56 protein-coding genes and 1 tRNA gene (2 of these 57 cut by a window edge) are annotated in these 57,671 nt (G+C 55.3%); 27 read left to right on the top strand and 30 right to left on the bottom strand.

Going from position 1 to position 57,671, the window contains the following annotated elements:
• On the bottom strand, positions 1–27 hold the beginning of the coding sequence (locus H8K04_17510; GenBank protein UVT15576.1) for a lytic transglycosylase domain-containing protein. It extends 1,023 nt beyond the left edge of the window; only the first 27 of its 1,050 coding nucleotides appear in the window; it begins with the start codon at positions 25–27; its stop codon lies beyond the left edge, outside the window.
• 121 nt (positions 28–148) lie between these two features.
• Between H8K04_17510 and H8K04_17505 the strand changes: the two genes are divergently transcribed.
• Complete coding sequence (locus H8K04_17505; protein ID UVT15575.1) at positions 149–835, top strand: uracil-DNA glycosylase; 687 nt, start codon at positions 149–151, stop codon at positions 833–835.
• Positions 836–904: 69 nt separating this feature from the next.
• Here H8K04_17505 and fsa read toward each other — a convergent pair whose 3' ends face one another.
• A complete protein-coding gene (fsa, locus tag H8K04_17500) occupies positions 905–1,552 on the bottom strand; it encodes a fructose-6-phosphate aldolase (protein UVT15574.1) in 648 nt (215 codons plus the stop codon).
• Between the two features lie 169 nt (positions 1,553–1,721).
• Between fsa and H8K04_17495 the strand changes: the two genes are divergently transcribed.
• Complete coding sequence (locus H8K04_17495; protein UVT15573.1) at positions 1,722–2,033, top strand: hypothetical protein; 312 nt, start codon at positions 1,722–1,724, stop codon at positions 2,031–2,033.
• A 57-nt stretch (positions 2,034–2,090) separates the two neighbouring features.
• On the opposite strand, the gene H8K04_17490 is transcribed toward H8K04_17495, so the two are convergent.
• The 9 genes from H8K04_17490 to H8K04_17450 all read right to left on the bottom strand — a co-directional run bounded on the left by H8K04_17490 (position 2,091) and on the right by H8K04_17450 (position 11,013).
• Entirely contained in the window at positions 2,091–2,363 is a 273-nt protein-coding gene (locus H8K04_17490) for a hypothetical protein (protein UVT15572.1), read from the bottom strand.
• Between the two features lie 573 nt (positions 2,364–2,936).
• On the bottom strand, positions 2,937–3,740 hold the full coding sequence (gene dapB, locus H8K04_17485) for a 4-hydroxy-tetrahydrodipicolinate reductase (protein UVT15571.1): 804 nt from the start codon (positions 3,738–3,740) through the stop codon (positions 2,937–2,939).
• 28 nt (positions 3,741–3,768) lie between these two features.
• Positions 3,769–4,641 (bottom strand): 4-hydroxy-tetrahydrodipicolinate synthase, encoded by an 873-nt coding sequence (locus H8K04_17480; GenBank protein UVT15570.1) that lies wholly within the window; start codon positions 4,639–4,641, stop codon positions 3,769–3,771.
• 2 nt (positions 4,642–4,643) lie between these two features.
• Positions 4,644–5,915: a diaminopimelate decarboxylase gene (gene lysA / locus H8K04_17475; protein UVT15569.1), complete on the bottom strand. Its 1,272-nt coding sequence runs from the start codon at positions 5,913–5,915 to the stop codon at positions 4,644–4,646.
• Positions 5,916–5,960: 45 nt separating this feature from the next.
• A complete protein-coding gene (locus tag H8K04_17470) occupies positions 5,961–6,188 on the bottom strand; it encodes a hypothetical protein (protein ID UVT15568.1) in 228 nt (75 codons plus the stop codon).
• Positions 6,185–7,594 carry an argininosuccinate lyase gene (argH, locus tag H8K04_17465; GenBank protein UVT15567.1) on the bottom strand — a complete coding sequence of 470 codons (1,410 nt, stop codon included), beginning with the start codon at positions 7,592–7,594 and terminating at the stop codon, positions 6,185–6,187. Before argH ends, H8K04_17470 begins: the two co-directional genes overlap by 4 nt.
• Entirely contained in the window at positions 7,594–8,808 is a 1,215-nt protein-coding gene (locus H8K04_17460; protein UVT15566.1) for an argininosuccinate synthase, read from the bottom strand. The genes argH and H8K04_17460 overlap by 1 nt, the downstream gene beginning before the upstream one ends.
• 10 nt (positions 8,809–8,818) lie before the next feature.
• Positions 8,819–9,796: an ornithine carbamoyltransferase gene (argF, locus tag H8K04_17455; GenBank protein UVT15565.1), complete on the bottom strand. Its 978-nt coding sequence runs from the start codon at positions 9,794–9,796 to the stop codon at positions 8,819–8,821.
• Entirely contained in the window at positions 9,796–11,013 is a 1,218-nt protein-coding gene (locus H8K04_17450) for an acetylornithine transaminase (GenBank protein UVT15564.1), read from the bottom strand. Before H8K04_17450 ends, argF begins: the two co-directional genes overlap by 1 nt.
• A gap of 168 nt (positions 11,014–11,181) precedes the next feature.
• Here H8K04_17450 and H8K04_17445 point away from each other — a divergent pair, with 168 nt between their 5' ends.
• Both H8K04_17445 and H8K04_17440 read left to right on the top strand, forming a co-directional pair.
• Complete coding sequence (locus H8K04_17445; GenBank protein UVT15563.1) at positions 11,182–11,832, top strand: DUF2628 domain-containing protein; 651 nt, start codon at positions 11,182–11,184, stop codon at positions 11,830–11,832.
• A gap of 68 nt (positions 11,833–11,900) precedes the next feature.
• Positions 11,901–12,506 (top strand): 2,3-bisphosphoglycerate-dependent phosphoglycerate mutase, encoded by a 606-nt coding sequence (locus H8K04_17440; GenBank protein ID UVT15562.1) that lies wholly within the window; start codon positions 11,901–11,903, stop codon positions 12,504–12,506.
• A 28-nt stretch (positions 12,507–12,534) separates the two neighbouring features.
• Here the strand turns inward: H8K04_17440 and H8K04_17435 are convergent, their stop codons facing one another.
• From H8K04_17435 to H8K04_17420, 4 genes are all read right to left on the bottom strand, one after another.
• Positions 12,535–13,017 (bottom strand): hypothetical protein, encoded by a 483-nt coding sequence (locus H8K04_17435; protein ID UVT15561.1) that lies wholly within the window; start codon positions 13,015–13,017, stop codon positions 12,535–12,537.
• A gap of 110 nt (positions 13,018–13,127) precedes the next feature.
• The gene (locus H8K04_17430) at positions 13,128–14,150 is read right to left on the bottom strand and encodes an ATP-grasp domain-containing protein (GenBank protein ID UVT15560.1); all 1,023 of its coding nucleotides are present in this window, start codon (positions 14,148–14,150) and stop codon (positions 13,128–13,130) included.
• Positions 14,147–15,208, bottom strand: coding sequence for a putative zinc-binding metallopeptidase (locus H8K04_17425; protein ID UVT15559.1), 1,062 nt, complete (start codon positions 15,206–15,208; stop codon positions 14,147–14,149). The genes H8K04_17430 and H8K04_17425 overlap by 4 nt, the downstream gene beginning before the upstream one ends.
• Before the next feature lie 155 nt (positions 15,209–15,363).
• Positions 15,364–15,852, bottom strand: a complete 489-nt coding sequence (locus tag H8K04_17420) for a hypothetical protein (protein ID UVT15558.1) — start codon at positions 15,850–15,852, stop codon at positions 15,364–15,366.
• Between the two features lie 66 nt (positions 15,853–15,918).
• Between H8K04_17420 and ttcA the strand changes: the two genes are divergently transcribed.
• From ttcA to H8K04_17405, 3 genes are all read left to right on the top strand, one after another.
• Entirely contained in the window at positions 15,919–16,785 is an 867-nt protein-coding gene (gene ttcA, locus H8K04_17415) for a tRNA 2-thiocytidine(32) synthetase TtcA (GenBank protein ID UVT15557.1), read from the top strand.
• 295 nt (positions 16,786–17,080) lie between these two features.
• Complete coding sequence (locus H8K04_17410; GenBank protein UVT18032.1) at positions 17,081–17,605, top strand: hypothetical protein; 525 nt, start codon at positions 17,081–17,083, stop codon at positions 17,603–17,605.
• A gap of 44 nt (positions 17,606–17,649) precedes the next feature.
• Complete coding sequence (locus H8K04_17405) at positions 17,650–18,459, top strand: methane monooxygenase/ammonia monooxygenase subunit C (GenBank protein UVT15556.1); 810 nt, start codon at positions 17,650–17,652, stop codon at positions 18,457–18,459.
• Between the two features lie 168 nt (positions 18,460–18,627).
• Here H8K04_17405 and H8K04_17400 read toward each other — a convergent pair whose 3' ends face one another.
• The 8 genes from H8K04_17400 to H8K04_17365 all read right to left on the bottom strand — a co-directional run bounded on the left by H8K04_17400 (position 18,628) and on the right by H8K04_17365 (position 31,852).
• Positions 18,628–19,221, bottom strand: coding sequence for an urea carboxylase-associated family protein (locus H8K04_17400; protein UVT15555.1), 594 nt, complete (start codon positions 19,219–19,221; stop codon positions 18,628–18,630).
• Entirely contained in the window at positions 19,218–20,060 is an 843-nt protein-coding gene (locus H8K04_17395; GenBank protein UVT15554.1) for a YqcI/YcgG family protein, read from the bottom strand. The genes H8K04_17400 and H8K04_17395 overlap by 4 nt, the downstream gene beginning before the upstream one ends.
• A gap of 61 nt (positions 20,061–20,121) precedes the next feature.
• Complete coding sequence (locus tag H8K04_17390) at positions 20,122–21,795, bottom strand: hypothetical protein (protein UVT15553.1); 1,674 nt, start codon at positions 21,793–21,795, stop codon at positions 20,122–20,124.
• A 1,233-nt stretch (positions 21,796–23,028) separates the two neighbouring features.
• Entirely contained in the window at positions 23,029–23,445 is a 417-nt protein-coding gene (locus H8K04_17385; protein ID UVT15552.1) for a response regulator, read from the bottom strand.
• A gap of 142 nt (positions 23,446–23,587) precedes the next feature.
• Positions 23,588–23,878, bottom strand: coding sequence for a hypothetical protein (locus H8K04_17380; protein ID UVT15551.1), 291 nt, complete (start codon positions 23,876–23,878; stop codon positions 23,588–23,590).
• Positions 23,879–25,543: 1,665 nt separating this feature from the next.
• Positions 25,544–30,127 carry an efflux transporter outer membrane subunit gene (locus tag H8K04_17375; GenBank protein ID UVT15550.1) on the bottom strand — a complete coding sequence of 1,528 codons (4,584 nt, stop codon included), beginning with the start codon at positions 30,125–30,127 and terminating at the stop codon, positions 25,544–25,546.
• On the bottom strand, positions 30,124–31,215 hold the full coding sequence (locus H8K04_17370) for an efflux RND transporter periplasmic adaptor subunit (protein UVT18031.1): 1,092 nt from the start codon (positions 31,213–31,215) through the stop codon (positions 30,124–30,126). Before H8K04_17370 ends, H8K04_17375 begins: the two co-directional genes overlap by 4 nt.
• Positions 31,216–31,360: 145 nt before the next feature.
• Positions 31,361–31,852, bottom strand: a complete 492-nt coding sequence (locus tag H8K04_17365) for a MarR family transcriptional regulator (protein ID UVT15549.1) — start codon at positions 31,850–31,852, stop codon at positions 31,361–31,363.
• A gap of 405 nt (positions 31,853–32,257) precedes the next feature.
• Here H8K04_17365 and H8K04_17360 point away from each other — a divergent pair, with 405 nt between their 5' ends.
• Both H8K04_17360 and H8K04_17355 read left to right on the top strand, forming a co-directional pair.
• Positions 32,258–32,596, top strand: coding sequence for a PilZ domain-containing protein (locus tag H8K04_17360; GenBank protein ID UVT15548.1), 339 nt, complete (start codon positions 32,258–32,260; stop codon positions 32,594–32,596).
• Positions 32,597–32,794: 198 nt separating this feature from the next.
• Complete coding sequence (locus tag H8K04_17355) at positions 32,795–33,868, top strand: bile acid:sodium symporter (GenBank protein ID UVT15547.1); 1,074 nt, start codon at positions 32,795–32,797, stop codon at positions 33,866–33,868.
• Positions 33,869–34,139: 271 nt separating this feature from the next.
• Here the strand turns inward: H8K04_17355 and H8K04_17350 are convergent, their stop codons facing one another.
• The 4 genes from H8K04_17350 to H8K04_17335 form a co-directional block, all read right to left on the bottom strand.
• Positions 34,140–34,502: a response regulator gene (locus H8K04_17350; GenBank protein UVT15546.1), complete on the bottom strand. Its 363-nt coding sequence runs from the start codon at positions 34,500–34,502 to the stop codon at positions 34,140–34,142.
• A 635-nt stretch (positions 34,503–35,137) separates the two neighbouring features.
• Positions 35,138–37,894 (bottom strand): MASE1 domain-containing protein, encoded by a 2,757-nt coding sequence (locus H8K04_17345; protein ID UVT15545.1) that lies wholly within the window; start codon positions 37,892–37,894, stop codon positions 35,138–35,140.
• Positions 37,895–39,826: 1,932 nt separating this feature from the next.
• Positions 39,827–41,536, bottom strand: coding sequence for a PAS domain S-box protein (locus tag H8K04_17340; GenBank protein UVT15544.1), 1,710 nt, complete (start codon positions 41,534–41,536; stop codon positions 39,827–39,829).
• Positions 41,537–42,049: 513 nt separating this feature from the next.
• Positions 42,050–42,283 (bottom strand): helix-turn-helix transcriptional regulator, encoded by a 234-nt coding sequence (locus H8K04_17335; GenBank protein ID UVT15543.1) that lies wholly within the window; start codon positions 42,281–42,283, stop codon positions 42,050–42,052.
• A gap of 89 nt (positions 42,284–42,372) precedes the next feature.
• On the opposite strand from H8K04_17335, the gene H8K04_17330 reads away from it, so the two are divergent.
• Complete coding sequence (locus H8K04_17330) at positions 42,373–42,543, top strand: CopG family transcriptional regulator (GenBank protein UVT15542.1); 171 nt, start codon at positions 42,373–42,375, stop codon at positions 42,541–42,543.
• Positions 42,544–42,739: 196 nt separating this feature from the next.
• Here the strand turns inward: H8K04_17330 and H8K04_17325 are convergent, their stop codons facing one another.
• Positions 42,740–43,129, bottom strand: coding sequence for a MarR family transcriptional regulator (locus H8K04_17325; protein UVT18030.1), 390 nt, complete (start codon positions 43,127–43,129; stop codon positions 42,740–42,742).
• Positions 43,130–43,325: 196 nt separating this feature from the next.
• Here H8K04_17325 and H8K04_17320 point away from each other — a divergent pair, with 196 nt between their 5' ends.
• The 10 genes from H8K04_17320 (at position 43,326) to H8K04_17275 (ending at position 49,728) form a co-directional block, all read left to right on the top strand.
• Entirely contained in the window at positions 43,326–43,856 is a 531-nt protein-coding gene (locus H8K04_17320) for a hypothetical protein (protein ID UVT15541.1), read from the top strand.
• Positions 43,853–44,491: an SDR family oxidoreductase gene (locus H8K04_17315; protein ID UVT15540.1), complete on the top strand. Its 639-nt coding sequence runs from the start codon at positions 43,853–43,855 to the stop codon at positions 44,489–44,491. Before H8K04_17320 ends, H8K04_17315 begins: the two co-directional genes overlap by 4 nt.
• Before the next feature lie 213 nt (positions 44,492–44,704).
• On the top strand, positions 44,705–44,953 hold the full coding sequence (locus tag H8K04_17310) for a helix-turn-helix domain-containing protein (protein ID UVT15539.1): 249 nt from the start codon (positions 44,705–44,707) through the stop codon (positions 44,951–44,953).
• 39 nt (positions 44,954–44,992) lie between these two features.
• On the top strand, positions 44,993–46,030 hold the full coding sequence (locus H8K04_17305) for a replication initiation factor domain-containing protein (protein ID UVT15538.1): 1,038 nt from the start codon (positions 44,993–44,995) through the stop codon (positions 46,028–46,030).
• Between the two features lie 134 nt (positions 46,031–46,164).
• The gene (locus H8K04_17300) at positions 46,165–46,455 is read left to right on the top strand and encodes a hypothetical protein (protein UVT15537.1); all 291 of its coding nucleotides are present in this window, start codon (positions 46,165–46,167) and stop codon (positions 46,453–46,455) included.
• A gap of 56 nt (positions 46,456–46,511) precedes the next feature.
• Positions 46,512–47,765 (top strand): hypothetical protein, encoded by a 1,254-nt coding sequence (locus H8K04_17295; GenBank protein UVT15536.1) that lies wholly within the window; start codon positions 46,512–46,514, stop codon positions 47,763–47,765.
• A gap of 3 nt (positions 47,766–47,768) precedes the next feature.
• Positions 47,769–48,044 carry a DUF2523 domain-containing protein gene (locus H8K04_17290; protein ID UVT15535.1) on the top strand — a complete coding sequence of 92 codons (276 nt, stop codon included), beginning with the start codon at positions 47,769–47,771 and terminating at the stop codon, positions 48,042–48,044.
• On the top strand, positions 48,041–49,183 hold the full coding sequence (locus H8K04_17285) for a hypothetical protein (protein UVT15534.1): 1,143 nt from the start codon (positions 48,041–48,043) through the stop codon (positions 49,181–49,183). Before H8K04_17290 ends, H8K04_17285 begins: the two co-directional genes overlap by 4 nt.
• Positions 49,184–49,292: 109 nt before the next feature.
• Entirely contained in the window at positions 49,293–49,502 is a 210-nt protein-coding gene (locus H8K04_17280; protein ID UVT15533.1) for a hypothetical protein, read from the top strand.
• A gap of 43 nt (positions 49,503–49,545) precedes the next feature.
• A complete protein-coding gene (locus H8K04_17275) occupies positions 49,546–49,728 on the top strand; it encodes a hypothetical protein (GenBank protein ID UVT15532.1) in 183 nt (60 codons plus the stop codon).
• Here H8K04_17275 and H8K04_17270 read toward each other — a convergent pair.
• The gene (locus H8K04_17270; GenBank protein ID UVT18029.1) at positions 49,725–50,084 is read right to left on the bottom strand and encodes a JAB domain-containing protein; all 360 of its coding nucleotides are present in this window, start codon (positions 50,082–50,084) and stop codon (positions 49,725–49,727) included. The genes H8K04_17275 and H8K04_17270 overlap by 4 nt on opposite strands.
• Before the next feature lie 421 nt (positions 50,085–50,505).
• Between H8K04_17270 and H8K04_17265 the strand changes: the two genes are divergently transcribed.
• On the top strand, positions 50,506–50,790 hold the full coding sequence (locus tag H8K04_17265; GenBank protein UVT15531.1) for a helix-turn-helix domain-containing protein: 285 nt from the start codon (positions 50,506–50,508) through the stop codon (positions 50,788–50,790).
• A 14-nt stretch (positions 50,791–50,804) separates the two neighbouring features.
• A complete protein-coding gene (locus H8K04_17260) occupies positions 50,805–51,902 on the top strand; it encodes a site-specific integrase (protein ID UVT15530.1) in 1,098 nt (365 codons plus the stop codon).
• Between the two features lie 18 nt (positions 51,903–51,920).
• Here H8K04_17260 and H8K04_17255 read toward each other — a convergent pair.
• Positions 51,921–51,997 (bottom strand) — tRNA-Met (locus H8K04_17255).
• Positions 51,998–52,084: 87 nt separating this feature from the next.
• On the opposite strand from H8K04_17255, the gene H8K04_17250 reads away from it, so the two are divergent.
• The 5 genes from H8K04_17250 to pheT form a co-directional block, all read left to right on the top strand.
• Positions 52,085–53,026 carry a methionyl-tRNA formyltransferase gene (locus H8K04_17250; GenBank protein UVT15529.1) on the top strand — a complete coding sequence of 314 codons (942 nt, stop codon included), beginning with the start codon at positions 52,085–52,087 and terminating at the stop codon, positions 53,024–53,026.
• Between the two features lie 70 nt (positions 53,027–53,096).
• Positions 53,097–54,488 carry a 16S rRNA (cytosine(967)-C(5))-methyltransferase RsmB gene (gene rsmB / locus H8K04_17245; GenBank protein UVT15528.1) on the top strand — a complete coding sequence of 464 codons (1,392 nt, stop codon included), beginning with the start codon at positions 53,097–53,099 and terminating at the stop codon, positions 54,486–54,488.
• Positions 54,485–55,189, top strand: a complete 705-nt coding sequence (locus H8K04_17240; protein UVT15527.1) for a ribulose-phosphate 3-epimerase — start codon at positions 54,485–54,487, stop codon at positions 55,187–55,189. The genes rsmB and H8K04_17240 overlap by 4 nt, the downstream gene beginning before the upstream one ends.
• 10 nt (positions 55,190–55,199) lie before the next feature.
• Complete coding sequence (locus H8K04_17235; GenBank protein ID UVT15526.1) at positions 55,200–56,765, top strand: phenylalanine--tRNA ligase subunit alpha; 1,566 nt, start codon at positions 55,200–55,202, stop codon at positions 56,763–56,765.
• Positions 56,766–56,773: 8 nt separating this feature from the next.
• Positions 56,774–57,671, top strand: the 5' portion of a protein-coding gene (gene pheT, locus H8K04_17230) for a phenylalanine--tRNA ligase subunit beta (GenBank protein ID UVT15525.1). Its footprint extends 821 nt past the window's final position; 898 of the gene's 1,719 nt are visible here — the first part of the coding sequence; it begins with the start codon at positions 56,774–56,776; the stop codon falls past the right edge of the window.

Here is a 57,671-nt window from a genome sequence, read left to right as displayed (position 1 = left end):
CCAGGCTCGCATACCACGGGTGATCATGCACCAGACTCCTTTTTGAAAAATCGGCTGTATCCCCCAAGAAACGCGAGGTTATGCTAACAGCTCGCAGAATTACCGGCAAGCAGAATAGGGATCTTGTTCGTGTTACACTGCGCCCCTTATGCGAACCTTGGCCGTCTTGAACGAGGCTATCAGCGACTGTACGGCCTGTCCTCGGTTAGTCATCTATCGACAGGTGATCGCACAAGAGAAACGGAAGCAGTACCGTGACTGGACCTATTGGGGTCGGCCGGTTCCCGGCTTCGGTGATCCCCAAGCGCGGCTCTATGTGCTTGGGCTCGCTCCTGCGGCACATGGGGGGAATCGGACGGGGCGAGTTTTCACCGGAGATCGGAGTGGAGATTGGCTGTATGACGCACTGTACCGGTATGGATTTGCCAACCAACCTTCTTCGACGCACCGAGACGACGGCTTATCATTGACGGATTGCTATATCGGCGCGACAGTACGTTGCGCCCCGCCGGAGAATAAACCTGCACCGGAAGAGTTTGAATGCTGCAGCCGATTCTTGGGAACGGAAATTCGTCTTCTCAAGAACCACCGCGTAGTGATTGTTCTGGGGAAGATTGCTTTCGATCATTACCTCAGGGCCTGCCGGAGGCAGGGTCACACCATAGCAATACCCCTCCCCAAGTTCGGACATGGTGTCACGTACCAGCTTCCCTGGGGCGTCACACTGCTCGGTTCCTATCACCCTAGCCAGCAGAATACGTTTACGGGAAAATTAACCCGCCCCATGTTTCACGCGGTATTCCGGAAGGCCAGGAAAGAAATAGAGTGTGCCTGAGAGGGCGTCCGGCCTGCACGGATCGGGGACCCGTCCAGGATCACTGCTCGTTTCTGCTTCCAAGACGCCTTATTGCTGGCCTTTGGCCTTCCAGTCATCGAGGAACTTTTTCAAGCCTGCATCGGTCAGTGGGTGTTTGAAGAGCGCCTGAAATATGTTGTAGGGCATCGTGCAAATGTGACCGCCGGCCAATGCCGCTTCGACCACGTGTTGCGGATGGCGGACACTCGCCACCAACACAAGGGTCTTGTAGTCATAATTCTTATAGATCGCCAGAATTTGTCGGATGAGTTCCATCCCGTTTGAGCTGATATCATCGAGCCGTCCTATAAACGGAGACACACACCAGGCACCGGCTTTGGCCGCCAGTAGCGCCTGTGTTGGTGAAAAACAGAGTGTCACGTTTACTCGAATTCCCTCAGCTGCCAGCCGCTTTGTGGCTTTCAGCCCCTCCGGAATCAGCGGACACTTGACCACGATATTCTTATGGATCTTGGCAAGTTCCTTGCCCTCCTTCACCATGGCATCCGCTTCCACGCTCACGACTTCGGCACTGATCGGCCCATCTACGATTTTGCATACCTCTTGTAGCATTTCCCTGAAGCTGCGCCCTTCCTTGACGACCAGGGAAGGATTCGTCGTTACACCGTCGAGCAAGCCGAGACTCGCGGCTTCATGGATTTCCTTGACGTTGGCTGTATCGAGATAGATTTTCATGGCGTTGTCCCTTTCCTAGAGAGGAGATATCGGTTTATATCATTATCCGTCATTCTATGAAGAACGCAACTGTGCTGCAACATGTTGACCAGAATGTTTGACAGGTTTCCCAGCAGGAGCTAAAATTTTTTGAATCACCTCGCCGCACTTTATGCATGGAGATATTGCGATGCAACGATTTGCCTGGTTACTCTTCTTCCTCCTCGTGGTGACGGCCTGCAGCGGCAATAACCCATACTTGGAAGCATCGCTTAAACCAGCTGAGCTTCAAGGAAAAGATAAGGGCTGGTTCGAGAAGAATTGGGGCGCTCCAGACGGCAAAGCTTCCCGATTTTTCGGCGGTGAAACCTGGACGTATTACCGCATTGCCGGGGGAAAATCAGGGCCGCCTTTCTTCAATTTCACTCCCAATCAATGTCAGATCACGCTCAAGTTCGACAAAGAAGAGAAGCTGTCCGACTATACCTATTCGGGCTGCTAGCCTGCCTGTAGCGATCCAGCTTGCACGGAATCTCCTCGCCGGAAAACCGAGGATCTGTTATACAATCCGCTGGCTCCGAAACGTCACCGCGCACTCTTGACTGCAGAAGCAAAACTCTCGTCCGCCGATCGTTTCGATCACGGCGATCCGCTTCGGGACGAATATGTGACAGACCGGATCCTCGATCATCTGATCTTGCTCCTGATCTTGCGTCTGAACCGTTGACCCTTCCCGACCCTCTTCGTCCGAACTCTTGAATCCACGAAACATTCGTCTGAGGAGGAGATAGAGAACGATTAGAAGTAAAACGGCGAGGAGCAATCTATACATAGTGGCCTACTGCAATGGCACCACAATCCTATGAGAGAGGTGGAAGTCTGTCAAGACAGACACCGGCGCTCCAGCAAAATACTATTGAGAGGAAATGCACAAATGACCCATAAACGTCGTGACCATTGGGACTCTTGTCAGTGTGATCCAGTACTTCAGGAGTATTGGCTTCCTTTTTCTATGGTGTTAAAGTGCGCCCATGAAAACATGTGACAAATGCCATGGCGCGATGTTACCGGAACGAGCAGTCGATCTGGATGCCGGACTGGCGATCACCGTATTTGCCTGTCTTAATTGTGGTCGTCGGAAAGCAGCAGATCAGGAACCTCGGCCGATCACGGCGCGACATTAATCCTTCCTGTCGAACCCCAAATCCTCACTATTTGACCAGCCGGATGGCTGCAGGTCGCTCATGACCGGAACAGCTCTACGCGCGCGGGTAATCGCTATATTCATTGAGAGAAGACTCGGCACTGGTTTCACTACCGTTAACGGCAGTGAAACCCTAAGACGCGAGGAATGTTGCAGAACAAACGACCGGCTGTTCAGATGATGAGATAAGGCTGAAGCCGGTCAACGAAGACTCAACACATCCATCATGTCGTATATGCCGGGCGGCTGACGGACAACCCATCTTGCGGCACGGAGGGCTCCGCGAGCGAACGTGTCTCGACTACTGGCTCGGTGAGTAACCTCGATTCGTTCTCCCATGCCGCCGAACAGCACGGTATGGTCGCCGACGATATCGCCGGCGCGAATAGTTTGCACACCGATTTCTCCCCTGGCTCGCTCGCCGACCAACCCCTTACGGGCGTAGACACCAACTTGGTTCAGGTCGCGATTCACGGAATGTGCGAGAACTTCGGCAATTTTCAGAGCCGTGCCGCTTGGTGCGTCTTTCTTCAGCCGGTGATGAGCTTCGATGACCTCAATGTCATAATCCTCGCCGAGTGTTCTGGCCATTTCGGCAATGACTTTGTAGATCAGGTTGATTCCAACACTCATGTTTGGAGAAAACACACACGGTATCTGCTGGGCTAAGGACTTCAACTCTTCGAGCTGAGTCGTTGAGAAGCCGGTCGTGCCGATCACCATTGCACGCCGATGGCGGACGATCGTCCGCATGTGTTCAAGAGTCGCTTCGGGTGCGGAAAAGTCGATCACAACTTCTCCTCGTCCCATCAAAGCGGAGAGATCGTCTGTGATGGGAACGTCGGCACGTCCTGCTCCGGCGGTTTCACCTGCATCTTGTCCCAGCGCCGGGTGACCTTTTCCTTCTAAAGCTCCAGCCAGCATCAAAGCAGTGGAGTCTTTGATCAGCGACACGAGTCGGCAGCCCATTCGGCCGGCCGCACCTGCAACGATGACTTTGATCATGACGACGTGCACCTCGACACTTCGACAGTCAGATTAATCGCGCTTCTTTTAAGACGCGAATCAACTTCTCGCGTGTATCCTGTGCCATTGGGCAAAGTGGCAAGCGCAATTCCGGGTCAATCTTGCCCATGAGTCCTAAGGCTTCCTTGACGGGAATGGGGTTGGTCTCGAAGAACAACGCGGCAAAGAGAGGAGACAGCTTGAAATGAATCCGTCGAGCTTCGTCGATGTTCCCTTCTGCAAACGCCTTCACAAGACCAGCCATTTCAGTCGGCACGATATTGGCCGTGACCGTAATGACGCCATTTCCTCCGACCGCCATCATGGGTAGCGTGAGGGCATCGTCACCGGCTAACACGGTGAGACGGTCGCCGCACATCTGCACGATATCCGAAGCCTGTTGGACCGACCCACTTCCTTCCTTAACTCCGACGATTGTCTTGATGGCGGAGAGTCGAGCGATCGTCGCCGGTAGCATGTTGACTCCGGTACGACCAGGAATGTTGTACAGGACCAAAGGCAAGTCGACGGTTTCGGCGACCGCTTTATAGTGGCGATAGAGGCCTTCCTGGGTGGGTTTATTGTAGTAGGGGGTGATCAGCAAGGCCCCGTCGACACCAACTTGTTTTGCATGCTGGGTGAGCGCGATGGCCTCTTCCGTGCTGTTCGAGCCGGTTCCCGCGATGACCGGTACACGCCGCCGGACGACTTCAACCGTCAGCTCGATCACCCGATTGTGCTCGTCATGAGAAAGCGTGGCTGACTCGCCAGTGGTCCCGCAGGGAACAATGCCATTGGTGCCGTTGGCGATTTGCCATTCGATCAGCTCAGCCAAGGCGTGTTCGTCAACCTTGCCCTCTCGAAACGGCGTGACAATAGCGACAAGAGATCCGGTAAACATACTCATACCTGCTCGCGTAAGAACGGGGGAATCGTCTCTCCTTTAATAAGGTCGTCGTACGTTTCTCGTTCGCGGATGACGTGGAACTCTCCACCTTTGACGAGCACTTCCGGTACACGAGGTCGAGAGTTGTAATTGGAAGCCATGACAAAGCCGTAGGCCCCGGCGCTCATGACCGCCAACAACTCACCCGGCTTGACGTTCGGCAGCGACCTGTCCTTCGCCAGAAAATCTCCGGATTCACAGACCGGCCCAACGATATCCACCGTCTGTCTGGCCCGACGAGCCGCCTCCTCGTTCACCGGGCGTATCTCGTGGTAGGCTCCGTACAGGCTGGGCCGAATCAAATCGTTCATCGCAGCGTCGACAATGATGAAGCTCTTCGCTTCTCCTTCTTTCAGATACATGGCCTTTGTGACCAGGATTCCGGCATTCCCGACAATGACGCGTCCCGGTTCCATGACGAGCGTGATGTTCAACCCTTGCACGAGCGGCAAGATCGCATTGGAGAGGTCTTGAGGTAACGGCGGCTTTTCATCCGAGTACGTGATGCCAAGCCCGCCCCCGATATTCAGATAACGGATGTTGATGCCTTTCCCTTTCAAAGTCTCGACGAGACTGACGACCTTTTTCAAGGCTTCAATGAAGGGCGTGACATCCGTGAGCTGAGACCCGATATGTGCATGGACGCCAACAACATTGATATGGCTCATCGACGCGGCGAGGGAGAAGTCTTCCACCGCCCGATCCGCCGCGATGCCGAACTTACTTTTCTTGAGCCCGGTGGAAATATAAGGATGTGTTTTCGGATCGATATCAGGATTGATTCGCAGCGCCACGCGCGCTTTCTTGCCGACTTCGGCGGCGACTTGACTGAGAGCATGCAGCTCAGCCGGCGATTCCACGTTGAACATAAGGATATCCGCTTTGAGCGCATCACGAATTTCGTCGGGAGCCTTCCCGACTCCGGCAAATACGATCTTGGAGGCCGGGACACCGGCTTTCAAGGCGCGAAACAACTCTCCTCCTGAAACGATATCAACTCCGCTGCCTTCTCTGGCCATCAATCGCAAGATGGCGAGGTTGGAATTGGCTTTCATCGCAAACGCAAGGACGTGAGGAATATTCTTAAATGCCCCGTCGTAGGCATGAAAATGACGGACCAGTGTCTCATGGCTATAGATATAGCAAGGCGTACCGAGTTCCTTTGCTACGCGACTGACCGGTACCTGTTCGCAGTACAACTCTCCGTGGTGATACTCGAAGCTATGCATGGTGTCGACCCCCGAATTGATGTCGGTGTGCCAAGCGAGAACCTCTTACCGTGTCCCAACCGGGTATGACGGTGGCAGATTGATGTCAGGATTTTCAAGGGATGGGTCCCCTACGGCGGGGTCCACCGCGTCTCGTTCTGCCTCAAGTGCATGCTGTTTCTTTTGTTTGTCGATCGTGACGGCGACCCCCACGTATTCCGGTGGAACGGGAGAACCCACGACTCCGCAAGCAACGAATAAAGCTGCGGATGTAATGATCACGAGCATTCTCATGAGAGCAATTGCTCCAGCTCTTTGAGTCGTTGCTCAACCCGCCCCTTGGCTGTTCCGCCGATTTGTGTTTTGTGGTCGATTGCAGCGGCGGCGGTCAGCCGAGAAAACACTCCCTTTTCGATCCGGTCGCAAAACGTCTGTAACTCCTCGATCGATAAATCGGCCACGTCACGTCCTCGATCAAGGGCAGCCCGGACAATTCGTCCGGTGATACCGTGGGCTTCGCGAAAAGGCACTCCTCTCATGACCAAGTAGTCGGCTAGTTCCGTGGCAAGCAGTCCGCCTCCGTGCAATGCTCGCTTCAACGCCTCCCGGTTGATTTTGAGTCGGCGCATCAACTCCGTCATCACTCGAAGGGAGGATGCCACCGTATCGAGGGCATCAAAGAGCGCCGGCTTGTCCTCTTGCAGATCTCGATTATAACTTAAGGGCAGGGCTTTCAGCATGGTCAGGAGATTGACCAAGTGCCCGTATACGCGCCCCGTCTTTCCTCGGACCAGCTCGGGGACGTCCGGATTCTTCTTCTGCGGCATCATGCTGCTTCCCGTGCAGAAGGCATCCGGCAGATCGACGAACTGAAACTCCTGCGAGGCCCACACGATCAACTCTTCACTCAGCCGTGACAAATGCATCATCATGATCGAAAGGGCTGAGGCCACTTCAATCACAAAGTCGCGATCGGAGACCGCATCCATACTGTTCATGGTCACCGCAGGAAAGCCCAGTAATTCAGCCGTATATCGTCGGTTCAGCGGATAATTCGTACCAGCCAAAGCGCCCGACCCCAGTGGCATGACATTGAGCCGGCCTCTCGCGTCACGGAATCGACCTTTGTCTCGTTCGAACATCTCCACATACGCCAACAAGTGATGTGCAAACAAGACCGGCTGAGCCCGTTGCAAGTGGGTGTATCCGGGCATCATGACTGCCCGGTTCGCGCCGGCCTTTGCCACCAGCACACGTTGTAATTCAATTAATCCCTCATGCAGCTCGTCCAGCTGCGTGCGTAAATACAGCCGAATGTCCAATGCCACTTGATCGTTCCGGCTGCGTCCCGTGTGCAGTTTCCCCCCCAATGGTCCGATCACTTCAGTTAACCGGCGTTCGATCGCCATGTGGATATCTTCGTCTTGGGGCGAGAATGCAAATTGGCCACGGTCCAACTCTCGTTTGACTGATTCCAAACCGCGGACTATCGCGCGCGTCTCCGTCGGCGTCAGGACACGTGCCTTTTCCAGTGTCTTACAATGAGCGATGCTGCCGGCGATGTCCTCGGGGTACAGCCTGCTGTCGACGGCCACCGACCGGGTAAATGCTTCGACCAATCGATTGGTCTTCTCTCGAAATCGGCCCTCCCAGGCCTTACTCCCACCGGCCGGTTTCCGGTGGCGTTTGCTCTTGGCCATCAGGTCGACGCCTTTTTCCTCTGAGCACGGATCTTCAGCCGTAATGCGTTCAAGCGAATGAAGCCCTCCGCGTCTTTTTGATTGTACACGTCGTCTTCCTCGAACGTTGCGATGTCCAGCCGATAGAGGGACTTTTTCGATTTTCGTCCCACCAACGTACAGCTTCCCTTGTATAGTTTCACTCGCGCCGTGCCGCTCACGTCTTTCTGCGCTTCATCGATGGCTGTCTGCACCATTTCCCGCTCAGGGCTGAACCAATATCCGTTGTAAATCAGGTCGGCGAACCGGGGAATCAGACTGTCTCGGAAGTGGAGGACTTCACGGTCCATGGTCAGCGATTCGAGCCCGCGATGGGCGACGTGTAAAATCGTCCCTCCCGGTGTTTCATAGACTCCGCGCGACTTCATCCCGACATAGCGGTTTTCCACCAGATCGACCCGGCCGATCCCATGCGCGCCGCCCAACCTATTGAGGTGAGCGAGCAAGCCGGCCGGGCTCATCTTTTTGCCGTCGACCGCGACGGGGTTGCCCGCTTCATAGTCGATCTCGACTTCACGCGGCGTCTCAGGTGCCTTTTCCGGCGAGACGGTCATTTGAAATATCTCATCAGGAGGCGCCTCCCAAGGGTCTTCGAGAATACCGCCTTCATAACTGACGTGAAACAGATTTGGATCTGTGCTGTATGGCTTGGCTTTCGTCGCAGTCACGGGAATGCCGTGGCGATCGGCATACTCGATCAGTTCACGGCGAGATCGCATGGTCCATTCCCGCCAAGGCGCGATGATCTTCAGGCTGGGCGCGAGCGCCATGTATGTCAGCTCGAAACGTACCTGATCATTGCCCTTTCCCGTGGCTCCGTGCGACACTGCTTCGGCCCCTTCTTTCAGGGCGATTTCCGCTTGTCGGCGGGCGATCAGCGGCCGGGCGATCGAAGTGCCGAGGAGATAACAGCCCTCATACATGGCATTCCCACGTAACATGGGGAACACGTAATCTTTGACGAAGGTTTCTCGCAGATCCTCGACATAGACCTTCTTGACACCGAGCGCCTGGGCCTTTGCCTTGACGGCTTTCAAATCTTCACCCTGTCCAAGGTCGGCGCAAAACGCGATGACTTCGGCCTGATAGGTTTCCTGCAACCACTTGAGGATGACTGAAGTGTCGAGTCCGCCTGAATAGGCCAGGACAATTTTCTTGATCGGCTTTGGCTTCATGATGGCGAGCTTATCGCGTACCTTTCTTTCGGTTTAGCAACTGAGTCAAAATTGCCTTTTGCATGTGCAACCGGTTTTCGGCTTGATCAATCACCACCGACTGCGGGCCGTCCAACACCTCCGCTGTAATTTCTTCACCTCGATGTGCCGGCAAGCAGTGCATGACGATGGCGTCGGGTTTCGCCCGTTGCAGCAGCCGCTTGTTGAGCTGATAAGGGGCAAGTGTCCGCAATCGTCTTGTGTGCTCCCGTTCGCGACCCATGCTGATCCAGACGTCGGTATACACGACATCCGCTTCCTTCACTGCGACGAGAGGATTCTCCAACACTTCGATGGAGGCGCCGGTCGCTTGTCCATCTGCCCGTGCTTGATCGACCACTCGCCCATCCGGCTGATAGCCGGATGGGCACCCGATCGCCACACGCATCCCCATCTTGGCCCCCGCTTCGATCAGCGAATTGGCCACGTTGTTTCCATCCCCGATGTAGGCAAGGCTGAGCCCCGCCAATCGACCCTTGATTTCCTGAATCGTCAATAGATCGGACAACGCCTGACAGGGATGGCTATGGTCCGTCAGCCCGTTGATAACCGGCATGCTGGCTTCAGCCGACCACTCTTCGACGATAGAATGGTCATAGGTCCGAATCACGATACCGTCCAGGTAGCGGGACAAGACGCGTGCGGTGTCCGAGACCGTCTCCCCACGCGAAAGCTGAATGTCTCCCATGGGAAGAACCAGCGCATGGCCACCCAGCTGGTTCATTCCCGCCTCAAACGACACGCGAGTCCGTGTCGACGGTTTCTGAAACAACAGCCCCAATGTTTTTCCGGGTAGTAACCGGTGCGGTGTGCCTCGGCGCTGTTTGTGCTTAAGAGACATCGCCAGACGCAGCAAGTCGAGGACCTGCTTCCGCGGCATCGTCGCGACGTCCAACAGATCTTTGGCATAGGGTTCGGCACCCCTGCTATGTCGGACGGATCCGGTCATCAGTGGTGGGAGCCTTTCCCTGCGACCTGACGCTGGGTGAACAATGTACCAAGGAGCTCAATAAGTTTGTCGATCTCATTTTGCGTGATGATCAAAGGCGGCACAAATCGGAGCACCCGCTCGTTCGCGGCATTGATCAAGACACCACGGGCCAACGCATCGGCTACGATGGTTTTGGCATCAATCTCCAACTCCATACCCTGCAGCAAACCGAGGCCTCGCACGTCCTGCACGATTCGATGGCGGTCTTTACAGTCGGCCAACCCCTTCGCCAGATATTCACCCATGCGTTTCGCTTGATCGAGCACTCGTCCCTCGAGCAGCACCTGACACACGGTCAGCGCGGCGGCACAAGCCAGCGGGTTTCCACCGAATGTCGACGCATGGGAGCCGGGTGTAAACGCTGCGGCGACCGACTCCTTCGCGAGGCAGGCCCCGATCGGTACTCCCCCCGCAAGGCCCTTTGCCAGGGTCATGACGTCGGGCTGCACACCGAATTGTTCATAGGCGAAGAATGTGCCGGTTCTGCCCATGCCGGTTTGGATTTCGTCGAAAATAAGGAGAATGTCTTGTTGCGTACAGAGCTCACGCAGGCTCTTCAAATAATCCTGGTTGGCGACATGCACGCCGCCTTCCGCCTGAATCGGCTCCAGCATGATTGCTGCCGTTTGTTCGTTGACCATGGACTCGATTGCGCTGAAATCATTGAACGGGGCATAAGCAAACCCGGGCATCAGCGGTTCGAAGCCTTTCTGAACTTTTTCTTGTCCCGTGGCTGTGATCATTCCCAGCGTACGGCCATGGAACGAGTTCTTCATCGTGATCACTTCGAATCGGGCCGCTCCATGTCGCTCATGTCCATACCGTCGTGCCAGTTTGATCGCCGCTTCATTGGCTTCGGCTCCGCTGTTGCAGAAGAACACGCGATCGGCGAACGAGTGGTCCACCAGCAAGCGAGCCAGCTTTACCTGAGGTTCGGTGTAATAGAGGTTTGATGTGTGAATGAGTTGTGCCGCTTGACGTTGGATCGTCTTCACGAGATCCGGATGACCATGCCCCAAGATATTGACGGCGATCCCGCCGACGAAATCCAGATACTCTCGTCCCTCCAGGTCATACACCTTGGCGCCTCGCCCGCGTACGATTGAGACCGGCTGACGGCCGTAGGTCTGCATAAGGTACTTTGCGGCCTCGTCTTTCAATTCCTCGGTCGGCATGATGGCGTATCCCCTTATAAAAAAAGAAAAGCTAGCACAGGGCCAATAGGAAGAGCAATAAGCGGAATAGGGGCCGGACTGGCTGGAGGAAGGGTGGTTTTAGCGTGACAGGCAGTGATGTGCGATAAGCCATCTGCTCTTCGTCGGAGTATGGTAAGCTGCGTCGCCATGACGGCTTGTGGTCAGTGCCACCAACAGAATCCGGACGACGCCAATTTCTGTCATCAGTGCGGAACCAAGCTGGTCGAAGTCAAGGCCGCCACTGAGACGGCGGAGACTTCCACCGACCGGGTGATTCCAGTCGAGGACACCCTGTGGCGTCAGTTCATCGGCCCCAATGCCGACCACTACATGGCCGTCTTCAAGAAGTTTTCATCGAAAGGCCAACCGCGGTTCGCGCTGTCCTGGAACTGGCCGGCATTTCTCTACATCTCTTTTCTATGGTTTCTGTACCGCAAAATGTATCTGCACGCGTTCGTCTATGCCGTAGGTCCGATGGTTTCGACGTATCTCACGGGAGATTTTTCCGCCGGCATCGTCTGGAGCATCATGGCGGGGGCCACCGCAAACTACCTGTACTATTGGCATTGCCGTGAGCATATTGCCGAGATCAAGAAAGCCGGCCAGTTGGATGCTCCTGCCCTAGAAGGCGCCCTGAAAGAATCGGGCGGGGTGCAGCCCTACGTCATCTGGGTCGGCGTGTTCTTCTACATTATCTTTCTGGCTACGCTCATAAAGATGGCTCAAGATGGCTCACTCGATTTCGATAAGTCGCCAAGCAAACCGGCGAAGCAATCGGTGATGACGGCGCCGGCTTGACTTGAGACGGCAATTCGGTATTCTTGGTCCCCGGGCGAGATAGACACATTGACCACAAAGGATAGGCGATGGCTCGATTAGTGTTGCTACGTCATGGTGAATCGCAATGGAACCTGGAAAATCGTTTTACCGGTTGGGTGGACGTGCCGCTCTCCGCAAAAGGGGTCGAAGAAGCCAAACAAGCCGGTGAAAAGCTTCGGGAGATTAGGTTCGATCGTGCCTTCACATCAGTCCTCACCCGCGCGAATGAGACCCTGAGAATTGTCTTGGAGACCATCGGGCAAACCGCTATTTCCATCGAGAAGGACAAGGCGCTGAATGAACGGATGTATGGCGAGCTACAGGGGCTGAACAAGGCTGAAACCGCCATGAAGTACGGCGACGCGCAAGTGAAAATCTGGCGGAGAAGTTATGATGTGAGGCCGCCGGGTGGCGAAAGTCTTAAAGATACGGCAGAACGCGCGTTACCGTATTATGAGAGGATGATCAAACCACACATCCTGAGGGGAGAAACCATCATTGTGGCCGCGCATGGCAATAGTCTTCGCGCATTGGTGATGGAGTTGGACCAGTTGTCGAAAGAAGAGGTCTTGGAGCTGAACATCCCAACCGGCGTACCGCTGCTCTATGAATTCGATGAACGCGGTAAGGTATTGTCGCACCGCTATCTCTGAGCGTGGAGAGGATCCGACCTCAGCGCCTTTATCCTGCCTCGTCGAGTAATCGGCCGTATTCGGAAGCCGGCGCATAGTCGATCAACAACACCAGCAGCTTCTCGCGGTTCTCGGACGAGACGAGGCCTTGGTCTTCCATCAAAGACGCCGTCTCGGCGCAAATACCCATGTGGCTCATCCCTTCCTGATCGACCAGGTTGGTATAGCGCGCTTGCCGCTCATTGAAGTCGGCTTGATATTCACCCCAGGTGCCTGCCCCTAGCCTTCTCGAGTGCCACCACTCCATCTGAACGGACTCCATGAGTTCCTGTTTGATCGCGGCCCGATACCTGAGCGGGATGTGCGCATCGATCGCGGCAAAGACCCAATAGAGATTGAGCGATAGGATCTCACACGCCATCCGTCGGATGTCGGAGTCAAGAGCCTCAATACCGTATTCCTCAAGCTGCGCCGCCGTGATGGGCGGCGGCATGGTTTTGAACAACGCAGCTGCCGCTTCTGCCGGAGTCATAACGATCCTCGTATCGCTGGACAGATTACTGCACGACTTGTCGTACCCTCAAGCGGCTGGCCGTGTGCGAACCAGGCACGGGGAAGAATCACCGAACTGTTCTTGTCACGTCATGCGGCTTTGGCGGGGCGCCAGCGAAGGCCGACGTTCAGGAGTTCTTGCAGCAGTTCCTTGTACTGGTAGCCGACCTTCTTGGCTGAATCGGCGAAGTCTTCATCTTCGGCGATCTGTGGGTTGGGATTTGCTTCCAGGACGTAGAGTCCCCCGTCGGTATTCATCCGCATATCGATCCGGGCATAGCCGCTGAGCCCGAGTGCACGATAGACCTGCTTGGCGAGATCCTGAATTTCTTCAGCTTTGCCCTCCGGCAGATTCTCAGCCTCTCGTGAAGTGATCCCGTACTTCTTTTGATACGTCCGGCTCCATTTCACCCGCTCGGTGGCGATACGTTTGGCGTCATCCGGCAGCTTGTCCATGATGAGTTCCCACACCGGCAAGACTTGCAGCTGCGCATTGCCGATGATCCCCACATAGAACTCACGACCTTCGATGTACTGCTCGATCAGAGCTCCGGTTCCCACGCTATTGTGAATAAATGCCACCCGCTCACCCAGCTTGTCATCGTCCACGACAATCGACGCTTGCGAGATTCCCAGCGAGGCCTCCTCGCTGACCGATTTGACGATCAAGGGATAAGTCAGCCATTTAGGCCGCTTGACCGCACGTCCTTGAGGCACCTCAATGAACTCAGGGTAGGGGATTCGATGAAAGGACAACACCTTCTTAGTCAGGACTTTGTCGCGGGCCAACATCAATCCACGCGGGTTACAACCGGTGTAGGCCAGGTTCAGGAGTTCAAGGTACGACACGACGTGCTGATCATAGACGGCTACACCCGCGAACTCTTCCAAAAGGTTAAAGACGATGTCCGGCTTCACATGGTCGATGGCCGTGTGAATCACGCCGAGCTCGTTCTTGACTCCCAGCGGGGAGACCTCATGGCCGAGTTTCTTCAGCGTAGAGACGACGTCGTACTCTGTCCGCCACTCAACGGATTCCGGGTCGTAGCTTTCCACCTGGTCGGGAGGAACAAGGTCTTCATGCATGAGGACGAGCACCCGCAGTCGCTTCATAAGGCCACCCGATGCCGTCCGCTGCGCAGAAAATTCATGGTCTGAACGGTCAAAAGGATGGTGAAGTCCAGTTTGGCTTGCTCCTCCGCGATGGGAACCCGCAGATTAAGTTCCCGGCATCGTTGAATCATATCCTCCAGGACCTGATCGATTGTGTATTGGTACTCGCCGGTCCACGCGGCGACTTTACGCCGTACCTCTCGACGGAACCGATTGAGAAAGGTGGCGGCACTCAACTTATTTGCGTGGCATGGCATTGTAGAAAAGAGTCGCTTTAAATCCGGGTCGTACTGCAACTGCCGTTCGATTCCGTAATGTCTGCGTTTGCGTTCGTAGTGTTCGCGCAGTGTCTTTTTCAGGGTGGAAAGCGCATCGACTTCTTCGCATGTCGTGACGGAAGGAGAGACCCCTCGGAGTTCCTTCATGAGCCCATCGACATATCGGAGTTTCTTGAGCACGGGCCAACCCCGGTACCGTTCTTCCCATAATGAGTCCGGTGTGAGCCAGACGGCAAACGTTTCAGCGAAGTCCTCATCTGGATGGCTTTGGGCGTACCACAAGTCCAGATGGCGCACGAAGCTTCGACTGTAGGGCCGGGGGGAGTAGTACAGTGGATACTGCTGGGAGGACTTGCCAAAAATTTGCTGACGCGTTTTCCGGCGGCGAATCTTGTAGGCGTTCTCAATGGCGTGGCCAGCTTCATGGCGAAGAATGCGCAAACACCACTCCGTCGTCCCGCCTTCCACTTCCAGCAATTGGGCTTGTTCCAGCTTCGCGAGACGAGGATGGGCCAGATAGAAGGGGATGGCAATCCCAGGCACACCATCCGGTGTAAACCACTCGTTGGAGAGCCAGAAATGCGGCCGAAACAACAAGCGACATTCTTCCAGTTCGCGAGTCAGTTCAGCGATGGGTTGTTCGAGAAATCCGCCTTTGAGCCCCACGTGCAAGTCGCACATCGGGAGGTCCAATAGCGCTTCATCCGACCAGGATGCCCATTTGGGCTCGTCCTGACCGATGATCGGAGCCTTGTGAACATCGAAAATCGTGCGATCCATGATAGGCAAGTCTCTGAACTACTGCTGTTATGCCGTTCATGGAAAATATAGCACGTAGTGGTAATAACGCCTGATGCAGCCCTGTGGTTTGGAATGGAGGAGGCCGGCGAGGTGAAAATTGTACGGACAGTTCTAGTTCGAACCGCCCTAGGTCTTTAACGTTCCTTGACGTCGGGGAACTGTGAGAGTCGTGCCATCAACGCCGGTATGCCTTCCCAAATATGATCGATAACCGACTCCACATAAGCCCGTGCCTCGACGATATCGCATTCCCAATCAGGCAGAGCTTCGTGCAGATCGAGGATCGGGAGGTCTTGGCCGAACGACACTTCATTAAAGAGCGGAACCTTCAATCCGAATCGTTTTTGAATAAACTCGCGATGGCCCAGACCCATCGCGATGATCAGGTCGTTTCGGGCGACCAGTTCCTTCGTCAGAAGTCGTGGGATGTGCGCGGACGGATCGATGCCTCTTTGGATCAGGCGTTTGGTAATGACGGGATGGACTGTCTTGGATTTGGCTTCGATACCTGCCGATTCAACCCGGTAGGAGACGTGCTGGCCCAGCTGTGCCCGTAACGCGTATTCGGCCGCAACGCTCCGAAAAATATTTCCGGTACACACGAAGAGAATAGACTGCGCCATTATTGTTCGCCTCTCTACGAGATCAGACTGTCGACAAGGCAACGGTGGTGCGGCTACAATCCTGCCATGCTTATCCCGCTCACGCCAACACTCTCGCACAAATTAGACGAAGAAACAGAGAAGATGCAAACGCGTCTTTGCCGGCTGGTGGGCCAGGCGATTGCTGACTATCACCTCATCGATGATGGCGACAAAGTGATGGTCTGCCTGTCAGGCGGTAAAGACAGTTATGGTCTGCTGGATATTTTACTCGTGTTGCAGCGCCGGGCTCCAATTCGTTTCGGTGTAGTCGCCGTCAATCTCGACCAACGGCAGCCGGGATTCCCGGAACAGGTACTTCCACAGTACCTGAGCAGTCGAGGAATCCCTTTCCACATAGAATCCCGTGATACCTATTCAATCGTGAAGCGACTCATCCCTGAGGGGCAGACCACGTGTTCATTGTGCTCACGGTTACGGCGAGGACATTTGTATCGCATCGCCACTGAGCTTGGCGCCACCAAGATCGCGCTTGGCCATCACCGTGACGACATCATTGAAACCTTGTTTTTGAATCTTTTCTATTCGGGGAAACTCAAAGCCATCCCCCCGAAACTTCGTTCGAAGGATGGGCGACACATCGTCATCCGACCGCTGGCCATGGTCAAAGAGACCGACCTTGCACGATATGCCGAGCTGCGGGCGTTCCCGATCATTCCATGCGATCTCTGTGGGTCGCAGGAAGACCTCAAAAGAAAAAAAGTGAAGGCATTACTCCAGGAATGGGAGCGAACCTCGCCGGGCTGTTCAGACAGCATCGCCGCAGCGGTCGGGAACGTCGCCCCTGCTCTCCTCATGGATCCTCAACTCTTTGATTTTAAGTCGCTTGCATCAGTTGTAGGTAGTCAGACCGAGGGTGATGCTTGGCTAGACCAGGAACCGCCTCCTCCATAAGTTCCGGCACTTCTGGATACTGATCCCTGCCTGCCATGAAGGGTTCCTGTCTAAATTTCCGCAGTTAGGCCGAATCATGAAGAATTCTTCATGATCCTCTAATGCAGCCTTCACATTTCAAGGAGTATGCTTTCACTATGGAGAAAGGGGGTGAAGGTCGATGACGATGTTCCTTGCAGTGGTTGCACTGAGCATTATCGCTGGGGCGATGTATCGCGTGCCCTTACGCTTCTGTATCGTGAGACGTAAACAAAGAGCCCATTCCCATCGAGTTCTCCGAGCGCTCGTGTTTGTTATGGCCCTCCTTCCTGGTGTAGCAAATGCTCATGGCAATGTGGCGATCGATGAAGATAGCTGTGCCCAAAGGGTCGGAGGTAGTCTCGTCCATTTCAATGCGTATCAGCCGCAGAATGAAGCAAAAGCCCAGTATTGTACGGATATTCCTGGCGAAGGAGAAACGTTTCTTGTGGTCGATCTCGTTGATCCAGGTCTGCGCACGATGCCGGTGGGAGTGCGGGTTATCAGAGGACTCAACGAGACGACAGAAGATGACACCGTCGCGTACTGGCCACCGGCGATTCACCTGGATGGAGTAGTCAGAGGCGAAGCCAAGCTGGTTAAGGGTCTGTATAAGTTGATCATCACTCCGGAAGGGTCTAGTCCGTCGTCTTATCTGTTGCGAGTACAGCAAATCGATTATGCGACAATTGCCCGAAAAGCCATTGGGCCGTTGACCATCCTGCTTCTTCTTGCTTTACTTGCGTACGAGTTTTCGAAATCAAAACGATATAGGAACTGGCGGATCTCCGGTCAGTCGTGAAGGTTTCATCGATCAAGAGATTCGTATAACAAGGAGGATTCATTATGGCAAGTGACAGAGGGTACGATATTTCGCAGTGGTATGACTCGAAGCCGGTGAAGTTGGGCTGGCTGGCGATCCTGGGGATCGGGGTGTTTTGGGTGCTGTATCAACGGGCCTTCGGGTACTCGCACGGGTTAGACTCCATGACCCCGGAGTTCGATTCGGTGTGGATGGGGCTGTGGCGCTTTAACATTTTAGCGAACGCCGTGTTCTTTGCCGTGACGATCGGCTGGATTTGGGTGACGCGGGACCGGAACCTGGCGAACCTGGACCACAAGCTGGAGCTGAAGCGGTACTTTTACTGGATGGGGTGGCTGGTGTGCTACATCTGGGGCGTGTACTACGCGGGCAGCTATACGCTGGAGCAAGATGCGGCGTGGCACCAAGTGATCATCCGGGACACGAGCTTCACGGCGAGCCACATTGTGGCGTTCTACGGGACGTTCCCGTTGTACATCACGTGCGGGGTGGCGAGCTACCTGTATGCGCAGACGCGGTTACCGTTGTACGCGCAGGCGACGTCGTTCCCGCTGGTGGCGGCGGTGGTGGGGCCGATGTTCATCCTGCCGAACGTGGGGTTGAACGAGTGGGGGCATGCGTTCTGGTTCGTCGATGAATTGTTCTCGGCCCCGTTGCACTGGGGCTTTGTGACGTTGGGGTGGTGCGGGTTGTTCGGGGCAGCGGGCGGGGTGGCGGCGCAGATCGTGAGCCGGATGTCGAATCTGGCGGACGTGATCTGGAACAACGCGCCGAAGAGCATCCTGGATCCGTTCCCCAGCCAAGTGGGCCCCGGGCACAAGACCGTGTACTAAACGGGTGACCTGAGAGCGAGTGTGTCAGGGCGCGGCCCGGAGCTCCGTTGCAGGGGTTCCGGGCCGTCGCATTTCCACCCCCTGTCGAGAAATAGGAACCGTACTCGCTATTGTGGTGGCAATGAATAGGAGGCTCTCAGGCTAGGGGACCACACCGTCAACGGCGCATCAACCCAGGATAGAAAAGTCTATTGGCTTGAAATGGCCGTTGTTTGATCCTTCAGCGGAACAGGCTGTTAGGCCACATACCATATCCATCTCGGCCCGCAGGTCAATGTGGTCACCGGCCTTGGATATTGGTATGCCGACCGTCAACGCTCCTTGTGGGTCGATCTTGACGTTCATGAAGATATTAAATGTCGTAGAGATGTCGGCTCCTGAAATGCCGTATTCCTTCAGGGAAAGATAAAGGTTCTCGAAGCAGCTTGGATGATGGCCGTTGTGCTTGTACAGAATCTCAAACATCTCCTGGCTGCAGGGTGTTAGAAGGAAGTCATGCAAGCGGACAGTGTCTTCGAGAATAGTGAACATCGGTCTGCTGTCGTTTGCATAGAGAATATCACCAGTTGTTAAGTAGATCCGGCTCGCATAGTCCAATGATCTGCCGGAGGACAAGCGGCAGTCATGATCTTGCTCGCTGAATGAAAAGAGATCAGACACCTGTTCGCCAAGAGGGTCGATAACCCGTAATAGTTGGCCCCGTTTGATCGTAAACGAGCGGCCACTCTGCGGTGGAATGCGGATGATGTGAGAAGCGGTCATGTTGCGTCAGTCTTGCGCGCATGGAAGGGGCAAGACCATTCAGCTGGAACTGCACGACCGGAATATTGACGCGCCTCAGAATTTTCACCAAAGCTCGTCAACATCGGGTTGATTGATCCTTGGAATGTCATCTCGCGCCCTCTGATCGTCTGTTTCATAGTTTCAAACTTTTCGCGCGCGCGTAGGCGGTCAAACTGTTCGTGCAAATTGAACACCATGGTGGGATACGGGCGGGTTCGCGCGAGACGTGAAGACTTGGGGTGCATGCCGATGACATACATTGCACGACCACCGATGCTGAACGAAAAGTGATGGCTCTGAGGGTCGGAGTCGACACTCTTATCCCAAGTAAAGAAATTAGAATCAAGAGAGTGCATGCCTTGAAGCTGTTTCCACAATAGCTCTTCGAAGTGTTGTTCTGATTGGATTACCGGCCCACGGAACATCGCAATGAAGGTAATAAAATGGTCATCCACCACTGGGAATTCATGGGCGAAATTGTATAGGTCATGGCAAACGGCACGGGTGCTGCTGTCACAAGCCAGTTCTGGGTATAGCCCGAAACGATAGCTCTTTTGGCTGAATGCCGAGATTGCGCCGGTGCAGGGGTAAAACTGGCCTAAGATCTGCTGTCGTAGTTGTTCATGGGCATCAATGAGTTCAGCATCGACGGGTGCTTCAGGTGAAAAAGGTTTGGTGACTACCTTTCCGTTGAAGGCTGCGTAGCTTGAGATCAGGCGTCCCATTGGATCAGCCCATAAGGGGTTCCACTTATGGGCTTCGGTTGCTGTGGTGTTGGTGCTTCCAACGAGCGGCACGTGATGGAGATCTGGGCTCATGGTGAAACCTCACAGGTATCTTGAATCAAGGCGGCGGTGAACGGTTTCTCGTCCTTTGCTTTCACGGGTGTCTCTCTTGCGTTGAACGCTGTGTCCGGGACACAAGAGGGTCTTCCGATGAAGTCCTCAGATCTGCGCTGTATTTACGAGCAGTCTTATTGACGCAAAAACAATAGAGGGCTCCGTCCAGTTTGGACCATAGGCGTGGGAACCGAACCAACTGGCCGGTCATCTTAGACAGCACACGTTCCATGAGGTAAATGCCTGAGACGCGACGTAAGTAGCTGACCTGCAGCATAGTATTTACCCAGCGAACGATGGGCCACACCCACGTCGTGGGCCGTAACATGATCTTTTCATTCACCAGGTAATCAAAGAATTCGCGCCGGAGAGCCTTACCATAAGGGATTGAAGGATCTGAGAAAAGCACCACGGACCCCATTTTGGACTGCCCAAAGAGGTGTCTTGGTACACCTGCCTCCTCGGCAATACGCCTGGCAATCGGACGATCATAGGAGTTACGCATTCGCCACGGATCCATCTCAGCTGATTCCGTAATTTCAACAATCTCTGCCCGACGCCGAGCTCCAATGAACGGCAACGGCAGATGGATCAAACCGACAACGAGTCTCCACTCCCCCATCCCCGAGCCTCCCAGATCTCCATGCCGCAAATCAGGATTTAGGCAAGGCCACTCTACCTTATCCGCTTTGGGGCGCCAGAGTTCACCAATGACGCCGGTGAGGAGCACGCTGACCGTTGAGAGCTGATTCCCGATGTCCATTAGGTTCGCATCTTGGTTGTGGTGAAGTGCGCAGTAGTACAGATACTCCTGGTCGAAGTTCTCGACAAAGGCGCGTCGATTGATTCGGAAGCATGGAAGGTCGAGCGCGGCACAAATCTCTCCGCCGTCATCATCTGCCAGGTTGTTCTCTTCATGATGTGCGAGGGACCGCTTGCTCTTGGCGTTAGGAACGGTGAACACCTTGTCGATTCCTGACGAACGAGCCAGTGTGTTCACTGCCGTCGAATCGTAACCCTTCGACTGAGTGGACACGATTTGTAACGGCCACGTCCGTGCCTTGTCGCGAGCATTGGCGGCGATCCGTGTGTAGCTCCCTTGCATGTAGTCACAGTACTGTTTGAAGGAAGTGAACTGCGGCGGCATCTGCTTTTCCAGTTCAATGATCCGGTCTTGAGTGATCTCTAAATTTCGATACATCAGACGGCGGACTTTGCCTCCCACTGTTGGGATGTCTCGTCGATAGTCATGGATTCCGTCAAGAATTGAATGGCAGATCGCGGCATACTCTTGGTAATGAGGGTCCAGACAATGTTGCGTATGAGCCAGCAGTAGGGGCAGGGAATTAGAGACGATGACGTGGTCACCGGCGTCGTCATAATATAAATGATCGGTTGTTGCTGTGCTGGGGACAAAGCGAACTGAATCCTCAATCAGTAGACCTCCTGAGCCAAAGACGCAATCGGTTGTCCCAAATTCGCCGAGGTCAAATGGACCATCCCATACTCCTTCTATGAAGAACGACCGGCGTACTTCGACTCGCAAGCCGTGGGTTAGCGTAACGATGCCGTTTAACCGATCCGTATGGGCGACCCATGCCAATAGCGGTAGTCGGGCATTTGCGAGCGCACGCAAAGTCCAGGCTACTTTGCTCGGTTGCTGTGCTGCCGGAAGTTGGGCCGACCGTGGTTGCTTGATCACTGAGTGATTCAATGGAATCTCCTCTCACAGCTAAACTGTGATCTAGGAGCATTACTAGTTCCCAAACCATACATAAGTTAATGAAAGAAGTATGAAACTGACTGCACTTCACGAATATCCATCTTAAGAGTTACATATATATACGTATTTTCTAGCTCAATACATTTAAACGAATGCTTATTTAAGTTATTGAATTAATATGTTTTTTAGATTAATGGAGAACTAGCTGCTGATATTGTTGGCTAGGGAGCGCTCATGCCATTCACCAGCTCATCAACGCCATACGGAACGATGCTTGGAAACTGATAGAGACATCAGTCTCTACTCGTAAAGGATAAACGGAACTAAACTCACCACAATCAGAGGACTTCTTGAAGGCCTTATGCTGACGGGTAACCCTTCCATATGGTCTGGCTTGTTGTGCTCTGCAACCGTACAGACAGCTCGCGGATTGAAAAGTGTGCACTTAATCAATCCTGACCGACGCCCATTATCTCAGCATTTTAGGATTCCCTCTTTTGGGGGAAGTGCAACATGCTACGCGTAAAGGCGAGTAATTTTCCTGCCGACTTTAGTAGTATTTTGAGATGGGGCACATCTTCCTGGAGACAGTCAGCTGAAGCAACGCAGAAACACCAACGATTGCTCCAGTGACACGCTCACTTGTTTGATTTGGATGTCTGCAAACGCTTGAAAAGGTTGGTTGCGGGGAGAGGATTTGAACCTCTGACCTTTGGGTTATGAGGCCGTAAAGACGAATTTCGTAATGCCCTGATCTTTCGTCTGGTTTCTCGCTTTAATAATTGAATCAATGACTTGTAGGATTCTATCTGTTGCGATGGTTCTCATCAATTCTGTCTCTTCAAGCGGCTTTTAGCACAATTTTCGCACAGTCACTTTCCGCATGAGAATAGAGCTGCCGAAGGAGTCGCGGGTCAAGCCATCGGGGAGACGGCGGTTCGGGTGGCCACCCTAGACCCGCGACAAACGTTTGCCGACGGACCGGCTTGGGGAGCGTCATCTCGGCTTGCCTTGATCCATCCTAATCTGTGCTCCGCAGACCGTGCACCCGTATTCTCCGATGAGGTAGGTACCGTCTTCTGTCATGAGGAGTTTCACTTGGTTATGCGAGCAGGGATGCCTGACTTTCGAAGCCCATTCTTTCCGTAATTCACCCGCCTGTTTCTTTGTCATGATAGTCAACAGTCCGTTCCATCCGGGTGTTAATTCGTGGAGCTGCGCCGTTCAAGGAACATAGATGGCTGATCTGTCTTTGTTTTCCTGTTGCTGCGGAGGCTCTCTCTTTTGCAGCGAGTTCTGTACAGCCTGAAGGAGTTCAGAGACAAGACAACTGCCGCCTACTGTGCGGTTCTCACCGTGCTTCTTGGCTACGTTTAAAAACTTATATCTGACGGCTCGATCGGAGAATCCGATGATCGGGACAGTTGGCGCTTCTCGACGTAATGTCATAATAACCTCTAACCCATCGTTCTCGGGTGTGAATACGTTGGTGACCACAAGTTCGATGCCTCTTTGATGAAAGAGATCAAGACCTTCAATGCCGTTACCGGCTGCAAGCACGCGGTGTCCCATTGCCTCCAAAATCTTCTGGAAGCGAGATCGGATCTGCGGGTCGTCGTCAATCACTAAAATGGTCGCCAAGGGCTCGCTCCCTCACGAGGGGTGTACTCAAAGAAAATGGTGGTCATCGGTCTACGACGATGGAAGCCGCAACTCACACTCTCGCTCCATCTGGTATCAGAGGAAGTGTTCGAGTTTCAGATGAGACTGAAATGCAGAGAAACTAGACGAGAGGAGGATGAAAGATAGCGCTCAACACGTCGGGAAGATAACGCGTAAGGGGGCCATGAGATGACATGCGGGATTGGCTGTTGTTGGTCAGGGCCAGAAAAGTCTGTGGAATAGACCATCCTTCGAGAACCATGACAGAGAGGGGGTCGAGTTGCTCGACTGTGTCTAGCAGAGTCGCCGGCACACCTAACACCTGCAGAACGACACACAGGCACAGGAACACGATGAGACAGATACTCGCGTAGGCATGCAGTTGCTGACGGCTGAATAATCTGAGCAGCATCACTAAGTAAAACTATACCGTCAGGGGAAGGCATTTACAAGATGGACTTCACATCTTTGGGATGACACGGTCATGTGTAGTCAGGAAATTTAGATACCTGAACTTTTTCTTGGACGCGATGGGTCGAAGTGTGAGACGGCAACCACGCCGATTCCCCTGGCGAACTCTGTGCGAGAAGTTCAAGACCTATGGCAAGATTTGATGACGCCTAGGCCGGAACCTTGCGCGAGGGCAGTGCATCGCAGTCCATAGTGAGCGACCTCAGGCGCAAGCGCCTTAGAAATGGTGGAGGTACGAGAGATCGGTCCTGGAGTGATAAGGACGTCAAAGGATTGGAGGCACCACGAGTCGGGAGGGTCTTCAATCACACCCTACCGGAGGTCATTCTTGTGGACAACGAGAGATTCTTATGACCAATCCAGAGCCGCTACAGCGAATGTCCATCAAATCGCGCTTGCATCTCCTCCGGGTCAGTTCACAAGGGTGATGCCGAGCAGAGCAACGATCTTCATCGGCACTCATTCTGCAAAGTTACGACAAGCGCCCTCGAACTCCAAGTCGACGGGTGCGAGCAACGTGTCAGGTGTATAGCATCTAATGGGAATGGGAATTCGGAAAGGCTTCTGCCCAGTTGTGTCCGCTCCCGAAGGTTTTCGGGTTCAAGGTTGATCGATGCGAGAATGGGTATCAATACTTTGCGATGCCCAGCATATTTGTGAGCAGAGCAATGACCGAGACGACAATCCCGATGCCCAGTGCGCCATAGATGAGTAGTTTGATGTGATCCATCTGAACCTCCTCTATGTCATTTCTGTAACTTATGGCCCATTGACCACGAGCAAACCCAGGGTGATACCGAATCCTGAGTAGGTGACGTACTCTGCGAAAATGAATGCGAAAAGGCGAATGCTTCAGGGTTACGATTTCCGCGAACGCACAAGGTCACTAGCCTGCTGAGTCACGAAACGCCACCCATCCAAACCAGCCCAGCGCGACGATGAGAAGCCAAATAAGAATATCCATGAGAACCTCCGCCAACGATTAGACGGGTTGAGTCAGCGGATCTGCTTATTTTGTGGCCTTCGCGTTGTACAAGACCAGTTGCAGTCAGGGCTGCTGACTTTTCTTACAGATGAAGACCACGGTAACCACTAGTGCAAGGACTCCCACACCGATTATTTTGTAGCTCGGTTTTATCTTAAGACCTGGAGATGAGGGATGAGTTAGAACTACATGAGAATTTTCTCATGATCAGGAGAGTAATAACGTCCTGAGGATCCCTTGTAAGAACCGCTCAGCGCTTGAGGGCATAAGCGGCGACCACTCGTTGGCTTCAGAGAAACTGGCACGGCAGATGCGACTCGCACGTGAAAACCGGCGCCCATCGCCGGTGGCGACCTACAATGGATAGAGACGGGAGTGCTCGATCCTGGAGTGCAAAGGACGTCAAAGAATTGGGGGCTCCTTGCGTTAAACGTTGCAGATGTTTAATTATATCAATGGCTTGTATTTCCTCTGGTTTCCCCGTTTTATCTTCTAAATCGTTGTGTTAGCGGCTTTCTACTGATTCAATTGGTTATGAGGAAGTTGCGCTATTTTAAAGATTTTTAGCACATACACTTGGGGTGAACCCCTTTGTTGAGACAACATGACCTCACAGTTATCTCAAGACTGCGGCCGACCCAACGAAGGTTCGCCTGACCAGCCGCCGCCAAAGGCCCGATAGATGGAGACCAAGGCTACACGCACCGCCGTCTCGGCCTTGGAGCGCTCGTCGTTGATTAAGAGTTTGGTGCGTTGAGCATCCAGCACGGATAAATAATCACTCACTCCCCTCTGATATAAGGCTTCGGAGGAGCGATACGTTTTCTCCGCTGCGGTTTCGGCCTTCACGAGTTGTTCGCGGCGCTCCTTCGACGAGGAATGGGCGAGAAAGGCATTTTCCACGTCTTCCATGGCGAGGAGGAAGGTTTTTTCGTACTTCGACGCGACTTGATCCAGGCGTGCGTCCGCGGCAGCGATGTGAGCCCGAATGCGTCCCGCATTGAATATCGGAGCCGTGAGGCCCGCCCCCAGCGCATACACACTCTCCACCAGAGTCGGAAATCCGCCGATGGCCAGTGCGCCAATCCCACCGCTCGCCGACAGCACCACCTTCGGGAACAAATCGGCCCGCGCCGCACCAAGGCTGGCCGCTGCCGCACTCACCTCGGTTTGCGCAAGTCGCAGATCAGGCCGTTGTAGGAGGAGGCTTGAAGGCAACATGTTTGGGATACCCGGCAGGTCGGAAGGATGACCTGTTGCAGCAATAAGCCGCTTCTCCAATTTCGCCGGAGGTTCGCCCAGTAACACACTGAGGCGATGGATCAACGTTACCTCTGCTGCGTTCAATCCCGGAAGGGCGCTTTCAGTGCTCTGCAGTAAGGCTTCCTGCCTGGAAACTTCGGTTTCTTTCGTTAAACCCGCATGATAAAAGGCCTGCAGAGTTCTGAACCTTTCCCGTTGGATGTCGATGTTTGCGCGCAGAATCGCAGTCCGTTCCTGTGCACCGCGTAGTTCCAGATAATTCGTCGCCACCTGAGCGAGCAATCCCACCTGTACTCCATGCCGTTCCTCTTCGGTTCCAGCGGCCTGAGCACCTGTGGCCTCAGCCTCAAGATGTCTCGCACCAAAAACATCGACCTCCCATCGTGCAGCAAGACCACCGGTGATGACATTCGCGGTGGGTGTGATTAGCTTTATCCCCTCGCTCCCTGGTACTGCGATGATCCGGTCAATTCGCTTTTCCCGACCTCCCGAGGAAAAGAAATCAATACTGGGGTAGAGGGCTGATTCCGCGACAGTGATCATCGCATTAGCCTCGCGAACGCGAGCCGTTGCGATTCTCAGATCGTGGTTGGCGGCTAATGCTTGGGTGATCAACTCGTTCAGCAGTGGATCGCGAAATCCTCGCCACCATTCTTTGAGATCGGCCTGATTGGAACTGTCTTGAACAACTGGGGCATGATGCCAATCCGTCGGAGTCGATAATTGTACCCGATCACTCACACGCGTCGGTGTACACCCCCCTAACATGACGATTGTCAGGACGACGAGTGGTAGTGAATAGCGGGTCGTCACGGCAGTTGCTCCATCAACCATTACTGAATTCCTGGGAACCACAATGTCATTGGACTCTGCCGGTGACGCATCTGCATGAGCATCGTTCCGTGTGACCCGAAACCAGGCTGCATACAACGCGGGCAGGAAGAACACGGTCAGGAAGGTCGCGATCGTGAGTCCTCCCATGATGGCGATAGCCTGCGGTCCGAAGAAATCGTTGCGCGACAACGGAATCATCGCCAGGATAGCTGCTGCTGCAGTCAGCAGAATGGGCCGGAAACGCCGGACGGTCGATTCTACGATGGCGGTCCAGGTATCCCGGCCGGCCTTTTCGTCCTGCTCGATCTGATCCACCAAGATCACCGCGTTGCGCATGATCATGCCGGCCAGGGCGATAATGCCGAGCAAGGCGACGAACCCGAAGGGAGCGCCGAACGACAATAGGGCGAATGCGGCCCCGATCACACCCAAAGGAGCCGTGACGAATACCAGGAACGTTCGGGACAGGTTCTGCAACTGCATCATGAGCAGGATGAGCGTCACAATCACGACCAGCGGAATCCAGATCAGGATCGACTTCTGAGCGATCCAGGCGTCTTCCTTGGCCGCGCCGGTTTCGATGAAATAGCCGGCGGGGAGGCTGGCTTTGATGGGCTCGAGCTTCGGAACGATCTGCGCGGCTACATCGGGCGCGAGCATGCCGTCTACGACGTCGGCCCGCACTGAAATTGCCGCGAAGCGGTTACGGCGCCAACGGACGCCATCCTCGAAAACGGTTTCAGATTTGACCAGTTGTGCCAGCGGCATCGATTTGCCGTTGGCCGTTCGCACTGCCACATCGGGCAACTCGTCGGCGGCGCCGCGCAAGTTCTTTTGCGCTCTCCAGACGATGTCGATGAGCTTGTCGTCCTCGCGGAACTGTCCCACGGGAATTCCGGTATAGTGAGCTTGCAAGGCTTGCGACAAGCTTAAAGTCGAGACGCCGAGTGCACGCGCCTTGTCCTGATCGAGGACGAGACGAGCCGAAGGAATGCGATCGTGCCAGTCGTCGTTCACATCCACCGTATTGGGGTTGACGCGCACAACCTCGGCCACCCGATCGGCAATGGTTCGAACGATCTTGGGATCTTCACCGAACACCCTGAAGACGAGCGGATAATCCATCGGTGGCCCGACATTGAGTCGCATGGCGCGTCCGCGCACTTCCGGGAAATCCGTGGCGAACGCCAGCCGGATGCGTTGCATAACTCGTTCGCGGGCGACGTTGTCACGCGTCATCACCACGAATTCGGCGAGGTTGGTATTGGCCAGTTGCTGCACGATCAGCAGGAAAAACCTTGGGCTCCCCCCGCCGATATAAGCCGCGTAGTTCATCACGTCCTCGTCCTTGGCAAGCAAATCCTCCATGCGCTTGGCGACCATTTCGGTTTGCGCGAACGCACTGCCCTCCGGCAGCCACAAGTCGATGATAACTTCGGGCCGATTGGATAGCGGGAAGAACTGTTCGGGGACTTGGGTCAAAGTCGCGACGCCGACGCCGAACAGCGCCACCGTGCCGATGATTACTGTCTTGCGATGTTCCACACAGCGATCCACCCAGCGGCGCAGACGATTATAGAACGGCGTGTCAAAAAGCTCGTGACCGGGTGTGTGCCCCTTGCCCTTGGTTTTGAGCATCAGAAAGCCCAAATAGGGTGTGAAGACCACCGCACCGATCCACGACAGGAACAGCGAGATGGCCATGACCTGAAAAATCGCCACGGTGTACTCGCCGGCTTGGGATCTCGCCAAGCCCACCGGCAGGAAGCCGGCAATGGTAATCAACGTACCAGTTAGCATGGGGAAGGCCGTGGCACGGTACGCAAACGTCGCGGCGCGCATCCGATCCCACCCCTCTTCGAGTTTGCGCGCCATCATCTCGATCGCAATCATGGCATCGTCCACCAGAAGACCCAATCCGAGAATCAAGGCGCCCAGCGAGATGCGATGGATTTCCATGTCCAAGAGCCACATGCACAGTAGCGTTCCGGCCAGAACCAGAGGCACTGTCAGCCCGACCACGGAGCCGGTGCGGAATCCGAGACTCAGGAAGCTGACGAGCAGCACCGCCGCCAGCGCCTCGAAAAAGGTGCGCAGGAATTCGCCGATGGCCGTGTTGACCACGTGTGATTGATCGGCGACCCGCTCGACCTCGATGCCCACCGGAAGTTCTCCCTCGATCCGAGTCATGGCGGTTTCAAGCGTTGTGCCCAACTCCAGCACATCGCCTTTCTTGTGCATGGTCACGCCGAGACCGACGGCGTCCTTGCCGTTGAAGCGCATCTTGAATTCCGGCGGATCGGTGTAGCCACGGGTCACCCTGGCGAAATCGCTGACCCTGATAGTCCGGCCTTCGAGACGTACAGCCAGGTTCGCCACGCTATCCACCGAGTCGAATGGGCCAGTCAGTCGTATGGGGAGATTGCGCTGTGAAGAAAACACTGTTCCCGCCGGCACCATGCTATTCTGCGCCTGGAGTACTTGAGCGACCGCAGCGGGGTCCATACCCAGTTCGGCCAGCTTCTTGTCGGAAAACTCGACGTAGATCTTTTCGTCCTGGACGCCGATGAGATCGACTTTCTCGACATCCTTGACGCGCAAGATCTGCTGTCGAGCCGAATCTGCCGCAGCTTTCAGCTCGGCGTAGCTGAAGCCTTCCCCGGAAAAGGCATAGAGGAGGCTGTAGGTATCGCCGAACTCGTCATTGAAGAAAGGGCCGACGATGCCGGGTGGCAAGCTCATGCGGATGTCCCCGACCTTCTTGCGCACCTGATACCAGAGATCGGGAATTTCTTTCGCCGGCGTATCTTCACGGGGTGTGATAAAAATGACCGATTCGCCGGACTTCGAGTAGCTGCGGATGAAGTCGAGATTGGGCAGTTCCTGGATTTTCTTTTCCAGGCGGTCGGTTACCTGTTGCTCTGTTTCCAGCGTGGTGGCCCCAGGATAGAGGGTTTTCACAACCATCACCCGAAAGGTGAACGCTGGGTCTTCCCGCTGTCCCAGCTGGACGTAGGCGACAATTCCACCGAGCAGCACCAGCGCCATGAAAAAACCGGTGATGGAGCGATGTTTGAGTGCCCACTCGCTCAGATTGAAATCTTTCATGGCCGATCCTCCTTGCTTTCGGCGACGGAGGCTAGCATGTCCGCTGCGACCTGCTCCGGCAGCCGCACCGCCTGTCCCTCAGCCAGGCGCTGAACCCCAGCGCTGACGACTAATTGTCCGGACCCGACTCCCCCGACGACAATGCGCTCTCCGTCCAGTGCCTTGCCCAGCTGAACCGGCACGGATCTGACCGTGCCAGCCTGCTCGTCCACCAGCCACACACGCGGCCGTCCAGGCTCGTTCTGAGGGGTAAATACGGCGGAGAGTGGAACGGCAATGCGAGGTGGCGTCGTCAACGGAATCCACACCGTCGCCGTCTTACCGAGCCGTGCTTCATCCTGCCCTTCAAGCAGTGTCGCCTTGACGCGATAGGTGCGGCTGGCCGGGTCGGCCGCCGCCGCGATCTCGCGAATACGTGCCGTGATTTGCCGGTCGCCGCCGGCCCACAAGGTCACGCGGACTTTCTGATAGAGTTCGATTTCCGCCACGCGCTGCTCAGGGATATCGATATGGATTTCCTTCTCATCAAGCCGGGCCAGCTTGACGACCGGTTGACCGGCGGCCAGCACCTGCCCGATCTCGGCTTCCAACGCCGTCACCACGCCGTTCCGATCCGCCAGCAGATCGGTGTACTGTAGTTGGTTGGTCGCTTGGTTCAGTTGCGCGTTCAGCGCCGCGACCCGTTCCCGCGCGGTGATGTACGCGGTTTCATGCCGGTCGAACTCGGCTGAACTAATGACCCGCAGGTTCAGGAGTTCACGATAACGTGTCAGGTCATCCCGGGCAAAATCCTGTTCGGCCTGGGCGGATTTGAGCTGAGCGTTCAACGCGTCCGTTCCAAGTTGATAATCGTTGGAATCAAGCCTTGCTAAGCGCTGACCTTTGTGGACGCGATCTCCCACCTCAACGAGACGGTGAATCATTTTGCCGGATACCCGGAAAGCTAAGGTTGTCTCGTATCGAGCCCGTACTTCCCCGGCGAAACTCATCACTCCTGCGGTGGCCTCATCGCCGATTCGGACGACCTTCACGGGTCGGGAACTCTGCCGGGGTTGCTCGTCTTGATGGTTACATCCCAGGGTGGTCATCAATGCCACAAGGAAGACACCAACGACCCACGTGGCGGGACGAGTAAGGCTGTGTCGAGTGAGTTTCATGATGTTCTCCTTGGGAAAGTTGGTTAGGGACAAGCTCATGTATTTGTATATGCAAGTATACGGTCAAAAAAAGGTCCTACCGTGACGGTAGTTCAGCTCTATTCGCAGCAAGCTTTCGCATAAGTGTGGCGCCCTCATCTCCAAGAAACTTCTCCGTGCGAGTTTGGGCCTTTCGCCAAGACGGACCGATTTGATGCAGTAGGTCACGACCTTGGACCGTAATCTGTATTGGGAGGCCCCGGCCGTCTTCCCCATCCGCAACCTCTTGGATCCAACCGTTGGTCAGCATGATCTTCAGATTCCGGGTCAGGGTAGATGGGTCGAGCTGCAGACGCTTCCCAATCTCAATACGTCGAATGGGGCCAGCCTTTGCTATAAGAACCAGAAGATTCGTTTGGCTTGCCTTCAGGCCAAATGGCCTGAGTTCAGCATCGTAGATACCCGTCAGCACACGATCAAGTTTGCGCACGCGCATCAGCAGGCACTCCCGCGCGATCTGATCAATGATATCTTCGCCCCGATTCATCCGTTTCTTTGTTTCCGGATTCATCATACTCAATATTTGCATATACAAGTATCTATTGTCAAGCCCCCTTCCTGAAAGTCATCGGGCTCACGGAGCTTTCGGGCGGTCACAAACGTATCGTGGCAAGACCCTCATACCTTACGCTAGAATTCATCTGGTACACTGCACATATTCTTCCTGCTGGTCGGTCCTCAATGTAATCGACCGTCCTTCATATTGTGATTCCGGCATCGTTGTTTCCTCCGTCAGGTGGACATAGGAAATTTGCCAGGTTAGGAGAGTCGGGACTAATCTTCAAGAGTGAAATCCGAGATATGTACATGTCGCGCACCCTACTTGTGCTCGCTCCTCTACCCTTCTTAGGAGGCATGGCGCATTTGCCCAGTTCTACTAGATTTAATCATAGAAAATGAGCTGAATCTCACGGCATCATTTAGGAGTGACGTCATGAAACCGTATGCCGTTCGCCAGACGTTACGAACTCCCGTGCAGTGCACCCTCTCGTACTCCAGTGAAGCCATATGGACCAATGGAAGAGTCTGGGATCTTTCGCAAACCGGCTGGCGCGCCACGGGAGATCGCCCGATGTCCGTCGGGCACGAAACGATCGTGTTCCTCTCCCTTTGCAGCGGAGAGAAGCTCTGCCACATCCTTATAGAATCGGCTATTGTTCGCTGGTCTGACGGTCTCCATGCAGGATGGGAAATCACGCGGATTGACGCAGCGACTCAATCTCGCTTGGCAGAAGTCGTAGAACAGTGCGACCAAAACCGCATTACCTTGTAAGTCATAACGGAGACAAGCTGTTTCGATTTTCCCAGACATACCTATCTCCGGCGTGATGAGCCAGAAGCTCTACTTCTAGCAACAGAGTCATCGCTTTCTGTAGCATGCTAGACGCATCTGGCATGAGGGGGATGGGAGGCGAGGGACATCCCGTTCGATCTGATTCCGCTCGTTTACCACTATGAAGATTGGACCCGCATGGATCGCCGCCACTTCAACTGCCTCGGCTTGAGCCAATTCATCCATCATCACCTGCTCTGGTTTTTGATCGGTGCCTACGTGCTGTCCGCCGTATGGCCCACAGCCGGGCTCTGGATTCGCAATCTGACGTTCGGTGAACTCCCACTTTTCAACCAGACGCTCCGTGTTTCCTTACTCCTACTCCTGCTGGCGACGTTGATGTTCAACGCGGGATTGGGAGTCAAAGCCTCGCACCTCCGATCGCTGGGCCAAAAAACAAGAATGCTGTTTGCAGGACTCACCGCGAATCTCGTCATTCCCTTGGCGTATATTTTCCTGGTCACCCTCATCATGCGGCTGTGGCACAACCCGGTGGAAGCTCAACACATCCTAGTGGGGTTGGCATTAGTCGCAGCCATGCCGATTGCCGGAGCCTCGACGGCCTGGGCTCAGAACTCCAATGGGAATCTGGCGCTGAGCTTGGGTCTAGTCCTCGCTTCGACGGTCCTCAGTCCCGTCCTGACGCCTATCGCGTTGTATGCCTTCGGAGAGATGGCCACGGAGGAATATGAACGGGTCATACATAATCTTGCGGCCTATGGGACCGGGACGTTCCTCGGTCTCTGGATCGTGTTGCCTTCCTTACTTGGCCTGGGTGTGCGTTGCGTCATACCTGAAGCCCGACTCGCCGCCATCATGCCGTTCATCAAACTGATGAACTCGATCATCTTACTGCTGTTGAACTACTCGAACGGATCAGTGTCGCTCCCTCAAGCCGTGGCCGACCACGATTACGACTTTTTGGCGGTGACGTTGGCCATCACGACCGGCCTCTGTGTGACGGCTTTTTCCTCCGGCTATGGGTTGAGTCGACTGTTCAAGGTTGATGAGGCCGAACGGGTCTCGCTCATGTATGGATTGGGGATGAATAACAACGGGACCGGGCTGGTATTGGCCTCGCTCGCCCTCGCCGCCTATCCTCGCGTCATGGTTCCGATCATCTTCTATAACCTCGCTCAGCATCTGGTGGCCGGTGGGGTGCATGAGGTCATCGGGCGGAGGGTTGAGGATCACAAAGCAACGGGAACCTAAGTCGAGGATGACATCCTTGGCGGCATGACACGCCCTTGACAACATATGCATTTAGGGGACCACCATGTCCTGGTCTTCGGCAGGCAGCTTACCGATCGGTAAGCGATCTGGCAGGTCCTGTTGCAGTTGAGGGACGGGCAGGGGGAAGCTGGCTGTCAGAACTTACAGGCACGAAGCCTGACGGTTTTCTGTTTATCCAAGAGAACGGTTTCGGCGTACCTGAAGCCCATGCTCAATGCAGGTGAATCGCACCGTCTATTTCAGTCGAGAGTCAGTGCGCTAACTCATACCGGACTGTGGAGATGAGCTCCTCAATTCCAAACGGTTTGCGCAGCGAGTGGCGTGCGCCCAACAGCCTGGCTGTACTGAGCAGGGACTGATCCTCGCCCACGCCTGAAATGGCCACGACTTTAACATGCAGGAATTCGCGGGTGAGCTCTAGAATGGTATCGAGGCCATTCAACTCTGGCATCAGCATATCAAGGATGACCAAATGCGGCGGCTTCTGACGGTATAGTGCTATCCCCTCCCGCCCCGTGGACGCTTCCACCACGTGATGTCCTGCCGATCGAAGAGCGGTCGACAACATGGCTCGAACAGGAGCCTCATCATCAATCACTAAGATCGTGGCCATAGATCTCCTTTGACATACTTCTCGCTAAAATTTAGTTTTTCGAAGTGTACGTGAAATGGTTCAGGTTTCAATGAAAAGCCAGATTCACGAGAGAGAAGTCCTCGTTCAAGTCGGACCTTCATTGGAAGCAGCGAGATCCAACCTATTCTTGTCACAAATTTGCCATAATTCTACAACTCTTCCCAGGATAAACTTACACGAGGACGGCATTCTTTATCTGACGTTCAGGAAAAGCTGTGCGCGAAGGCGGGCACATGATGGTCCCGTCTATTGGACAGGCCACATCAGTCATTTCTTCAGCCAGCTGTGCTAAGTTGTCAGCCAACGGTATATCCGGCACCGCATACATTATCCTGATGATCTGCATAGTGCGAAAAGCAGAGCTAGGCTGAAGGACCGCATCTTCACTGGGAAATTTCGAGCGGTTCATGCCTTGATAGGTGGCCTCAATTTATGAGCTTGGTCAACCCAAGAACTGACCCTCGATATTGGACTATCGGTCCAATCCCCACCCCAAGCCTATTGGTTCATGTATTTTGCTGAATCTTCGTGGAGCAAACCTTCTATTCTCGGCAGTATGTAGTCCACGCTCACACTGCGGCCTCCACACAATCATGATTCGAGTGTGGTCGTTACTACGACACCGGCTCCTGCGAGACAGCCGATGAGGAATGGCCCGGAATCCATCGGGCCAAGAGGACTCGAATCTCGTCGAGCGTCACCGGCTTAGCGAGATAATCGTCCATGCCGGCTTTCCGACACTTTTCACGGTCTCCAGGCATGGCGTTCGCGGTGATCGCGACGATGGGAAGCCGGTGGCTTCCGCGTGCCCCTTCCTCTTTTCGGATCATCGCCGTGGCCTCCCAACCATCCATCTCGGGCATTTGGCAATCCATCAAGACCAACGCATACCGGATTCGAGCGACCGCGTCGACGGCTTCGAGTCCGTTAGCCACGACATCGGCCCGGTAACCGAGCTTTTCCAACAGAACCACCGCGATTTTCTGGTTCACAATATTGTCCTCGGCCACGAGAATACGGGGGCGTGCCGCCCTGGCGGCTTCCTTAATGACATGACGGGTCACCAACACATCGCGGGGGCGACTCGCGGCCCCCACCTCCAGTACGTCAGGGGATGCCTGGGCCGGCCTGTCCACAATCATCGTCAGACAGTCGTATAAGTCCGTGCGATGAACGGGCTTGGTTAGGTAGGCGGCAATCCCGACCTGTTTCGCTTCTTCAGCCTGCCCCCGCATTCCCATTGAGGTCAGTAAGACCAGGGGGATAGCCGTCAGCTGGGGATCAGATTTGATTTTCTGCGCCAACTCCAGTCCGTTCATGCGTGGCATCTGCAAATCGAGGATCGCCACATCAAAGGGTTCGCCTCGGGCCGCCGCTCCTTTCAGCAGAGTGAGGGCTTCATATCCATCCGAGGCAGTAACGCTCTGGAGGCCCCAGTGCAACGCGTATTGCTCGAGGATCCGTCGGTTCGTGGCATTGTCATCCACGATGCAGACTCGCCGACCCGCGAGAGACCCTCGTGGCAATGGTGTCGCGCGCCTCTGTTGGTGGGTCAGCCACACCGAAAACCGGAACGTGCTTCCTTGACCGAGCCTACTCTCTATGCCGATCTGCCCACCCATCTGTCCCACGAGCTGTTTGCAAATGGCCAGGCCCAGGCCGGTGCCGCCAAACTGGCGCGTGGTCGAAGTGTCCCCCTGGGTAAACGGCTTGAACAGACGCTCCTGTACCTCGGGGGCAATGCCGATCCCCGTATCGACCACGGCAAATTCGATCAGGATGCGCTCGGCGTTCTCCTGGCTCCGTGTCACATGCATCATCACTTCGCCCTGTTGGGTGAACTTGACCGCATTGCCAATAAGATTGATGAGGATTTGATGCAATCGGCCGGGGTCCCCCCGTAACGCCGTGGGCACTTCCGCATGCAGGAGACAGCCCAATTCCAGGCCCTTGCGCTGCGCCGGTTTGGCAAAGAGATCCAGCGCCTCTTCGACAGTGGTCCGGAGGTCAAAATCGATCGTCTCAAACGTCAATCTACCCGCCTCGAACTTCGAGAAATCAAGAATGTCGTTGATGAGGTCGAGCAGGGCTTCGCTGGCCCGCTGCACATCCTCGGCGTGGTCCTGCTGCTCGGGAGTCAGAGGGGTATCGAGCAAGAGTCCGTTACACCCCATGATGGCGTTGAGGGGCGTACGAATTTCATGGCTCATGACGGCGAGGAAGGCGGATTTGGCTTGCGTGGCGGCCTGCGCCTCGACTAACGCCCGGTCGAGATCGCGGTTCTTCTGCTCCAGTTCCTGCGCATAGGCGGTCACTCGGGCTTCGCTCTCGCGTAACGCATCTGTTCGCTCATGCAATCGCGCTTCGGTATGCCGATGCTCGGCCACTTCTTTTTCCAGCTCCCGGTTCGCCGCGGAGAGGTCGCTCGTTCGTGCTGTCACTTTCTGTTCCAATGCGTCATGCGTGTCACGCACAGCGGCCTCAGCCCGTTTCCTCTCTGCAATACTCGCCGCCAGCGCCAAGCTCATGATGCCGATGAGAACCAGAAAGGATTGCAAGACCAGGAGGGACTCATTCGGCGACTCCCTGATAAAGGGACCGGAGCTTTGCAGGGTGCCCCATATGGCGATCCCTGAAAGCAGGAACGTCGCGGTGACGGTGTCACGCTCACTGAATCGGGCGGCGATCCAGACAAGGCTCGCGACGACCAGAAACACGAGCGGATAATTCTTGATGGTCCCTGGGACCATATTAGTGAATAAGGCCAGGCCCATGCTAAGGAGCACGACCATCGAGACGGCTGCTTCAAACGCCTGGTCACGATTCCATCGCACCTGTGGACATTGTGACCACAGGACGAGGGTGGGAGCCACGAGGAGGTTCCCGGCGATATCGCCCAGCCACCAAGTCATCCAAATCGAAGGGTAGTTGGCCCAACTCGCATAGCCGGCCGCGGCAAGACTGCTCACCCCGAAGGTGGCACTGATGGTGGTGCTTATCAATCCGGCAAGCGCCGCGAACTTCAATACTCCGGGTGCAGAGGAAAAGGCCTGCTGACCGTGGGCAAATCGGTTCATCAAATACGCGCCGATGAGTCCTTCCAGCGTGTTGCCCGTCGCGATGCCAAGGGACGTCAGGATCGACCCAGCGGTGAGTTGGTTGGCCAGGAATGCGCCGAGGAATATCCCGGGCCAGACCCGATAGCCCAGGATCAGGAACGCAGCCAGCGTCATCCCTGTGGGTGGCCACACCGCCGTGGCGCTGGCGTGCACAAACGCCAACATCAGTCCGAGTTTGGCCGCGACGACATAGACGGCGGCCAGCACCAGGACGATCCCTACAAATTGGAGACGGCTCTGCGTGCCCCTCATCGGATCAGACTCCTCAAGACAGGAGCGAAGGCGAGGCCCCACGCCGAGGACGTCGAGAGCTGGGTCGCCAGGTGCCTCACATGTTCCGGACAGGTATCATGAACAGAGCGGGAGCACTCCCCGGGGAGATCAGGAGAGATAACCGTGGGGAAAACCACCGTGGAGCAAGACCGATCCCTTGGTTGTGCCTGGCGTGCGATAGGGATTATGACCAAGGGCTCAGTCGCACCAGGTGACGGGGCTCTTTGGCCTTGTGGACGCATAGACACTTCTCGGGTGCAGAGATCTGGAGTGTAACATTAGGTATCCTATCAATGCCACCACTTGTAAACAATTTTGCGTGGGGCGGGATGTTTAGCCCTCCCACCATAATTGAGTACCGGCATTCCCACCGCCCATCCGCTTACTGACGGGGAGCCGGTTTGCTCATGCATCTGGCAAAGAAAAACTCGCGCAGTGGAGTGAACGTGAGGGGGTGGGGACTAGTTAGGACTGTTGCTCAGCTTCTCGCGCCGAGAACTACTTGAGAAGCATAGGTGATCCCATTGGCACCGGCCTACATATGAATACACCAAGATGAGAGGTAAGCGCTCCATCAAGACTCTAGGGGAAGCAGAGAAGTCATTAGCCAGTCTTGCGAGTTGAGGTTTATACGAGAGGAAAATCCCATGACGTGATCGTGGCCTTGCCGGACCTCGGTGCAGGCGTTCGGGTTGCTGCACGTAATGCCTGTCGATCCGCCTCGCTGAATTGCGGAGAGGTCCATGTGAGCAACCACTGTTTTTGTCTTCGTGAGAGACTAAATCCGCTCTGAGTTTCTGTTTTGACCCAGGTTTCCACACGGTCGTCGGGTGGAGGAAATTTCAGAACGAGGGGCTTGTTGCTCGACCAATTTCCAGGCACCCATCCTCTCGGCGTAAGATGCCATTCAACATGAACTTGGTTGACATCCATAATGGTGTGCTCTATACCACACACCGTAGCCTTAAGTACTTACATTTTACGCTCTACTAGTAAAACACATTACTCCTTTTGTCAAGTCTGCGAAGTCTCTTTTTGTGCGGCTTCCACCAAGTAACGATGACTAGAATTTCGAGCAAAACCTTATTATGTGATGCCTGCCTAGCCAGGCATTGCGAAGACATAGCAGCTTCCCCCTGCATTCTTATTGAAGGTCGGCACTGCTCAACCGAGGACGTAGATCTTATGGGCTTCCATAGGAAAGACAGGTTTCTATCATGGACAATTCTCTGCCACTCGATACCCAGCCTGTTCCGCAGCTTCTACACTCACAAATGCAATGCGGTGTTCCTCAGACACTAGATCATGGCCGGGACAGTCGACACGATGATAGATATGACTGCGCCTATTTCCGATGACGTCGGAAATCTTAGGAGCAGGTACTTCGCCTTGAGGTGTCGGTTGGGATGATACGCCGCGGCAGTCGAAGTCTGACGCCTCTGAGACTTGTTTTCGTTGAAGCTTGCGATAGACCCACAGTGGGTTCATTTGATGCTTCGTTTGAGAACTCTAGAACCGCAAATTCTCTCTTACCCAGGGCTCTTGTACCCTGTATTCATCATGGCCCACACAATGATAGCCAGTGCAAACGCCCCAAGGATCACGTACGTAATGATGTCAGCTTTACCCGGCATGATCTGACCTCCTTGGCGTAGTGAAGGAATCATCTTATGAGCTATTGTTCACCCTCGAATCCTATTCTCTTGTCAGTGAGCAAACAATTGCCGGAAAATCGGCGTGTGGCAACTGCTCGGGAGATTTTTCAGAGTTCATTCCGTCGCCGAAATAGTCAGCCAGTGAATGTAGCTTTTCTATGATTTCGAGATTGTTCACGTTGAAATGAGCGGAATTTGAATTTATCGTAAAAAGCAGGAATAAGAAGGATGAGTTGGTCTGTCCCTGCTTTGGCAGCTAGGATTGGGCCTGCCCGTTGACTTCCACCACCGTAATTGACCGATCCACAGCCGTGGGATTCTGCTGAAGATCCCAGGCGCTCATCACCGTGACCTTGGACCCATCACGGCGTCGATGGATGAGCTGACCTTCCCAGTGTCCCTTCCGCTGAAGCTGTTCCTGGATCACCCTGAGCGGAACTGGAAACACGGTGTGAAGCAGTTGGTGCGACGACGATCCTAGGACTTCCTTAGGTTCCCATCCATATAACTTTTCCGCGCCGTGACTCCAATACCGGATGGTCCCATCGAGATTTCGAACCATGAGCGCGCCGCTGGTTAACAGGCTCCGGCTCGTCGGTGTCGGTCGTTGAGGTGACGTTTGTTTTGCATACTCAGGGGAGTTGTCTTTGACAGTTTCGGCAAGAGCTGCCGCCACCACTTGATGTCCTTCTTTCGTCCAATGAGTATCATCCGGCAGGAACACCAGCGTACTGTTGCGCGCAGCGGACTGAAGAGCTGGCGTGAGATCGACATACTGAATGTCGGGCGAGATCTCAGCCATCATCTGGCGGAGACGTTCGGGGAGATCATTGAGGTCCCACCGAGTTATCCCTCCGCCGATTCCCTGGAAGCTGACAATGTCGTGGTAGACACGGAACGCGTGGGGCGCGAAGGCGACGACGAACCGCGCCCCTTCTTGCTGAACGAGCCGATAGGCCTCTTCGATCGCAGCCACAGTGTTTTGGAGGTCATCAACCTCTTGCGCGGTGAGGCTCACTGAGTGCGACCGCCCTTTGACATAGACGCGGTGTTCTTGCCCCGTAGCGTCTATCATTACGGCGCGGGCGGCTTGAGGCTTCTCATGTGGATTAGGAACACATCCGTTGAGAGTCCGCGTGAGCCACAATAAAGCGTTTTTCGTAAATGCGCGATTCCAGTAACTATCCAAAGAATCCCATTGAGATCGAAGGAGCGACACCGAGTCTGGATAACCGCGAGCATCGAGGAGATCGTTCCCTTCGTAGAAGACCCAGACAACGGTTTTAGGATGCAGCGGAAGCGCGTAACGTTTGAGGACGGCCAGTTCTTGCTGCGGCCCATACCCCGATTGTCCAAAATTGGCAACGACCTGTTGCGTTTCTTCTGCCAACCGCGTGGTGGCCAATTGCGAGGCGGGTATCATGGGGGACTCGATATAGGAATCACCGATGACTGCAATCTCGGCAGTCCTTAGATCCCCCTCATTTCGGAACCCATTTTGATCGTACTTCAACTCGAACGGCTCGGATGGGTACGGTGGAAGACAGAGGACATGCCCGATATTCCCCCGGCTAAACTGCATCTTGACGGAGTAGTGAGGTTCGGGCTTGGCCAACAGTTCCATATCGGGCACATAGCGAGGGCGTTCCCACGGCTGGCTACCCGTGACGGCGAAGAGCTCTCGATAATCAATCACTCTAAACCAAGCAGGGAGTTCTACTAACAACAACCCCATCCCAAGGGAGAACGTCAGCAACACAAATTGGGTTCTGATCTCGTCCCGTGGGATAGTCGTCGCGAGTGCATAGCCACCCCATACCACAAGATACGACGCGACCAGAAAACTGAACAATTGCCGAACATCAGAGACACCGGCCTTCACGACGAGCAAATAACCGGAGACGAACAATATTAACGTCAGTCCGAACACGACGCGTTTGGTATGCTGACCAGATCCTTGCTTCATATCCTCTACCAGTCTTTTCTCATCTGAAATCGGCTTAGCAAGAGCAGTGTCTTAACGATGATGATTCATCCGCCTAGGAGATTGAGTGGGAACTTAATCCCGGATCATCACACCATGACGCGGCCCCAATTGCAATTATACGAAAGCGGCGGCCAGAATTTGATACTTCCTCATGTATGCTCAAATATATACGGGATGGCCCTTGGTAGGCATGGCTACTATTGTAAAGTGAACGTCCAGCAGGTCTGTGTAAATGATTGGGCATCAATAGGACCACGGCTGAACCTATAAACTTTCCCATTCCCATACCGTAACAATGTAGGTTAATACTAGCTCGTAAATCCCCTAGGGTATAAAGGGATATTGACCTCATTGTGAGATCATCCAGACAAAACGCATCACAGCCTTGAAGGAGTTGGGGCGATCGATAGTTACGCTGTACCGAAGTGCATATGAAGGAACCATGTTATGTAAATACTAGATGAGGCAGGACAATTGGGATGGGCACTGACATTATGCAAGTTTGTTCAACACATCTGCAGGCACAACTCCCAGGACCCTGGATACCCTTAAGAACTCAATCACGTCAAGCCGTCTCTCTCCTGATTCATATTTGGAGACGTAGGACTGTGGACGTTTCAGTCTTTTAGCCACATCGTTCTGAGTCAAACCGCTGTCCTTCCTAGCCAATCGTAAAAGGTGGCAAAAGTGTTTGTATTCAGCTGAGAATGAGGATTTTCTTGCCATAGCTCCCTTTTACGGGAGCCGTATGATTATCCTCTTTAAGAAGTATCCCAAATTAGGATATAGTGTACCTCGATCAAGCGAGGTGGCATATGCAGCCCTTTCGTCGGCAACGGCACGATTGTGTTGTGGTGGTAAGACTCGATGAATCCATTGTAAGAGTAATTGATCAAGAGGCCGAAGCCGAAGGTCTCAGTAGATCTGCTATCATCCGCCGGACCCTCAAAAGGAAATACGAACCCGAGTCAACTGCCAGGCAGTAGTACTACTTCAAACGCTCTAGCCTCTAATCGTGACTTGTGGATTCCAACCGCTCGGTAGCGAAACGACATCTGCAACTCAGCGAGCTTCAGGTGGGAGACAGTGCCTCGATATCACGGTCGATCATAATAGTGATTGGAGGCATCGAGGAGTCTATGGAAGAAGAGATCAGCTTCTAACTGTAGGAAGCATGAAATCTTATGAATGGTTAGGTTTACCATGGATCTCGGCGAGTGCGACGAGTAATCCCTGTCTTGCCTTGGGTGTCAGCTTGGCCAGAGAAGAGGCTTCCAGCAGTTTACGCTGAAACTGTTTCACAGCGGCCTCTGCAGTTGGAGTCCTTCTGATGAGTTTCACTCTTCGATCCGTGGCATCGGCTGAGCGTACCACCAAGCTCTTGGCTTCGAGCCGATCTACAATGCCAGTGATATTCGAGGCATCACACCCCATCTGATCAGCAAATCTTCGCATGGAGCTGGGCTCCGACAGTAAGGTGAGAATGGTGGCCTGAGCCGCTGTGAGTCCGACTGATGCGGCAGCTTCCTCATGTTCTCCTCGCAGGGTTTCCACAAGCCGGAACAGGGCCATGGCAAATTCGGTCACATCATTCTTGTGCTGGGGGTGCGTACTCTTGCGGGAATCAGGCATAGGTGCAGTGTATCCCACACATAGTTGACAACGTCAAGCATCCCACTATACTTTAGTACAGCAATAGTTGATGTACTAAAGTGTAGTGGTAAGGTCGTTGGACAATTCATACTGACCACCTACATGGAGGTTCAACATGGACCCTGTCCACATTGATCTCGCCGTCCACTGGTCGGCTCGTTTGTCCGCCCTCCTCTTCGCTGTGGCCCTCGCTCTCCCCGCACTCATCCCTCGCCTGTCGCGACACGCGTCCGCCCTCTATTTCGCGTTCATGATGGTTCACACGGTGCACTTCGGCTTTGTGGTGTGGATGGCTCATATGACTGGGGGCGCCAACATGTTCCCCGGCGATCGGAGTGTCGCCGACGTCGGTGGCTGGCCAACCGTCTTCAGCATCTTTGCGTTCTTCTATGCGTTAGCATTCGTGGGATTGGTCGCGAGACGCGCAGGACCGAATGTGGGGCACACACTTCGTCTTGCGAGCCGTGTGACCACAACCTGTCTGGGGCTCATCTTTGTCGGTACTTATCTGAGTCTGATTCCCCAATCCCTGTGGTATGCGGTCCCTGGTGCATTTGTCACCCTGGGAATGATCATTGACGTGCTCGGAAATATCGGACGTCAGACCCATTGTCTTCGTTGCGCGGTGCAAGAAGGCGCTGCATGACCCTCGTCGTCTTCGGGGCCACCGGTCGCACGGGCCGTGTCGTGATCTCCCATGCCCTCGCCGCCGGCTATCACGTGAGGGCGTTGGTACGGACCCCAAGACTCGGTGATCTTCCGATCGGGGTCGAGATCTGGCAGGGCGATGTCCAGGATCCCGGTGTCGTGGAAAAGGTCATCAGAGGGACTGACGCGGTTGTCTCCTGTTTGGGGGCTAAGCTATTGGAGACTTTTTCCCACAAAGGCCGCGTCAATACCTATGGGATGCCCCACATCGTGGCGAGCATGCAGAAGCATCATGTCGGGCGCATCGTCGCCATGTCGTCTTACGGTGCCGGAGACTCTCTCCTGCAGATGGGGCTGATCGGCCGACTCGGCATGCGGACGGTCATGCGCGGGGTCCTCGCTGACATGAACGCCCTTGAGATAACCGTGCAGGCCACATCTCTCAATTGGACCATCGTTCGTCCGGTCGCGCTTAAAGATACTTCTTCGCACAAAGGTCTGGTCATTGATCGCCCTGGAGCCATCAGCATCCGTGATTGGGTGACCCGCTCCGATGTTGTGGCCTACATGCTGGCGTGTCTCGGGGATCCGGCCACGTTCAAACGCACACTGCTGTTGTCTGAGCCTCGTTAACGCCGGCACGATCACCTAACAAAACTTCCTCGCTTCGTTCCGTTCTCCATCCTTCGCTTTCTGAATGGTGTGCCATGAGCATGGATACTTGCATGTGTGCCAATACACCTGAATACATCTGATTACAGTTGGATACATCTGACTAATTCTCATGTCGTTCGCAGAACGCTATCCTCGCCATCGCTCGTCCCGCTGGGAGCAGAAAGGACACGCATGAAACGGACCCTCTTGTCGGTGAAGGAAGTGGCCCACGAGCTCGGGGTGAGCGTGCAATCGATTCGGCGCGCGTACTGGAGCGGGTCGATTCCCGCATATCGGGTGAACAAGATGCTCCGCTTCGATCTCGAACGAGTGCAGCAGATCTTCTTGGCCAAAGGGTCAGCCAGAGGGGTGCGTGCTTCGAGCATGCGTCCGGCGGCGCCAGCCGGCGGCGCATCGCGCAAGAAAGCCCCCGCTCAGTAAAACGGGGGCGGAATTTCCACTGAGCATTCGGAGGCATCGATGAGCGGATGGACTCTCAGGATGGGATGGTTGCGGTTCACGATTCCGAGTTCCACGGTCGACGAAGTGATTCATCTGATCGGCGGCGACTGGATCAAAGATCAAAAAGGCTTTCAAGGCTACCAGCAGAGCTGGCTCTCACGCGGGAATACGGGCGGACTGGGGCGGATTGGGACTGGCGCGAAACGCAATGTTCGTGAAGTCCACGTGGATCTCTCACAGGAACTCATCAGCGACTGGACCTATGAAAAGTTTCAGCACATTGCCCAGTGGGTTTTCGACAAGCAAGGGCATTTCGGGCGAATCGATATTGCCCTCGACGATCGGAGCGGGCTGATCGATGTGGATCATCTCTATCAAGCCGTCGCCATCGGCCAATGTGTCTCCCACTTCCGCCAGTCCCGCCTGATCGCCGGCCTTGATATTGGGTCCGGCTCGGACACCGGCAAAACCCTCTGCCTAGGTTCTCGGCAATCCGACACCTATCTCCGGATCTACGACAAAGCTGCCGAGCAGCGAGCGAAGGAGCGACCAGTTCAAGGCTCGTGGCTGCGGTGGGAAATGGAATGGAAGAACGAGAGAGCGCAGGCGGTGGGGTTGGCACTGTCCACGCTCGATCAGGAGGCGTTCCAACGCTACATCGTGGGTGTCTTCCGCACGGCGGTGGACTTCCGCGACTGCACCAGAGCCGATGATCCGAAGGATCGCTATTACGCACCGCTGCTGGACTGGTGGAAGGTGCTGACCGAGGGGATGGAGCGGGCCAAGCTCGCGATCGTGAAGTCGGTCAGGAAGATCGAAGAGGTCAAACTCTGGGCGGAAAAAAGCCTGTCGCCGATGCTAGGGCTGCTCTGTGCCCATCCGGAGGCCGGCGAACGGTGGCTCGTCAAAACCATTGTCGATGGAGTGGATCGATGGCGAAGCAAACATCTGGCGCTCCTCCAGAGCGGCCAGGAACTCGCGAAAGCGAAACGCAAGCTGCGGTGGTGGAACCCGAGAGACGGGTTCTCTGCCGCCTATGCCACACCGGCATCTTAAAGCTCTTCATGTGCGGGCCACGATTACGTGGCCGGTGTCAGAGCTGCGGAACGGTGTGGGTCTATCTCTGGTCCTGCACGAAGCAGGGCTGGTTTCGGTGGTCCAACTAATTAAACCTTAACGGAGGGAATCCCATGTCAAAGTTCGTCGGAACCTGTGTGGTGATGGGCGTCAAATCAAGACCGAGTCAGGACGGCAAACGGATCTTCCGGAACGCCGTGCTCTATTTCGAGGAGGACACCACCACCTTGGAAGCGAGTATCTCGGAGGACCATGAGTCGCTCTACAAGCTGATGGAAACCAACCGGATGAAACCGGCTCAGGTGACCGTGAATCTCCGGGAGTTCAAAGGCCAACGGTTTCTGGATGTGACCGGCTATCAGCCCATCACTCAAGCCGCATCACATGGTCAAGCAAGCAAGTAACGAGACAAGTCGGATCAATTCATGTTCACCGACCTGACAGTGGAGCAACAACTCACATGGCTCATGTTCTTTCTCGCCTGCTTTCTGACCGGCCTCCTCTCCGGGCGGCTCTAGCCCTGAGCGGGTATGGCACTCTGGTCTACTGTGTGGCCGTCGTCCTCTGCCTCTGGCCGCGACTCGCCTTTGCGGCCACGGGGTACGCCCGGATCATGACGGCCACGCAGTTCCACACCATGATGCTGGCCCGCCAGGCTGCCCAAGGCGGGGCCGCCGCCCAGGCGATCGCCCTGGCTGGTCCAGGAACCTCCATCGCCGTGCGCACGATCACAGCCGCCACCGGGTGGCCGGGGCTGGCCATTGCGGCTGGTCTCGTCCTCGCTCAGATGCATTTGAATGCGCAGCAAGTGCAGGACATCAAAGCGGCCTCGGCCACACCGGGAGCCCCCGACATCGAAGGCTATCCTGAGCCTGGAGGCGCGGAGATCCGTCAATGCCCGGGTGCTCCCGAGTGCATGACCAATTGGATGGAATACCTCACCGTTCCGACACCGACGCCTGGCGGGATTGGGTGCAAGCTCGCCATGGTCGGCGATCCACCAGCTGGATGGAACGGCTGGTATAGTGCACAAGCGCCGCAGACCTGTCTCGCGTTTCGTTATTCCTGGAACCCGAATCCTTCGCACCAAAATGAGCCGCAAGCGGCCACGTCCCACGATATTCAGGACTACTGGAACGAGAATCCGACCGGACCGAACAGTCCAGCCGCCAATACGACACCGGTCGGCTCCGGGGAGTCAGCCACCGCGGCCATGACGGTCATCAACGATCCAGTGACCCCGACTGACGCCCCAACTACCGTGGTGCCTTCCAATCAGATACCCGATGACAGCGTCATGGTCGATCCCAACGCGACCCCACCGGCCGGTACGCCAACCACCTCTACGACGAGCCAGCAGACCACGACGACGACCACCACCACGACCAATCCCAATGGCTCGACGACAACGCAAGACGACAGCAGCACCACCGTGCAGTGTTCCACAGGAGATCATGAGCTGCGATCGTTCGGCGGGATCTTGCAGGAGCATCTCACGGCATGGAAAGGCTCGGGGATTGCCGGACAAGTGGCGCTCCTGCAATCCCTCACCTGGCCTTCGGATCTGCCCACGATCAGTCTGAACTCGTCGCTGTTCGGCAATTTCACGGTCAACTTCAACGACTGGTCGACGATGTTCCTGGCGCTGCGTGCCATCGTGATTGCGGGAGCCGGCTTCGCCGCCTATCGCATCATCTTTGTGGGAAACGGATAACCCATGACGGCGTTGCTGAATCTGATCTATTGCTTTCTGCTCGACATGATTTTGTCGTTTACGGATGTGTGGAAGGCGGGCTGGGATTCGGTCCTCGGCGTGGCCGACAGCCTGTTGGCATCACTCGGAACCGGGTCCCTCAGCGCCCCCATCATCCCTGTGCAATACACTTGGGTCCTCGGTGCCACAGGCATGAGTCAGGCTGTGGCGATCATCGCCTCGGCGATGGTGGTGCGGTTCACCCTGCAATCGATTCCCTTTGTCCGGTGGGGCTCATGATTACCTTGTTGGAAGGCACACCGGGCAGTGGCAAATCCTATTATGCGGTGGCGGACTATCTGCTGCCCTGGCTGCGAGCCGGACGCCGTCTCTATGTCGCGGTGGATGGGTTCTATCTGGATCGGCTCGCTTTGTTCGAAGGACGGCCGCTCCCAGAGCTCCAGAAGCAAGTCACCCTCTGGCATGACCGCACTCAGATTCCATCGCTCTTGCCAACCGTCGAACCGGGCTCGGCCATCTGTCTCGATGAAGCCCAGACGATCTTTCGGGCGAAGGAGAAGATCCCCGCTGAGATCCTCCGCTGGCTCGAAACCCATCGCCACTACGGGGTGGATGTGCTGCTCATGGCGCAAGACTACCGGCAGCTGACGTCCGGTGTGACGCGATTGGTCGAGAGCACGATCAAATTCCGCCGCATGCAACGGTTTGGGATGTCACACCGATTTCAGGGATTTGTGCGCGGCAATCCAGAAGAAACCGAGGTAATTCGGGCGCTGCTCGGCCGGTATGACCCGAAGATCTATGCGTACTATTCGAGTTACGCAACGGGCGGCATCCGGGAAGAGCGGCGGATGAAAACTGTGCTGTCCAGTCCGGTGCTGATGATTGGGGTATTGGGCCTTGTTGGTGCCATCGGCTTCATAGGCTGGGGGACCTGGTTCTCCGGCACGGCGAAGCCAGCAGTTTCCAAGGCATCAGTGCCAATCATAGAGAGCAATCCTGCTCTCCTGAAACAACCGGAGAGCCCAGTTTGGACCGATCCGCTGGCTTCACCCCCAGCTGCCGTCACCGAGAAACAAGACCGCCTACGCATTGAAGGGGGCATGGTGATGGATGGCAAGGCCTATTGGTTCGATGCGCAGGGCCGCATCCTCACGGCCGGCCAGATTGCCGCGCTGGTGGGCGCTCCGGTCACGGAACAGATCATCAAGGGCGTCCCGAGCTTGGTGTCTGACCGGATTCTGTGGGGAGGCGAAACCACTCCGCGCTCGATTGTTCAGGTGCTTGAGCGCCAGCCACTCGACGAAGCGGCGGCCATTGCGTCACCGTTGTTTCAGCACCACGAAGAGAAAGCGGACGTGAAATGTATCGGGGTCGATAACGAGGAGCGAGTGTGTGATGGATCAAGCAGCAATTGATACCGCCGTCTTTTGGGCGGCGGCCTGTTATCTCGGGGGCTTCACGGTCGGCATCATCGTGCGGTTGATGCTGCATCCGGACTTGTAGCCCGGAAAGGGGGTGAGACAGATGCAGAAGTCACTGCAACGTGTGTCAGTGGCGGTGCTCGGGACGGTGCTCGGCGCGCAGACGGCGCTGGCGCAAGTGTTTCCGGTAGATACCGCCAGCACGACCACGATCTCCAACGTGAAGGCCGATATCGTGGCCTGGGGGGTGGTGTTTATCGGGGTCGCGCTCACGATCTACGCCTACAAGCGGGTTAAATCGCTGGTCCGCTAACGGCGGAGGGGTGGCTCCTGCCACGCGTGGCAGGAGCTGCTCGGTGGGAACGGAACAAGAGGTAGAGAAGGAGGAACCGTCGATGGCGTGGGCCTCGGTTGCATCGGATCTGCATCAACTCGGTATCTCTCTCGCGGCTGATGTCGTGGCCTGGGGCGCGGCGGTGATCGGCATCGCACTCACGGCGTCGGCTGTGCTCTGGGTCTTGCGATTACTCAGGAGCTAGCACGGCCAGCCTTCATCAGCAAAGCTGTACTGGCGTTCATGTCCCAGGATGAGATGGTCCAAGAGCGTGATGCCCAACAACTCGCCGGCTTCTCGGAGCCGTATGGTCAGAATACGATCCTCCTGGCTTGGCGTCGTGTCACCGGAAGGATGATTGTGCGCACAGAGCCAGGCGCTGGCATTCATGAGGACCAGGGCTTTGAAGACTTCACGGGGATGCACGATCGACAGAGTCAGGGAACCGATGGACACCACATTGAGCCCGATGACCCGATGTTTGGCATCGAGCCCACAAACCACAAACTGCTCCCGATCGAGACCGGCAAAACAAGGCCGCAATAGAGCAGCCGCATCCATCGAGGTCTGGATTGGCTCGGAAACGCCGGAGCCGGTCTCTTCGCAGACCAAGGTCACCCGATACCGAGGCGCTTGATACGGCAACGCTGGCCTCTTGGATATCGGCAGCCGTTTTGGCCTGACGGCGTGTGAGTCGGTGTCGTGCGGCATCGGTGCTCCTCCTTGATTAATCGTGGTCCCACCCCACACAAACACGGGGGTGGGACACACAAGGAGGAAGGCGAGGCACCGCGCACTCGCAGCGGGTAGGCGCTGGACGGATATAAAAAGGTGTGTGTTTGGACAGGCCGACTCCGCTGCTCCTCTGCGCGGGCCCGCCCACCATTGGGGGCCTCGTTTTTGGCTCGCGCCGGCGGCAACGCGGGCGCATCTCGGGGGGAACGGGGGTGTCGCAAGACTCCCCCGATTGAAACAGGGGAGTATGTTGCTGAAAGTGAAAGATCTCTCAGCGTGGCTCAATGTGAAGCCATCCACGCTATATCTATGGGCAGCTCAGGGAAAGATTCCGTGTCGGAAGATCCATGGGGTGCTTCGGTTCGAGCCGGATGCTATTACAACCTGGTTGCGCTCGTTCGATTCAATGCCAAAAGAAAAGCTTCCTCAGTTGACCCGTCCCTCAAATCGCGGTGTGGATCAGCTTATTGAAGCCGCCAAACGCGAAGTCTATACTCTTGCCCGCGAGAAATCAGACAAGGACAGGGCCTAACAAGGAGGTTACCGATGGCTCTGTTTCGTCGAGGACGGGTCTGGTGGATGGGCTTTCCCTATCAGGGGAAGCAGATCAGGAGATCCACGGAAGTCACGGATAAGAAGCTGGCCGAAAAGATTTATCACAAGGTCATGGTCCAGATTGCTGAGGGGAAGTGGTATCAACCTGAAGCAGGGGCCGATAAAACGGTGAAGGACCTTTTGGAGCGGTATCTCAGAGATCATTCAGCTCCGAATAGAGCGCCGACCACGCATCGCGGTGATATCTCGCGGGCACAGCATCTCATTCGGGCATTCGGGGATTTGACGTTGAAAGAAATGCGACCTTCACTTTTAGCAGCACATAAGTCGAAACGGCGATCTGAGGGAGCAGCGGCCAAGACGATTAACAACGAACTTACGCTCTTGAGCCATGCCTTTCAGCTTGCGGTGAAGGAATGGGAGTGGGTGGCGGAAAATCCGGTGCAACGAGTCTCGAAAGAAAAAGTACATAATCTCATCGAAAGGTGGCTCACAGCCGAGGAAGAAGCGCGTCTGTTGGCGGCGTCTCCCGTCTGGTTGCAAGAGATCATTGTCTTCGCGGTAAACACGGGACTCCGGCAGAGTGAAATCCTGAATCTCGAATGGTACAACGTAGATCTATTCAGGAGAACCATTACGCTGCTGGTACAAAAGAACGGAGGCAGAGACACGCTTCCGGTGAATGCGAAGACGCTTGAGGTGCTGAAAGCACGAGCCAAAGTTCGATCACTCAAGACGGATTATGTTTTCTTCAACGGGGCCGGGAACCGGATGGATGCACGGGATCTGCTGCGTGTCTTTTATCCGGCCATGCGAAAAGCAGACGTGAAACGCTTTCGGTTTCATGATCTGCGCCACACCTTTGCCACTCGACTGGTGCAAGCTGGCGCCGACATCTACACCGTGCAAAAGCTTGGACGGTGGAAAACCATCTCCATGGTGATGCGTTACGCGCATCATTATCCGGAGAGTTTGCGCGCTGGGATTGAGATTCTCGATCGTGTTCCAGGGGAAATTAGCACAGTTTTAGCACAATCGGCGAATTCCGCACTCACGGAACCGGGGAGAGAGTCGGTGATAAGTTGTTGAAAGAGAAGAAGATAAGGTTGGTTGCGGGGAGAGGATTTGAACCTCTGACCTTTGGGTTATGAGCCCAACGAGCTACCAGGCTGCTCCACCCCGCGGGCGGATGCTAACAAAGCGCCGAGCGGCAAGTCAAGTTGAGGTGCTGCACGATTGCTTTCTCGCCACTACGATGTTAAAGCGAAGGCATGCGAATCGTCTTTATGGGTACACCGGAATTCGCCGTGCCGTCGTTGGAGGCACTGCTCCGCTCGAACGACCAAGTCGTCGGGGTCGTGACCCAACCGGATCGACCGAAGGGACGTGGGCAGCATCTCGTACCTCCGCCTGTCAAACTGGTCGCTGAACGCGCCGGTATTCCCATCTTGCAGCCTCTCAAGATCCGAACCCCCGACTTCTTGCAAGCTCTTTCTACGTGGCAGCCTGACGTAATTACAGTAGCGGCCTTCGGGCGAATTCTACATACCCCGATACTGAGTCTTCCTCCCATGGGTTGCGTAAACGTGCATGGCTCACTGCTGCCGAAATATCGAGGGGCTGCTCCGGTGCAATGGGCGATTATTAACGGAGACACTGAAACCGGTATTACCACGATGCTGATGGACGAAGGAATGGATACCGGCGCGATCCTGCTTCAAGATAAGTTACTCATCACGCCTGATGATACGACCGGTACATTGGCTCCGCGTTTGGCCGAGATGGGTGGGCGGCTGCTCCTCGAAACCCTCGCACAGTTGAAGGCCGGGACATTGATGCCCAAGAAACAAGAGCATGGACAGGCCACCATGGCGCCGATCTTGAAGAAAGAAGACGGCCTCATTGACTGGAGCGTGAGAGCAGCATCCCTCGCAAACCGAGTCCGAGGACTTTCCCCTTGGCCGGGGGCCTATACGTTTTTGGGTGGGGAGCGTTGGAATGTTTGGAACGCGGTTTCGACTATTGGCCCGACGACAGAGAAGCCGGGTACCATCGTCACAGTGAATAAGCAATCGATCCTAGTGGCGACAGGTGATGGTCTGCTTGAGATCCGCGAAATCCAGACGGCCAATTCGAAGCGAATGTCGGTGGCTCAATTCCTGGCTGGGCACCACGTCAAGGTTGGTGGGCAACTGAGTTCACCAGTTGCATAGTTCTTCTTTTCGCAACAGCATTCACTCTCTGGTCTCGATTGTGATTCGCGAGCAAAATGTGGATATTGCGGTGTCCGGATCCTCTCCGCGATCCATCGCTCTTACTATCGTCCTGTCCAGCCAACGGACTGATCGTCCACTCGATGAACTGATTGACGAGCGAGCTGCGGCAATTCCATTGCCGCGTGACCGCTCGCTGGTGATGGAACTGGCGTATGGAGTTTTACGACGTCAGGAAACGATCGACTGGCGACTTCGTGCGGTTCTGTCCAAACCCCTTCACAGGCTTCCGGTCTTCGTTCAAATGTTGCTTCGAGTCGGTGCCTATCAACTGCTGTTCCTGGATCGAATTCCTGCATCGGCCGCGGTGAACGAAACCGTCAAGTTGGCCAAAGCTTCGACACAACAACTGGGGCATGATTGGAGCGGATTGGTGAACGGGGTCTTGCGCAACCTCATCCGCTTGCCGGCTCCAACCTTACCAGACTCAGTTGCTCATCCAGCTGAGTCTCTGTCCGTCAGCTACGCCATACCCTTGTGGCTGACAGAGCGGTGGGTACGTCGACTGGGCATTGAACAAGCAGAATCGGCTTGTGCAGCGGCCAGCGCCGTCCCGGCCATCACACTGCGCGTCAACCGCTGCCAACTGAATCGGGAAGAATTTCTGGAGCGTATACGGCAAGCCGAGATTGTCGCTCGTCCGGCAGAAGTTAGTCCTGTGGGAGTTGTGCTGGAAAAGGGCCAAGACATCACCTCGTTGCCGGGATTTCTCGCAGGGGATTTTTATGTGGAAGATGAAGCGGCCCAGCTCATCCCTCCGATCCTCGATCCTCAACCCGGCGAAGTCATTTTGGACGCCTGTGCCGCTCCAGGTGGCAAGACGACTCATCTTGCTGCACTCATGAGCGATCGTGGAACGATCTATGCTGTCGATCGGATACATTCCCGCTTGAGCCTGCTCCAGCAAAATTGCCGCAGGCTGGGAATTCAAAGTATTGTCCCGATCGTTGGTGATGTGAGAAAGACGTCGGAATGGTCTGCAATGATCGCACACAAGTCGAACCACCAGGGGAGATTGCCGTCATTCGATCGTATACTCGTGGATGCCCCCTGCAGTGGGCTGGGTGTGCTACGGCGGCATCCTGAAGCGAAACTTCGCAAGGGTAGTTCGGTGTTTCTTGCGCATCAGAAGCTTCAGACTCAGATCCTTGAGGCGGTCGCTCCCTGCTTGCGACCCGGTGGGGTGCTAGTCTATAGTACCTGCTCAACTGAAATGGAAGAAACTGAAGAGGTCGTCAGTCGTTTTTGCGAAGCCTCTCCTGGATGGACGCGTGAATCTGTGGCTCCCTGGCTTCCCACCACCGCTCTTCCCTTTGTGACCCCCCAGGGGGCGCTCTCCACCCTGTGCAACGGCTTTGGGATGGATGGATTTTATGCCGTCCGCTTACGAAAGCACGGATGATGGGTCGTCCGATTTACATCGCGCCCTCGATTCTTTCTGCCGATTTTGCTCGACTGGCGGAGGAAGTCGCCGCCGTGGAGCGGGCCGGTGCCGATATGTTGCACGTGGATGTCATGGACGGCCATTTTGTGCCGAATCTGACAGTGGGGCCTCCTATCGTGGAAAGCCTCAAGAAGGTTACCAAGTTGCCCCTTGATGTGCATCTGATGATCACCAATGCCGATGCGTTTATCCAGGATTTCGTCGAGGCCGGTGCCGACTACCTCACGGTTCATGTTGAGGCCTGCCCGCACCTTCACCGCACGATTCAGTCGATTAAAGAACGGGGTGCTAAGGCCGGAGTCACCCTGAATCCCGCTACACCCATCGCGTTGCTGCAAGAGATCTTGGGCGATGTCGATCTCGTGTTGATCATGTCGGTGAATCCAGGATTCGGGGGACAGAAATTTATTCCATCCGTGCTCAAGAAAATCGCCGAAGCCCGGGCACTCTTGGACAAGATCAATAGCCGGGCACTGCTTGAAGTCGATGGCGGCGTGAAGGTAGATAATGCACGGGAGATTGTCGCTGCCGGCGCAACGACTCTCGTGGCTGGATCGGCGATTTTTTCCCAACACGACTATACGGCCACGATCGCAGCTATGCGAGCGGCCGCAGAGACGGTCGTTCAACCGGCGCCCCGCGTAGCGGTTAATCGATAGGCCATCGAGGGTGGACATCTCCGCAGTCATCGACAGCCTTCATCCTCTCGAAATCAAAGTCCTCACGACGTTGGGCACCCGTCCGCCCGGAACCGCCTTGGACAGCGAGCAGTTGGCTGCAGCCGCTGAATTGGAGCCTTCCCAACTCAGCATGGCCGTCGAGTGGCTGCTCGCCAAATCGCTGATCGCGATCCAGACGGAAACCGTGACGCCCATGGTGTCGTTGACCAAGATAGGGGAAGAGTATTATGAGACTTCGTCACCTCTGGAACGAGTCGTCGCAGCCGCGCGCGAAGCGACCGGTACCGGAAAGCGATTGACCATTCCCGATCTTCAGGCCCAAGGAGGACTTGATCCCTCTGACGTCAGCAAGGCCGTCGGACGACTCAAGAAGGAAGGGGTGATCCTGATCATTCAAGGAGGTTGTATCGAAACGACCGGACGCCCGAGCCCGACCGCCGAGATACTCCGAACTCTCCTGCAACAGGTACATGAGTCGTCGAAGGAACTGAAAAGCTTCACGGACGCCGATCGCCAGGTCGTCGAAGACTATGCGGTGAAGCGCGGGAATGCGAAGGAGCCATTCCGTATAGATGAGCGGGTGACCCGGTCATTCATCTTGTCCACGGAAGGTGCAAACGCGGCGGAACAGTTGCTGAGGCAAGGGGTTGCTGAGGAAGTATCGCAGTTAAGTCCCGAGTTGTTGAAAGACGGGAGCTGGCGGCATAAGCGATTCCGGAAATATACCATCAGCCTGCGTCCGCCTCGTATCGGAACCGGGAAGAAGCACCCCTATCGCGAATTTCTCGATGCCGTAAAGACCAAACTCGTGAGCATGGGGTTTCAGGAGATGCGGGGGCAGCTTGTCGAGACAGAGTTCTGGGACATGGATGCGCTGTTCATGCCGCAATTCCACCCCGCCCGAGATATTCACGATGTGTATTTCGTAAAGACTCCTACCCATGCCAGCGGCGTGGACGATTCGGTGTTGTCGCATGTCGCCCAGGTGCACGAGAACGGTGCCGCGACGGGCTCCACCGGCTGGGGCTATTCCTTCGATCTGCAACGCGCCAAACGATTGGTGTTGCGGAGTCAAGGGACTGCCGTCTCCGCCCGAACGTTAGCTGCCTCACCGAGTATTCCCGGAAAGTATTTTTCGATCGCCCGGTGTTTTCGCTATGACCAGGTCGACGCTACTCACGCGACGGATTTTTTCCAAGTGGAGGGAATCGTACTTGGGGAAGACATCAATTTTAGAACGTTGCTGGGTCTTCTAAACTTGTTTGCGCGCGAGGTCGCTCAAGCAAAAGAAGTGAAGTTTCTGCCCGCCTACTTCCCGTTTACAGAACCATCGGTGGAGCTTCACGTTCGGCATCCTCGCCTGGGCTGGATGGAACTCGGTGGCGCTGGACTCTTCCGGCCAGAGGTCACATTACCTCTTGGGGTCACCGCGCCGGTGATTGCGTGGGGACTAGGCCTCGACCGGATGGCAATGGTGGCGCTGGGCATCCACGATATCCGAGAGCTCTTCACCGACAACCTGGAATTGATCCGCACGACCAGAGGATTGTTCTAGCCTGCGCTATGCCCACGATCACAATTTTTAAACACGATTTTGAGTCGTTACTGAACTGGACTGAACCGGCAAACCGGTCGGTCTCGATTGAACAGTTGGAAGCGTGGCTCATGCTCGTGAAGGGTGAACTGAAAGGGTATAGCCCAGAAACCGGAGAGTTGCGTATCGAACTGCAGGACAGTAACCGGCCCGATCTGTGGTGTTGCGAAGGGATCGCACGGCAAATCCGCATTAAGGAACAGGGCGGGCCCAAGCCCTACCCCTTTTTTGCGGCAAAGTCCAAATCCCGACTGCAGGTCATCGTGAAGCCTGGCATCGAAAACGTGCGCCCGTACGTTGCTGCTTGTACGGCCACGGGTTATCGGGTGACCGATGAAGGGTTGGCCCAGCTGATTCAAACCCAAGAAAAATTGGCGGAGATCTTCGGCCATAAGCGCAAGACCGTTTCGATCGGGATCTATCAATTGCCCAAGATCACATTTCCGGTCAGCTATGAGCTTGTGAAACCCGACGAAGCCCGGTTCACCCCGTTGGGGATGGAGACGGTGATGACCCTCTCGGAGATTCTGATGGTGCATCCGAAAGGGTTGGAGTATGGAGCGATTCTGGCCGGAGAGAACCGATTGCCGATACTTCGAGATGCAGCGAAACAGCCGCTGTCGTTCCCTCCGATCATCAACAGCCGGGAGATCGGAGAGGTACAAGTGGGTGACGATCAGCTGTTCGTCGAAGTGACCGGAACGGATCTGCCGATGGTTGTCTTGACCCTGAACATTTTTGCGGCCAATCTAGCCGATCGGGGGGCCATCATCGAGCCGGCTGAAGTTCAGTACCCATCAGGCACGCCGCTGGGCAAGCGAGTCAGGACCCCGCAAGATCTTCGGAAGCAGAAGACCATACCGATTC

Source organism: Nitrospira sp., assembly GCA_024760525.1.
GTDB lineage: Bacteria > Nitrospirota > Nitrospiria > Nitrospirales > Nitrospiraceae > Nitrospira_D.
Note: the sequence above shows the minus strand (reverse complement) of the source record. Positions and strands in the feature narration are given on the sequence as shown.

Coding starts and splice junctions, on each gene's coding strand:
- H8K04_17480 (UVT15570.1), bottom strand. CDS start 4,641: ATGTTTACCGGATCTCTTGTCGCTATTGTCACGCCGTTTCGAGAGGGC.
- H8K04_17330 (UVT15542.1), top strand. CDS start 42,373: ATGCAGCCCTTTCGTCGGCAACGGCACGATTGTGTTGTGGTGGTAAGA.
- H8K04_17250 (UVT15529.1), top strand. CDS start 52,085: ATGCGAATCGTCTTTATGGGTACACCGGAATTCGCCGTGCCGTCGTTG.
- H8K04_17290 (UVT15535.1), top strand. CDS start 47,769: ATGACGGCGTTGCTGAATCTGATCTATTGCTTTCTGCTCGACATGATT.
- argF (UVT15565.1), bottom strand. CDS start 9,796: ATGACCGGATCCGTCCGACATAGCAGGGGTGCCGAACCCTATGCCAAA.
- H8K04_17265 (UVT15531.1), top strand. CDS start 50,506: ATGTTGCTGAAAGTGAAAGATCTCTCAGCGTGGCTCAATGTGAAGCCA.
- H8K04_17505 (UVT15575.1), top strand. CDS start 149: ATGCGAACCTTGGCCGTCTTGAACGAGGCTATCAGCGACTGTACGGCC.
- H8K04_17400 (UVT15555.1), bottom strand. CDS start 19,221: ATGACCGCTTCTCACATCATCCGCATTCCACCGCAGAGTGGCCGCTCG.
- H8K04_17450 (UVT15564.1), bottom strand. CDS start 11,013: ATGCCGACCGAGGAATTGAAAGACGAGGCCGCAAAGTACCTTATGCAG.
- H8K04_17410 (UVT18032.1), top strand. CDS start 17,081: ATGGCCCTCCTTCCTGGTGTAGCAAATGCTCATGGCAATGTGGCGATC.
- H8K04_17370 (UVT18031.1), bottom strand. CDS start 31,215: ATGACCACCCTGGGATGTAACCATCAAGACGAGCAACCCCGGCAGAGT.
- H8K04_17495 (UVT15573.1), top strand. CDS start 1,722: ATGCAACGATTTGCCTGGTTACTCTTCTTCCTCCTCGTGGTGACGGCC.
- H8K04_17305 (UVT15538.1), top strand. CDS start 44,993: ATGAGCGGATGGACTCTCAGGATGGGATGGTTGCGGTTCACGATTCCG.
- H8K04_17325 (UVT18030.1), bottom strand. CDS start 43,129: ATGGCCCTGTTCCGGCTTGTGGAAACCCTGCGAGGAGAACATGAGGAA.
- H8K04_17280 (UVT15533.1), top strand. CDS start 49,293: ATGCAGAAGTCACTGCAACGTGTGTCAGTGGCGGTGCTCGGGACGGTG.
- dapB (UVT15571.1), bottom strand. CDS start 3,740: ATGATCAAAGTCATCGTTGCAGGTGCGGCCGGCCGAATGGGCTGCCGA.
- H8K04_17320 (UVT15541.1), top strand. CDS start 43,326: ATGGACCCTGTCCACATTGATCTCGCCGTCCACTGGTCGGCTCGTTTG.
- lysA (UVT15569.1), bottom strand. CDS start 5,915: ATGCATAGCTTCGAGTATCACCACGGAGAGTTGTACTGCGAACAGGTA.
- H8K04_17445 (UVT15563.1), top strand. CDS start 11,182: ATGACGGCTTGTGGTCAGTGCCACCAACAGAATCCGGACGACGCCAAT.
- H8K04_17240 (UVT15527.1), top strand. CDS start 54,485: ATGATGGGTCGTCCGATTTACATCGCGCCCTCGATTCTTTCTGCCGAT.
- H8K04_17440 (UVT15562.1), top strand. CDS start 11,901: ATGGCTCGATTAGTGTTGCTACGTCATGGTGAATCGCAATGGAACCTG.
- H8K04_17460 (UVT15566.1), bottom strand. CDS start 8,808: ATGAAGCCAAAGCCGATCAAGAAAATTGTCCTGGCCTATTCAGGCGGA.
- H8K04_17430 (UVT15560.1), bottom strand. CDS start 14,150: ATGAAGCGACTGCGGGTGCTCGTCCTCATGCATGAAGACCTTGTTCCT.
- H8K04_17355 (UVT15547.1), top strand. CDS start 32,795: ATGGATCGCCGCCACTTCAACTGCCTCGGCTTGAGCCAATTCATCCAT.
- H8K04_17420 (UVT15558.1), bottom strand. CDS start 15,852: ATGGCGCAGTCTATTCTCTTCGTGTGTACCGGAAATATTTTTCGGAGC.
- H8K04_17375 (UVT15550.1), bottom strand. CDS start 30,127: ATGAAAGATTTCAATCTGAGCGAGTGGGCACTCAAACATCGCTCCATC.
- H8K04_17340 (UVT15544.1), bottom strand. CDS start 41,536: ATGAAGCAAGGATCTGGTCAGCATACCAAACGCGTCGTGTTCGGACTG.
- H8K04_17405 (UVT15556.1), top strand. CDS start 17,650: ATGGCAAGTGACAGAGGGTACGATATTTCGCAGTGGTATGACTCGAAG.
- H8K04_17295 (UVT15536.1), top strand. CDS start 46,512: ATGGCTCATGTTCTTTCTCGCCTGCTTTCTGACCGGCCTCCTCTCCGG.
- H8K04_17425 (UVT15559.1), bottom strand. CDS start 15,208: ATGGATCGCACGATTTTCGATGTTCACAAGGCTCCGATCATCGGTCAG.
- H8K04_17315 (UVT15540.1), top strand. CDS start 43,853: ATGACCCTCGTCGTCTTCGGGGCCACCGGTCGCACGGGCCGTGTCGTG.
- H8K04_17395 (UVT15554.1), bottom strand. CDS start 20,060: ATGAGCCCAGATCTCCATCACGTGCCGCTCGTTGGAAGCACCAACACC.
- argH (UVT15567.1), bottom strand. CDS start 7,594: ATGGCCAAGAGCAAACGCCACCGGAAACCGGCCGGTGGGAGTAAGGCC.
- H8K04_17365 (UVT15549.1), bottom strand. CDS start 31,852: ATGCAAATATTGAGTATGATGAATCCGGAAACAAAGAAACGGATGAAT.
- H8K04_17260 (UVT15530.1), top strand. CDS start 50,805: ATGGCTCTGTTTCGTCGAGGACGGGTCTGGTGGATGGGCTTTCCCTAT.
- H8K04_17285 (UVT15534.1), top strand. CDS start 48,041: ATGATTACCTTGTTGGAAGGCACACCGGGCAGTGGCAAATCCTATTAT.
- H8K04_17270 (UVT18029.1), bottom strand. CDS start 50,084: ATGGATGCGGCTGCTCTATTGCGGCCTTGTTTTGCCGGTCTCGATCGG.
- H8K04_17345 (UVT15545.1), bottom strand. CDS start 37,894: ATGAGGGGCACGCAGAGCCGTCTCCAATTTGTAGGGATCGTCCTGGTG.
- H8K04_17490 (UVT15572.1), bottom strand. CDS start 2,363: ATGTATAGATTGCTCCTCGCCGTTTTACTTCTAATCGTTCTCTATCTC.
- H8K04_17360 (UVT15548.1), top strand. CDS start 32,258: ATGAAACCGTATGCCGTTCGCCAGACGTTACGAACTCCCGTGCAGTGC.
- H8K04_17300 (UVT15537.1), top strand. CDS start 46,165: ATGTCAAAGTTCGTCGGAACCTGTGTGGTGATGGGCGTCAAATCAAGA.
- ttcA (UVT15557.1), top strand. CDS start 15,919: ATGCTTATCCCGCTCACGCCAACACTCTCGCACAAATTAGACGAAGAA.
- H8K04_17470 (UVT15568.1), bottom strand. CDS start 6,188: ATGAGAATGCTCGTGATCATTACATCCGCAGCTTTATTCGTTGCTTGC.
- H8K04_17310 (UVT15539.1), top strand. CDS start 44,705: ATGAAACGGACCCTCTTGTCGGTGAAGGAAGTGGCCCACGAGCTCGGG.
- fsa (UVT15574.1), bottom strand. CDS start 1,552: ATGAAAATCTATCTCGATACAGCCAACGTCAAGGAAATCCATGAAGCC.
- H8K04_17350 (UVT15546.1), bottom strand. CDS start 34,502: ATGGCCACGATCTTAGTGATTGATGATGAGGCTCCTGTTCGAGCCATG.
- H8K04_17335 (UVT15543.1), bottom strand. CDS start 42,283: ATGGCAAGAAAATCCTCATTCTCAGCTGAATACAAACACTTTTGCCAC.
- H8K04_17435 (UVT15561.1), bottom strand. CDS start 13,017: ATGACTCCGGCAGAAGCGGCAGCTGCGTTGTTCAAAACCATGCCGCCG.
- H8K04_17380 (UVT15551.1), bottom strand. CDS start 23,878: ATGCTGCTCAGATTATTCAGCCGTCAGCAACTGCATGCCTACGCGAGT.